This window comes from Burkholderia sp. PR2, assembly GCF_052372875.1.
GTDB classification, from domain to species: domain Bacteria; phylum Pseudomonadota; class Gammaproteobacteria; order Burkholderiales; family Burkholderiaceae; genus Burkholderia; species Burkholderia diffusa.
Genome location: NZ_JBQRWH010000001.1, coordinates 2,052,709 through 2,110,379, shown reverse-complemented (window position 1 = coordinate 2,110,379; position 57,671 = coordinate 2,052,709). Strand labels below are relative to the sequence as shown.

The 57,671-nt window shown below is 63.0% G+C and carries 49 protein-coding genes and 1 pseudogene (2 of these 50 only partly in view); 34 read left to right on the top strand and 16 right to left on the bottom strand.

Going from position 1 to position 57,671, the window contains the following annotated elements:
- From ACT2FV_RS09235 to ACT2FV_RS09195, 9 genes are all read left to right on the top strand, one after another.
- On the top strand, positions 1-248 hold the 3' portion of the coding sequence (locus ACT2FV_RS09235) for a hypothetical protein (protein WP_444503715.1). It extends 46 nt beyond the left edge of the window; only the last 248 of its 294 coding nucleotides appear in the window; its start codon lies off the left edge, out of view; the stop codon is at positions 246-248.
- The gene (locus ACT2FV_RS09230) at positions 245-1,876 is read left to right on the top strand and encodes a TolC family protein (RefSeq protein WP_444503714.1); all 1,632 of its coding nucleotides are present in this window, start codon (positions 245-247) and stop codon (positions 1,874-1,876) included. Before ACT2FV_RS09235 ends, ACT2FV_RS09230 begins: the two co-directional genes overlap by 4 nt.
- A 1-nt stretch (position 1,877) precedes the next feature.
- Positions 1,878-3,173: a multicopper oxidase family protein gene (locus ACT2FV_RS09225; RefSeq protein ID WP_444503713.1), complete on the top strand. Its 1,296-nt coding sequence runs from the start codon at positions 1,878-1,880 to the stop codon at positions 3,171-3,173.
- 73 nt (positions 3,174-3,246) lie between these two features.
- A complete protein-coding gene (locus ACT2FV_RS09220; RefSeq protein WP_444503712.1) occupies positions 3,247-3,594 on the top strand; it encodes a copper-binding protein in 348 nt (115 codons plus the stop codon).
- Positions 3,595-3,608: 14 nt separating this feature from the next.
- Positions 3,609-3,989 carry a copper homeostasis periplasmic binding protein CopC gene (copC, locus tag ACT2FV_RS09215; RefSeq protein ID WP_444503915.1) on the top strand — a complete coding sequence of 127 codons (381 nt, stop codon included), beginning with the start codon at positions 3,609-3,611 and terminating at the stop codon, positions 3,987-3,989.
- The gene (locus ACT2FV_RS09210; protein WP_444503711.1) at positions 3,986-4,927 is read left to right on the top strand and encodes a copper resistance D family protein; all 942 of its coding nucleotides are present in this window, start codon (positions 3,986-3,988) and stop codon (positions 4,925-4,927) included. Before copC ends, ACT2FV_RS09210 begins: the two co-directional genes overlap by 4 nt.
- Positions 4,928-5,116: 189 nt before the next feature.
- A complete protein-coding gene (locus ACT2FV_RS09205) occupies positions 5,117-6,928 on the top strand; it encodes an ExeM/NucH family extracellular endonuclease (protein WP_444503710.1) in 1,812 nt (603 codons plus the stop codon).
- An 808-nt stretch (positions 6,929-7,736) separates the two neighbouring features.
- A complete protein-coding gene (locus tag ACT2FV_RS09200) occupies positions 7,737-9,587 on the top strand; it encodes a S10 family serine carboxypeptidase-like protein (protein WP_059608042.1) in 1,851 nt (616 codons plus the stop codon).
- Between the two features lie 44 nt (positions 9,588-9,631).
- Entirely contained in the window at positions 9,632-10,060 is a 429-nt protein-coding gene (locus ACT2FV_RS09195) for a 2-oxoglutarate dehydrogenase (RefSeq protein WP_174909951.1), read from the top strand.
- Between the two features lie 145 nt (positions 10,061-10,205).
- On the opposite strand, the gene ACT2FV_RS09190 is transcribed toward ACT2FV_RS09195, so the two are convergent.
- Positions 10,206-11,231 carry a helix-turn-helix domain-containing protein gene (locus tag ACT2FV_RS09190; RefSeq protein WP_444503709.1) on the bottom strand — a complete coding sequence of 342 codons (1,026 nt, stop codon included), beginning with the start codon at positions 11,229-11,231 and terminating at the stop codon, positions 10,206-10,208.
- Between the two features lie 261 nt (positions 11,232-11,492).
- On the opposite strand from ACT2FV_RS09190, the pseudogene ACT2FV_RS09185 reads away from it, so the two are divergent.
- From ACT2FV_RS09185 to glyA, 3 genes and pseudogenes are all read left to right on the top strand, one after another.
- A pseudogene (locus ACT2FV_RS09185) lies at positions 11,493-12,740 on the top strand (D-arabinono-1,4-lactone oxidase).
- A 33-nt stretch (positions 12,741-12,773) separates the two neighbouring features.
- Positions 12,774-13,553, top strand: coding sequence for an SDR family NAD(P)-dependent oxidoreductase (locus ACT2FV_RS09180; RefSeq protein WP_444503708.1), 780 nt, complete (start codon positions 12,774-12,776; stop codon positions 13,551-13,553).
- A 320-nt stretch (positions 13,554-13,873) separates the two neighbouring features.
- On the top strand, positions 13,874-15,121 hold the full coding sequence (gene glyA / locus ACT2FV_RS09175; protein ID WP_108064651.1) for a serine hydroxymethyltransferase: 1,248 nt from the start codon (positions 13,874-13,876) through the stop codon (positions 15,119-15,121).
- A gap of 122 nt (positions 15,122-15,243) precedes the next feature.
- On the opposite strand, the gene ACT2FV_RS09170 is transcribed toward glyA, so the two are convergent.
- Positions 15,244-16,776: an amino acid permease gene (locus ACT2FV_RS09170; RefSeq protein WP_124906190.1), complete on the bottom strand. Its 1,533-nt coding sequence runs from the start codon at positions 16,774-16,776 to the stop codon at positions 15,244-15,246.
- Positions 16,777-17,343: 567 nt separating this feature from the next.
- Positions 17,344-18,828 (bottom strand): aminotransferase class V-fold PLP-dependent enzyme, encoded by a 1,485-nt coding sequence (locus ACT2FV_RS09165; protein WP_444503707.1) that lies wholly within the window; start codon positions 18,826-18,828, stop codon positions 17,344-17,346.
- A gap of 504 nt (positions 18,829-19,332) precedes the next feature.
- Here ACT2FV_RS09165 and ACT2FV_RS09160 point away from each other — a divergent pair.
- The 10 genes from ACT2FV_RS09160 to ACT2FV_RS09115 all read left to right on the top strand — a co-directional run bounded on the left by ACT2FV_RS09160 (position 19,333) and on the right by ACT2FV_RS09115 (position 28,788).
- Positions 19,333-20,583, top strand: a complete 1,251-nt coding sequence (locus tag ACT2FV_RS09160; protein WP_444503706.1) for an MFS transporter — start codon at positions 19,333-19,335, stop codon at positions 20,581-20,583.
- A gap of 137 nt (positions 20,584-20,720) precedes the next feature.
- The gene (locus tag ACT2FV_RS09155; protein ID WP_059601009.1) at positions 20,721-21,650 is read left to right on the top strand and encodes a LysR family transcriptional regulator; all 930 of its coding nucleotides are present in this window, start codon (positions 20,721-20,723) and stop codon (positions 21,648-21,650) included.
- A 114-nt stretch (positions 21,651-21,764) separates the two neighbouring features.
- Complete coding sequence (locus ACT2FV_RS09150; RefSeq protein WP_444503705.1) at positions 21,765-22,259, top strand: hydroxyquinol 1,2-dioxygenase; 495 nt, start codon at positions 21,765-21,767, stop codon at positions 22,257-22,259.
- Between the two features lie 41 nt (positions 22,260-22,300).
- Positions 22,301-23,320: a hydroxyquinol 1,2-dioxygenase gene (locus ACT2FV_RS09145; RefSeq protein WP_444503704.1), complete on the top strand. Its 1,020-nt coding sequence runs from the start codon at positions 22,301-22,303 to the stop codon at positions 23,318-23,320.
- A gap of 32 nt (positions 23,321-23,352) precedes the next feature.
- The gene (locus ACT2FV_RS09140) at positions 23,353-24,819 is read left to right on the top strand and encodes an aldehyde dehydrogenase family protein (protein WP_444503703.1); all 1,467 of its coding nucleotides are present in this window, start codon (positions 23,353-23,355) and stop codon (positions 24,817-24,819) included.
- Between the two features lie 7 nt (positions 24,820-24,826).
- Positions 24,827-25,894, top strand: coding sequence for a maleylacetate reductase (locus ACT2FV_RS09135; protein ID WP_059601017.1), 1,068 nt, complete (start codon positions 24,827-24,829; stop codon positions 25,892-25,894).
- Positions 25,895-25,922: 28 nt separating this feature from the next.
- On the top strand, positions 25,923-26,798 hold the full coding sequence (locus ACT2FV_RS09130; RefSeq protein ID WP_444503702.1) for an intradiol ring-cleavage dioxygenase: 876 nt from the start codon (positions 25,923-25,925) through the stop codon (positions 26,796-26,798).
- Between the two features lie 5 nt (positions 26,799-26,803).
- Entirely contained in the window at positions 26,804-27,115 is a 312-nt protein-coding gene (locus ACT2FV_RS09125; RefSeq protein WP_059504020.1) for a YciI family protein, read from the top strand.
- Positions 27,116-27,118: 3 nt separating this feature from the next.
- The gene (locus tag ACT2FV_RS09120; protein ID WP_444503701.1) at positions 27,119-27,454 is read left to right on the top strand and encodes a Rieske (2Fe-2S) protein; all 336 of its coding nucleotides are present in this window, start codon (positions 27,119-27,121) and stop codon (positions 27,452-27,454) included.
- 245 nt (positions 27,455-27,699) lie between these two features.
- Complete coding sequence (locus tag ACT2FV_RS09115; RefSeq protein WP_151048273.1) at positions 27,700-28,788, top strand: porin; 1,089 nt, start codon at positions 27,700-27,702, stop codon at positions 28,786-28,788.
- A 45-nt stretch (positions 28,789-28,833) separates the two neighbouring features.
- On the opposite strand, the gene ACT2FV_RS09110 is transcribed toward ACT2FV_RS09115, so the two are convergent.
- Positions 28,834-29,493: a glutathione S-transferase family protein gene (locus ACT2FV_RS09110; RefSeq protein WP_059601027.1), complete on the bottom strand. Its 660-nt coding sequence runs from the start codon at positions 29,491-29,493 to the stop codon at positions 28,834-28,836.
- Positions 29,494-29,613: 120 nt separating this feature from the next.
- On the opposite strand from ACT2FV_RS09110, the gene ACT2FV_RS09105 reads away from it, so the two are divergent.
- Entirely contained in the window at positions 29,614-30,429 is an 816-nt protein-coding gene (locus ACT2FV_RS09105) for an AraC family transcriptional regulator (protein WP_444503700.1), read from the top strand.
- Between the two features lie 120 nt (positions 30,430-30,549).
- The gene (locus tag ACT2FV_RS09100) at positions 30,550-31,362 is read left to right on the top strand and encodes a hypothetical protein (RefSeq protein ID WP_444503699.1); all 813 of its coding nucleotides are present in this window, start codon (positions 30,550-30,552) and stop codon (positions 31,360-31,362) included.
- Between the two features lie 504 nt (positions 31,363-31,866).
- On the opposite strand, the gene ACT2FV_RS09095 is transcribed toward ACT2FV_RS09100, so the two are convergent.
- A complete protein-coding gene (locus ACT2FV_RS09095; RefSeq protein WP_444503698.1) occupies positions 31,867-32,196 on the bottom strand; it encodes a gamma-glutamylcyclotransferase family protein in 330 nt (109 codons plus the stop codon).
- Between the two features lie 523 nt (positions 32,197-32,719).
- Between ACT2FV_RS09095 and ACT2FV_RS09090 the strand changes: the two genes are divergently transcribed.
- Positions 32,720-33,154 carry a hypothetical protein gene (locus ACT2FV_RS09090; RefSeq protein WP_444503697.1) on the top strand — a complete coding sequence of 145 codons (435 nt, stop codon included), beginning with the start codon at positions 32,720-32,722 and terminating at the stop codon, positions 33,152-33,154.
- A gap of 1,123 nt (positions 33,155-34,277) precedes the next feature.
- Here the strand turns inward: ACT2FV_RS09090 and ACT2FV_RS09085 are convergent.
- On the bottom strand, positions 34,278-34,619 hold the full coding sequence (locus ACT2FV_RS09085) for a hypothetical protein (RefSeq protein ID WP_444503696.1): 342 nt from the start codon (positions 34,617-34,619) through the stop codon (positions 34,278-34,280).
- Between the two features lie 739 nt (positions 34,620-35,358).
- Between ACT2FV_RS09085 and ACT2FV_RS09080 the strand changes: the two genes are divergently transcribed.
- The 5 genes from ACT2FV_RS09080 to ACT2FV_RS09060 are packed head-to-tail and all read left to right on the top strand — an operon-like array spanning position 35,359 to position 42,598.
- Positions 35,359-37,911, top strand: a complete 2,553-nt coding sequence (locus ACT2FV_RS09080; protein WP_444503695.1) for a type VI secretion system Vgr family protein — start codon at positions 35,359-35,361, stop codon at positions 37,909-37,911.
- Positions 37,912-37,921: 10 nt separating this feature from the next.
- Positions 37,922-38,725: a DUF4123 domain-containing protein gene (locus ACT2FV_RS09075; RefSeq protein WP_444503694.1), complete on the top strand. Its 804-nt coding sequence runs from the start codon at positions 37,922-37,924 to the stop codon at positions 38,723-38,725.
- A 34-nt stretch (positions 38,726-38,759) separates the two neighbouring features.
- A complete protein-coding gene (locus ACT2FV_RS09070; protein WP_444503693.1) occupies positions 38,760-41,336 on the top strand; it encodes a T6SS effector BTH_I2691 family protein in 2,577 nt (858 codons plus the stop codon).
- Between the two features lie 12 nt (positions 41,337-41,348).
- Complete coding sequence (locus ACT2FV_RS09065) at positions 41,349-42,317, top strand: hypothetical protein (RefSeq protein WP_444503692.1); 969 nt, start codon at positions 41,349-41,351, stop codon at positions 42,315-42,317.
- Positions 42,314-42,598 carry a PAAR domain-containing protein gene (locus ACT2FV_RS09060; RefSeq protein ID WP_444503691.1) on the top strand — a complete coding sequence of 95 codons (285 nt, stop codon included), beginning with the start codon at positions 42,314-42,316 and terminating at the stop codon, positions 42,596-42,598. The genes ACT2FV_RS09065 and ACT2FV_RS09060 overlap by 4 nt, the downstream gene beginning before the upstream one ends.
- A gap of 377 nt (positions 42,599-42,975) precedes the next feature.
- Here the strand turns inward: ACT2FV_RS09060 and ACT2FV_RS09055 are convergent, their stop codons facing one another.
- Positions 42,976-43,302, bottom strand: a complete 327-nt coding sequence (locus tag ACT2FV_RS09055; protein WP_444503690.1) for a hypothetical protein — start codon at positions 43,300-43,302, stop codon at positions 42,976-42,978.
- A gap of 417 nt (positions 43,303-43,719) precedes the next feature.
- On the opposite strand from ACT2FV_RS09055, the gene ACT2FV_RS09050 reads away from it, so the two are divergent.
- Both ACT2FV_RS09050 and ACT2FV_RS09045 read left to right on the top strand, forming a co-directional pair.
- Positions 43,720-44,817 carry a peptidoglycan-binding domain-containing protein gene (locus ACT2FV_RS09050; protein ID WP_444503689.1) on the top strand — a complete coding sequence of 366 codons (1,098 nt, stop codon included), beginning with the start codon at positions 43,720-43,722 and terminating at the stop codon, positions 44,815-44,817.
- A gap of 269 nt (positions 44,818-45,086) precedes the next feature.
- Positions 45,087-45,305 (top strand): hypothetical protein, encoded by a 219-nt coding sequence (locus ACT2FV_RS09045; RefSeq protein ID WP_444503688.1) that lies wholly within the window; start codon positions 45,087-45,089, stop codon positions 45,303-45,305.
- Positions 45,306-45,373: 68 nt separating this feature from the next.
- Here the strand turns inward: ACT2FV_RS09045 and ACT2FV_RS09040 are convergent, their stop codons facing one another.
- The 7 genes from ACT2FV_RS09040 to glmS form a co-directional block, all read right to left on the bottom strand.
- Positions 45,374-46,489, bottom strand: coding sequence for a hypothetical protein (locus ACT2FV_RS09040; protein ID WP_444503687.1), 1,116 nt, complete (start codon positions 46,487-46,489; stop codon positions 45,374-45,376).
- Between the two features lie 90 nt (positions 46,490-46,579).
- Complete coding sequence (locus ACT2FV_RS09035) at positions 46,580-48,640, bottom strand: AAA family ATPase (protein ID WP_444503686.1); 2,061 nt, start codon at positions 48,638-48,640, stop codon at positions 46,580-46,582.
- Between the two features lies 1 nt (position 48,641).
- Positions 48,642-49,082 carry a hypothetical protein gene (locus ACT2FV_RS09030; protein WP_444503685.1) on the bottom strand — a complete coding sequence of 147 codons (441 nt, stop codon included), beginning with the start codon at positions 49,080-49,082 and terminating at the stop codon, positions 48,642-48,644.
- Positions 49,082-50,014 carry a hypothetical protein gene (locus tag ACT2FV_RS09025; RefSeq protein WP_444503684.1) on the bottom strand — a complete coding sequence of 311 codons (933 nt, stop codon included), beginning with the start codon at positions 50,012-50,014 and terminating at the stop codon, positions 49,082-49,084. The genes ACT2FV_RS09030 and ACT2FV_RS09025 overlap by 1 nt, the downstream gene beginning before the upstream one ends.
- Before the next feature lie 523 nt (positions 50,015-50,537).
- Entirely contained in the window at positions 50,538-51,068 is a 531-nt protein-coding gene (locus tag ACT2FV_RS09020; protein WP_444503683.1) for a hypothetical protein, read from the bottom strand.
- 18 nt (positions 51,069-51,086) lie between these two features.
- A complete protein-coding gene (locus ACT2FV_RS09015) occupies positions 51,087-51,425 on the bottom strand; it encodes a helix-turn-helix domain-containing protein (protein ID WP_444503682.1) in 339 nt (112 codons plus the stop codon).
- A gap of 640 nt (positions 51,426-52,065) precedes the next feature.
- On the bottom strand, positions 52,066-53,895 hold the full coding sequence (gene glmS, locus ACT2FV_RS09010) for a glutamine--fructose-6-phosphate transaminase (isomerizing) (RefSeq protein ID WP_444503681.1): 1,830 nt from the start codon (positions 53,893-53,895) through the stop codon (positions 52,066-52,068).
- A 157-nt stretch (positions 53,896-54,052) separates the two neighbouring features.
- Here glmS and ACT2FV_RS09005 point away from each other — a divergent pair, with 157 nt between their 5' ends.
- Positions 54,053-54,550 (top strand): Lrp/AsnC family transcriptional regulator, encoded by a 498-nt coding sequence (locus ACT2FV_RS09005; RefSeq protein ID WP_124620658.1) that lies wholly within the window; start codon positions 54,053-54,055, stop codon positions 54,548-54,550.
- Between the two features lie 36 nt (positions 54,551-54,586).
- Here ACT2FV_RS09005 and ACT2FV_RS09000 read toward each other — a convergent pair whose 3' ends face one another.
- Together ACT2FV_RS09000 and ACT2FV_RS08995 are read right to left on the bottom strand one after the other, a co-directional pair.
- The gene (locus ACT2FV_RS09000) at positions 54,587-55,120 is read right to left on the bottom strand and encodes a methylated-DNA--[protein]-cysteine S-methyltransferase (RefSeq protein ID WP_444503680.1); all 534 of its coding nucleotides are present in this window, start codon (positions 55,118-55,120) and stop codon (positions 54,587-54,589) included.
- Complete coding sequence (locus ACT2FV_RS08995; protein ID WP_444503679.1) at positions 55,117-56,595, bottom strand: DNA-3-methyladenine glycosylase 2 family protein; 1,479 nt, start codon at positions 56,593-56,595, stop codon at positions 55,117-55,119. The genes ACT2FV_RS09000 and ACT2FV_RS08995 overlap by 4 nt, the downstream gene beginning before the upstream one ends.
- Before the next feature lie 341 nt (positions 56,596-56,936).
- Here ACT2FV_RS08995 and ACT2FV_RS08990 point away from each other — a divergent pair, with 341 nt between their 5' ends.
- A protein-coding gene (locus ACT2FV_RS08990) for an MFS transporter (protein WP_151048263.1) crosses the window boundary here: on the top strand, positions 56,937-57,671 show its 5' portion. The gene runs 558 nt beyond the window's last position; only the first 735 of its 1,293 coding nucleotides appear in the window; the start codon lies at positions 56,937-56,939; its stop codon lies beyond the right edge, outside the window.

Below are 57,671 nucleotides of genomic sequence, written 5' to 3'. Positions count from 1 at the left end.
CGTCGCTCGCGCCCGCGCAAACCGCCTTTCCCGATCCGGCCGACGCGGCTGCGCCGGTGCCGGACGTCACGGTGACGTCCGCGTTCGACGGCTACGTGCCGTATCAGGACGACGCAGGCCCGGGCTGGAAGCAACTGAACCGGGACGTGATGGCGCGGCCCGGGAAGGGCGGTACCACCGGACACGCGAAACCCGAAAATGCGGCAGCCGGCGCGGCCCATTCGATGCATGGAGGGGCCGCGCAATGACGAGACTTGCGATTTCACCGCGGTTCGGCGCAACCGTGCTCGTGCTGGCATTCCTCGCCGGCTGCACGACATTCTCGAAGGACGGCGGCTTCGACGCCGTGTCGTCCGTCGCATCGGAGCGCATCGGGAAGGTCGCCGTCATCGTCAGGACCGACGCCGACCGTGCAGCCGTCGACAAGCGGACGAAGGAACTGCTCGAGAAACCGCTGTCGATGGACGACGCGGTGCAGCTCGCGCTGCTGAACAACCGTGGCCTGCAGGCGTCGTACGCGGAACTCGGGCTGTCGGAGGCCGATCTCGTGCAGGCCGGCCGGCTGCCGAACCCGCGCTTCTCGTTCAGCCGCACGCGGGCCGGTGACGGCGAACTGAGCCTCGGCCGCACGTTCTCGGCCAACGTGTTCGCGCTGCTGACGCTGCCGCTCGCGACGAACATCGAACGCCGCCGTTTCGAGCAGACTCGGCTCGAAACCGCCGACGCGATGCTGAGGGTCGCGGCCGACGCGCGCCGCGCATATGTCGAAGCCGTCGCGGCCGAACAGGCCGCGAATTATGCGCAGCAGGTTCGCGACGCCGCGAGCGCCGGAGCCGAACTCGCGCTGCGCATGCGCCAGGCCGGCAACTTCAGCCGGCTCGACTACGCACGCGAACAGGCGTTCCATGCGGATGCTGTCGCGCAGCAGGCGAAGGCGCGGCAGCAGGCCGTGGCCGCGCGCGAGAAGCTCACGCGCGCGATGGGGCTGTGGGGCGAGCGCACGCGGTACGCGCTGCCCGAGCGCTTGCCCGACCTGCCGAAGGCACGCCCCGATCTGCCCGATCTCGAACGCTATGCGATGAGCAACCGCCTCGACATCCAGGCCGCGAAGCTGCAGACGCGGGGCGTCGCGTCGTCGCTCGGGCTCAGCAAGGCGACGCGCTTCGTCAACGCGGTCGATCTCGGCTACGTGAACAACTACGAGACATCCAAGGGGCACGAGCACGGCTACGAGATCAGCGTCGAGATTCCGCTGTTCGACTGGGGCGGCGCGAAGGTCGCGCGGGCCGAGGCCGTCTACATGCAGTCGGCGAACCGGCTCGCTCAGACGGCGATCGACGCGCGCTCGGAAGTGCGCGAATCGTACGCGGCATACACGACGAGCTACGACGTCGCGAAGCACTATCGCGACGAAGTCGTGCCGCTGCGCAAGACGATCTCGGACGAGTTGCTGCTGCGCTACAACGGGATGCTCGCGAGCGTGTTCGAGCTGCTGGCCGATGCGCGCGAACAGGTCGGCGCGGTCAACGGCTACATCGATGCGCTGAAGGACTACTGGCTCGCCGAAACCGATCTGCAGGCGGCCGTTGGCGGCCGGCTGCCGACCGCGCAGCCGACGCAGCCGATGCAGCCGACGCAGCCGACGCAGCCGATGCAGCCGACGCAGCCGATGCAGCCGATGCAGCCGATGCAGTCGATGCAGCCAACGGAGCCAACGGAGCCAACGCAGCCGACGCAGCCAACGCAGCCAACGCAGCCGACGCAGCCGACGCAGCCCGCGGACGCGCCCGTCGCACCCACGACCGACGCTGCACCGCAGCCGGCTTCTTCACCCGTGGCGCAACCGGCGCCCGCAACGCATCCGGAAGGTCATTGACATGGTGTCCCGTCGACAATTTCTCAGCGGCTCGGGCGCCGCGTTGCTCGGTGCGGCGATGGTCAGCAAGGCCGGCGCGGCGTCGCTGCCCGAAGCGCCCACGATGGCGAAGGCCGGCACGCAGCCGCCGCTCGTGCCGCCCAACGGCCGCCCGTACACGCCCGTCGCGACGCTGAACGGCTGGACGCTGCCGTGGCGAATGACGAACGGCTGGAAGGAATTCCACCTGACGGCCGAGCCCGTCGTGCGCGAGATGGCGCCCGGGATGAACGCGAACCTGTGGGGCTACAACGGCCAGTCGCCAGGCCCGACGATCGAGGCCGTCGAAGGCGACAAGGTCCGGATCTTCGTGACGAACCGGCTGCCCGAGCACACGACGATCCACTGGCACGGGCTGCGGCTGCCCAACGGGATGGATGGTGTCGGGGGCCTCACGCAGCCGCACATTCCGCCGGGCAAGACCTTCGTCTACGAGTTCCAGCTGGAGGCGCACGGCACGTTCATGTATCACCCGCATGCCGACGAAATGGTGCAGATGGCGATGGGGATGATGGGCATGTTCATCGTGCACCCGAAGGATCGCGCGACGATGCCGGTCGATCGCGATTTCGTCTTTCTGCTCGCCGCGTACGACATCGATCCGGGCAGCTACACGCCGCGCGTGAACGAGATGACGGACTTCAACATGTGGACGTTCAACTCGCGCGTGTTCCCGGGCATCGACCCGCTGCCGGTGCGGGCGGGCGACCGCGTGCGGATTCGTTTCGGCAACCTGACGATGACGAACCATCCGATCCACCTGCACGGCTACAGCTTCGAGGTGGCCGGCACCGATGGTGGCTGGATTCCGCCGGCGGCGCGCTGGCCGGAGGTGACGGCGGATGTCGCCGTCGGCCAGATGCGCGCGATCGAGTTCACCGCCGATCGCCCGGGCGACTGGGCGTTCCATTGCCACAAGTCGCATCACACGATGAATGCGATGGGGCATCAGGTGCCGAACCTGATCGGCGTGCCGCAGAAGGACCTCGCGAAGAAGATCGGCAAGCTCGTGCCCGACTACATGGCGATGGGCAGCACGGGCGGCGCGATGGGCGGCATGGAAATGCCGCTGCCCGACAACACGCTGCCGATGATGACGGGCACCGGCCCGTTCGGGCCGCTGGAGATGGGCGGCATGTTCACGGTGCTGAAGGTCCGGCAGGGGCTCGGCCGCAACGACTATCGCGATCCGGGCTGGTTCCGGCATCCGAAAGGCACCGTCGCGTACGAATACACCGGCGAATTGCCGGACGGTTGAGCCGCGGGCAGCATGCGGCGGCCGTGAGGATGCGGCCGCCGGTTTTCGTTTCATTCACTCAGGAGAACGCACGATGAAGAAGGAACTGGTTTCGATTACAACGGGTTGCATGCTGGCGTTTTCCGCCGCGTCATACGCGGCCGGCGACATGGCCGGCATGGATATGAGCGGCGGCGCGATGCGGGGCGCCGCCGCAAAGCACGAGATGTCGCATGGCGAGATTCGCAAGATCGACACGGGCACGGGCAAGCTGACGATCAAGCACGGCCCGCTGGACAACCTCGGGATGGACGCGATGACGATGACGTTCAAGGTGAAGGACCCGGCGATGCTGTCGCAGGTGAAGGTGGGCGACCAGGTCGACTTCGTCGCCGAGGACGAGGGCGGCACGTTGACCGTCGTCGAGCTGAAGAAGCCGTGACGCCGGGCATGACCATGAAAATCACCACGCTCGGGCGGCTGGCCGCCCTCGCCGCGGCCGGCGCGATCGCCGCCGCCGTGCCGGCCGCGGCATTCGCGCACGGCAAGCTGGAAAGCGCCGCACCGGCGATGGGCAGCGCGGTCGACACCGCGCCCGACACGTTGCGGCTGACGTTCAACGAAGACCTCGAACCGGCGTTCAGCTCGGTGAAGGTGTCGGACGCGAACGGCAATGCCGTCGCGCACGAAAAGGCGAAAGTCGATGCGTCGAATCCGCGCGTGATGACCGTCGGGATACCGAAGCTTGCGCCCGGTGCGTACACGGTGCAGTGGGTGGCGATGACGGCCGACGCGCATCGCACCAAGGGCACCTATTCGTTCAGGGTGAAGGGGTGAACGAGGGCCTCGTCGGCCTTCTGCGGCTCGTGTCGGTGGCGATCCAGAACACCGGGTTCACCGTCATCGTCGGCGCGCTGCTCGGCAGCCACTGGCTCGCGCGCGGCGAGTCGGCGTGGCAGCACGGCATCGCGCGGCGTCTCGTCGCGACGCTGCGCATCGCGTCCATCGTGTCGCTGCTCGCGAGCATCACCGCGTTCTGGGCGCACTGCGCGCTGATGAGCGACGTGTCGATGCGCGACGCCTGGCCGGCCGTCCGCGCGATGCTCGCCGGCACCGGCTTCGGCCACGCGTGGCTGGCCGGCGCGGTGTTCACGGCCGTCGTCGTGCTGCTGTCGTTGCTCCGGCGTGCGAACGACACGCGCTTTCCGTTCGCGATGTGGGCCGCGCTCGCAGGTGTCGCACTCGCGCGCAGCAACGGCGGGCATCCGGTCGACGCGGGCCTGTTCAGCGTACCGGTGTGGGTCGACTGGCTGCATCTGCTGGCAATCAGCGCGTGGGTCGGGCTCGTGTTCGTGACGGCGTTCGGCGTGATGCCGCGTCTTGCCGGCATGCCCGCGAGCGAACGCACGACCGGCGCATCGTTCGTGCAGTCGCTGTCCGATGCGTCGACGTACGCGTTGATCGTGCTGTTCGCGACCGGCGCTTACAACGGCTGGCGCGGTGTCGATACGCCCGCGAACCTGCTCGGGTCGACGTACGGGCAGATCCTGCTGTTCAAGCTCGCGCTCGTGCTGATCGCGGCGGCGCTCGGCGGACACAACCGGTTCTTCGAGATGCCGAAGCTGCTGGCCGCGCTGAAGGACCCGGCGGCCGCGACGCCGGCCGACCTGTTGCGACGGTTCGGCGCGGTGTTGCGGATCGAGGCGGTTGTGCTGGCCGGCGCGCTGATGGTGGCCGCCGTGCTCGTGTCGAGCGCGTTGCCGGGGACGGTTTAGCGCCACGGTCGGCAGGCGAAGCCGGTATCGGGAAGTCGTCGCAACCGCGGCGGTTTGGGTCAGACGATTTCCCGCTTTCCGACCGTGAGCGCGATGTCGGATTATTACATCTATCTATCTTCTGGTTACTAACAACTGTCATCGAGCGCCGCTAAGCTTTCGCGATCCTCACAACCGGGATTCCCCGTCATGCGCTCGACAATCCGCCTGTTTGCCCCGCTATTGCTGCTGCCCACGCTTGCCGCACCGGTCTTCGCCGCCACCGCCGCTCCCGTCAGTCCGAACTGCGGCGGCAGCACGACGCCGATCGCCGACATCCAGGGGCCCGGCGCGCCGTCGCCGCTCGCCGGCCAGAACGTGTCGATCGAAGCGGTCGTCACCGCCGATTTCGGCGGCACGGACGGCTTCGGCGGCTTCTTCGTCCAGCAGGCCGACGCGCAGCGCCGCAACCAGCCGGGCGTATCCGAAGGCCTGTTCGTCTATGCGCCGAAAGTGCGCGCGAAGGCCGGCGATCTCGTGCACGTGACCGGCAAGGTCGAGGAAAAATACGGGCAGACGCAGCTCACGCTGTCGGGCGCGATCGCGGTGTGCGCGAACAACCAGACGGTCACGCCGGCGACGCTCTCGCTGCCGGTCGACAACCCGAACGCGTTCGCCGCATATGAAGGGATGCGCGTGCGCCTGCCACAGACGCTCACCGTCGCCGAAAATTACGAACTCGGTCGCTACGGCAGCGTGTTGCTGAGCAACGGCCGCCTGCGCACACCGACGAGCGTGGTGCCGCCGTCGCAGGCGCAGACGCAGATCGATGCGAACGCACGCAACCGGCTGGTCCTCGACGACGGCTCGAACAAGCAGAACCCGGCGACCGTGCCGTATCCGGCGCCGGAACTGTCGGCCGCGAACACGTTGCGCTCGGGCTACACCGTGCGCGACGTCGAAGGCGTGCTCGAGGTGCGCTACGGCGCATGGCGCGTGCAGCCGCTGCCCGGCGCGGCCGCGCCTGCTTTCGACACGCGTTCGAACCCGCGCACCAACGCACCGGCGCGCGATCCGAAATCGAACCTGCGCGTCGCGTCGTTCAACGTCCTCAACTACTTCAACGGCAACGGTCTCGGCGGCGGCTTCGATGATCCGAACAACCGCGGCGCGAAGAACTACCAGGAATTCCAGCGCCAGGAAGCGAAGATCGTCAGCGCGCTGAAGGCGCTCGACGCCGACGTGATCGGCCTGATGGAAATCCAGAACAACGGCTACGGCGAACTGAGCGCGGTGCGTCAGCTCGCGGCGAAGCTCGGCAGCAACTGGCGCGTCGTCGATCCGGGCACGTCGCGCCTCGGCGGCGACGCGATCACGGTCGCGATGATCTACGACAGCCGCGCGGTCGAACCCGTCGGCCGCGCGTCGACGCTCGCGATCGACGACAAGAACCGCCAGCCGCTCGCGCAGTCGTTCCGCCGGATCGGCGGCAAGCAGGCGTTGACGATCGCGGTCAATCACCTGAAGTCGAAGAACTGCCCGGATGCCGCGAACGACGACCTCGACCAGGGCGACGGCCAGGGCTGCTGGAATCCGACGCGCACGCGCGCGGCCGCGAAGCTGGCCGACTGGCTCGCCGGCAACCCGACGGGTGTCGCAGGGCAGGGCACGCTGCTGATCGGCGACTTCAACAGCTACACGTATGAAGACCCGATCCGCCTGCTCGAATCGCGCGGCTACCGCAACCTCGTGTCGCGCTGGATCGGCGCCAATGCGTACAGCTACGTGTACAACGGCGAAGCCGGCTACCTCGATCACGCGCTCGCGTCGCTGCCGCTCGCATCGCACGTGAAGGCCGTGCACGAATGGCACATCAACGCGGACGAGCCGCTCGCGCTGCAATACACGCTCGCGTACAAGTCGGCCGAGCAGCAGAAGACGTTCTACGCGCCGGATGCGTATCGTTCATCGGACCACGATCCGGTGCTGATCGATATCGCGTTGCCGGGCAACGGGCGCTGATCGCTTATTCGAATGTCTGAAGTACGGCGTGCGACGTTGGCGCACGTCGTCGCGCGGGCGGTGCTTGTGCCGCTCGCGCTGCCTCTCTCCCCCTCGGCCGTCAGGTGCCCGATTCGCGATCGCTGTCATGCGATCCGGAATGCGTGGCGCGAATGACGGCTTCTTCATTGCGAATGCCTTCGCATTACGCATCAATGCCGCTTGGCGCACTCCGCGGTTTAATTCCAATGCCGGGTAAATAATTCCATGGCGTGTCCGGGAGATAATCGGAATCGGTATTTTTTGGACAATGCCGATTTTTATTCATTGAATCGCGCCAATCGATTCGGGATAATTAAAATGAAAGAAAAATCCTGTCGATTTGAAGGGCGTCCATGCGCAATGCGAAGTCTGGAAGCGTTGCCCAACATGCGGAAACGCAGCCGCATTCCAATAAAAACGACTCATATAACAAGCCGGGTGCGAACAATCGTGTTTTCTTTCAAATGCCAGACACTGATCGCCGTTTGCATCATAAGAGATTTTTTAATATCGGAATGATCTTTGACAACGCAGCGCAGCACCACCTATTTTTGTGATGTCGTAAATTTTGGTCATACGATAAGTCGTTGAAACTGCAAAGGGGGCGGCGTTACCCGCATCATTCTCCGCCAGCAGTTTGCTGTGTCTGTATCAAGTTCAGTCTCTCGAAGAAATCCAGTCCCCAACCGCCGTCTGCCGACCGTGCAACGCGAGTGGCGGGTATGCCTGCGCGTTTTTCGCCGGCGATGGCGGCCCGTGTGAAGCGGTATCCGACCCAAGGACAGAGATGAAACCAGACAGGAGCAGTACCGGCAGCCGCCGCGCGCGTCGCGGCTGGCCGGCCGGGCTAGGCGCATTGACCGTCGTGACGCTCGTGCTCGCGGGCTGCGGCGGCGACGATTCGTCGTCGGTCGGCGCGTCGAGCCTCGCGCAGGCCACCGCCAGCCAGCAGGCCAGCGCGCAAGCGGCGGCCGACAGCCAGTCGCCGGCGGCGAACCAGCCTTACGTCGACCCCGTCGCCTATTCGATGAACGCGACCGACGGCCTCGCGGCCGCGCAGGTCTCGGAGAAGGCGGCGGTGATGCATTACCAGTGGAAATCCGGCGGCACGACGGTCAGCTACACGACGACCACGGGCCACCTGACCGCGCAGGACGCGAACGGCAACGCGGAAGCGTCGATGTCATACGTCGCGTACACCGCGCCGAGCACGAACGGCAAGCCGCGCCCCGTCACGTTCGTCTATAACGGCGGCCCCGGATCGTCGTCGATCTGGCTGCGCCTCGGCTCCTTCGCGCCGACGCGCGTCGCCACGCCCGATCCGCTGTTCGGCAACAACTGGCCGAACTATCCGCTCGTCGACAACGCGGAAAGCCTGATCGACACGACCGACCTCGTGTTCATCGACCCGCCAGGAACCGGGCTGTCGGAAGCCGTGCTGCCGAACACCAACCAGAAGTACTGGGGTTCGGACGCGGACGTCAACATCATGCGCGATTTCATCCAGCGCTACCTGACCGTCAACAGCCGCGGCACGTCGCCGATCTACCTGTACGGCGAGTCATACGGCACGCCGCGTACCGACATGCTCGCGCTGGCGCTCGAATCGGCCGGCGTGCACCTGACCGGGATCGTGCTGCAGTCGTCGATCCTGAACTACTTCGCCGATGCGGTGGAAGCGGTGGCGATCACGCAGTCGACCGAAGGGCTGCTGCTCGAGACCGATACCGTGGCCGGCTACCTGCCCGGCTATGCAGCGGTAGCGGCGTACTTCAACCAGGTGTCGCCGGCGCCGGTCAACCCGTATCTGTATGCACTGCAGACCGAGTTGTTCACGACGCTGATCTACAACCAGTTGCAGCAGTATTCGCAGTCGTGGGTGCTGAGCCAGCTCGGCATTCCGGATGCGCTCGGCACGCCGGTGTTCCCGAGCGATGCGACGCTGAAGCTGTGGTCGCTGCCGTCGAGCCTCACGCAGCAGGCGCTGCGCGGCTACTTCAACGCGAATCCGTTCGGCACGAGCCTGCTGCCCGGCACGACGATCGGCCGCTACGACGGACGTGTGTCGTTGCCGAACTCGGATCCGCGACTGCAAGCGGACGGCGATCCGTCGGACATCCTGATCTCGCAGCCGTTCACGAACGCGCTCGCGACGCAGATGCCCGACTACCTCGGCTACACCGCGCCGAACGCGACCTACCTGCCGCTGAACGACAACATCATCCAGGTGTGGGACTTCTCGCATGACGGCCAGCCGATGCCCGACTCGATCCCCGATCTGCTCGGCGCGCTGCAGCTCAATCCGAAGCTCCGGGTGCTCGCGGAAAACGGCCTTCACGATCTGGCGACGCCGTTCTTCAACACCGAGAAGCAACTCGCGCGGCTGCAGACCGTGAAGGGCCTGAACCCGAAGCTGCAGGTGAACTTCTTCCAGGGCGGGCACATGACGTATCTGGATGACGTGGCCCGTCCGCAGATGAAGCGCGACCTGAAGATCTTCTATCAAGGCAGGCGGATTCCGACGGCGCTGACGCTGCGCACGCTGCCGCCGCCGTGGCCGGACGAGAATCCGGCCGGCACGCCGACCGGCAGCGTGCCGGGCGCGACGGCCGCGACGACGCTGGCGGTGGCACCGTAAACGACGGACTCCTTGCGAAAAGGAACCCTCTATTCATCCATTGAATGCGAGTGATCATGTCCCTAATCAACTTGATGCGGCGTATGTCTGCGTTGATCGTCCTCGGTGCCGTGATGAGCAGCGCCCATGCACTGCCGCCGCAGGCGGTGGCACCGGTGAAGCTGCCGCACGGCGGGCACGGTGTCGACGGTCCGTTCTTTCCTTCGACCCGCGTGGCGCCGGTATTGCCGTCGACCGGCGCGACGCTGCAGCAGCAGGCGCAGCGGCGCGTCGACGCCCGGCTCGGCGGCAACACGGTGCTGAGCAACGGCGCGGCGGTGACGAAAGCGCAGGCGCAGAGCAGCGGGCTGGGCTTCGTCGCGAAGCACTTCGACGAGATCGATGCGAAACACACCGGTCGCGTGACGATGAGCGATGTGCGGCAGTTCATCCAGCAGCGGCAGGTGCAGGCGGAGCAGGAACAGCAGGAGTGACGGCGTAGCGAGGTCGTGCGCAGGGTGGTGGCCGGTGCCGGCCGCTCCCTGCTGAGGCGGCCTGCTTTCAGCCCGCCGCGGCGCAAGTCCGGCCGCGGCTTTCTTCATGGAAGCTCGGTTCATGCGCAGGCAACGCGAAGCCGCGTCACGTATCACGTGATCGGTGTTCGGCTTCCCGGTGCGCGTAACGCCGCGCCGTCGCCGACGGCAACTCGCCGAACATCGCTCGGTAGTCCTGCGCAAAGCTGCTCAGGTGCCAGAAGCCCCACTTCGTCGCGGCCGACGTCACGGACCCGCCGAGCCGCAGCTCGCGGCGAACGTGATTCAGCCGGACGGCGCGCAGATAGGCGATCGGATTCAGGTTGAGCGTGTCGTTGAACGCGTATTGCGCGGTACGCCGGCTGATGCCGAGCTGCACGCACAGTTCGGCGATCGACAGCGGGCACGTCGACGCATCCTGCAGCCGCTCCTGTACCGCGTTCACGAGCGACCAGTACTTCGTCCGCCGCGTCGCGAGGGCGTCCGCGTCCGGCGCGGGCATCGTCATCGCTTCGGAAATCGCATACAGCACGGTCCGCTCGAGCAGTTCGATCCGCTCCTGCGTCGTCACGTCCTCGACCGGCGTGCTTTTCGCGGCCGCGGCCATCGTGTGGCGCAGCAGGTCGCGCAAGCGGTCCGCGACCTGGGGCGTTATCGGGATCAGCGGCGCGAAGGTACGCGCGCGCAGCGACGCGGCGAGCGTGCGCATCGCCTCCGTCGACAGCTTGTCGGGTTCGATCTCGACGTTCACGAGCACGTGCCGGTCGGGCGAATAGAACTCGAACACGGGCTGGCTCGAGAACACGTGCAGGCTGTCGCGCCCGCTCTTCTCCCCGCACATGCGTGCATGGCCTTCGAGTTCCAGCGGCACGGCCACCGCGATGCGGTCGGACGGCACCGCGCCCTGCTGCAGGATCACCTTGTCGAGGTCCTCGACCAGGAGCCGGATGCCGCCGAGCGACACGATGGACGACGAGCCATGAAACAGGCCGCCCGAGATCTGCGTGTAGTTGAGATCCCAGCCGTCGAAGATCCGCGCCTGTTCCTCCACGTCGGTGAACGCGCAGAACGCCACCGTTCGCGCAAACGGCGGGGCGCCAGAAAAATCGCTCGGATCGGCGGACGGCGTCATCGGAGTCGGGAAGGGGCGGGCCGGATCGATGCATTGTAGCCGCTGCACGAGCCGGTCAAAAACCCCGATGGCCCGATTCCCCGAAGAAACCCTCGCTTGCCGAAATCCGATAGTGAAAAGCCGGCTGGCGCAATACCTTTGGCACGAACGGAACACAACGCATCGCATCGCGCCGGCGCCGGGAGCATCCCGCTTCGTTGCCGGACGAACCGAACACGGCTGCCGGCGTGGGACCGGCGGCACACTTCTGGAGAGACGTCGATGGAGCTTCCACGTGGCGGATTCTGGCGGAACTGGGTGGGCAATCAGTCGTGCGTTGCCGCGCACATCGCGTCGCCGACCAGCGAGGCGGAGATCGCCGAGCTGGTGCATGCGGCGACGAGCCAGGGCAAGAACGTCCGATGCTCGGGATCGGGACATTCGTTCACGCCGGTCGTCGCGACGAGCGGCCTGTTGCTGTCGCTGAAGGACCACCAGGGCATCGTCGCGGTCGACGAGCAGCGAAAGCGCGTCACGGTGAAGGCCGGCACGCGGATCAACGCGGTGACGCGGCATCTGAAGGACATCGGCTTCTCGCTCGTCAACCAGGGCGACATCGATTCGCAGGCCATTGCCGGTGCGCTCGCAACCGGCACGCACGGCACGGGGGTGACGTTGAGCAATCTGTCGTCGCAGGTCGTCGGGATGCGGATCGTTCGTCCCGACGGCTCGATCATGGAGGTGAGCGACAGGCAGGACCTCGACCTGCTGCATGCGACGCAGGTGAACATCGGCCTGTTCGGCGTGGTGTCGGAGCTGACGCTGCAGGTGACCGACGCGTTCTGGCTGCACGACCGCGTGTGGCGCGAGGACTTCGAGGCGCTGATGGAAAAGTACGACGACCTCGCGGCCACGCACCGGCATTTCGGTTTCTTCTGGTGCCCGACGTCCGAAAGCCGCCACCTGTACTGCCTGCCCGACACCGCGAAGGTGTCGAACGCGAAGAAAGACTACGACGTGTGCGAAATCAAGGTGATGGACATCACCGACGAACGCACGTTCTTCGAAGGCGAGCACGAGAAGATCGCGTACAGCGCCGAGGTCTATGCGATTCACTACGTCGCGAACTTCCACGAACTCGAATACGCCGTGCCCGCCGAACACGGCAAGGAAGCGCTGCGCCGCGTGCGCGACCTGATCCTCACGAAGTATCGCGACTGCATCTTCCCGGTCTAGTACCGCTTCACGAAGGGCGATCCGGCGTGGATCAGCCCGTTCAACAATCAGGACAGCGTAACCATTTCGTGCTCGGGCGGGCCGAACGGCGTCGACTACTGGCCGTTCCTGAAGGACGTCGACGACATCCTGCGCGATTACGGGTCGCGTCCGCACTGGGGCAAGCTGCACTTCACGAACCGCGATGACGTGGATCGCTGGTTCCCGAAGGCCGAAGCATTCCGCGAACTGCGCCGCAGCGTGGACCCGGAAGGCCGTTTCCTCAACGATCATCTTCGGACGCTGTTCAGCTGAGCGGTCCGAACGAACCAGACTGGAGAGCGACGAATGAATGCCAAGATTGACGGACGCCTGGCCGGCAAGGTCGCCATCGTGAGCGGCGGCGCGGGCGGATGCGGCGGCGCCGCGTCCGAACTGTTCGCCGCGCAGGGCGCGAAGGTGGCGATCATCGACCGCGACGGCGACGCGGCCGAAACGCTCGCGTCGCGGCTGCGCGATGCCGGCTTGCAGGCGTTGGGCGTCGGCGCCGACGTGTCGAAGCAGTCGGAGGTGCAGGCGGCGGTCGACGCGGTGCGCCGGCAATATGGCAATGCGGACATCCTGTTCAATCACGCGGGCACGCTGATCGTCAAACCGTTCCTCGACATCGAGGAGTCGGAATGGGACTGGCTGATGGGCGTGAACGTGAAGAGCATGTTCCTGATGACGAAGGCGGTCCTGCCGCAGATGCTGGAAAAGGGGCGCGGCAGCATCGTCTGCACGTCGTCGATCTCGGCCGTCTGCGCGACGCCCGGCGAGGTGCTGTATGACGCGACCAAGGGCGCGTGCCACATGTTCGCGCGGGCGATCGCAGTCGAATACCGCGACCGCGGCATCCGCTGCAACGCGCTGGCGCCCGGGTTCATCCGCACGCCGCACGGGATGCGCGAGCTCAAGGATCTGCAGGCGATGGGCGTGGACGCGACCGAAGCGGCTATCGCGGTGCAGCAAGGCCGGCTGTGCGAGCCGTCGGAAGTGGCCGCGGCCGCGCTGTTCCTGGCGTCAGACGAATCGAGCTTCGTCAACGGTACCCATCTGTTCGTCGACAACTGTTTTTCCGCTGTTTAGGCCCCGATATTCGCAGGAGGCCGAAGGGCAGGCACGAATTCTCCAGGAGCGGCAGGTCCCGTCGAAGGTTCCGCAGCGATGCGGGCCTTCGATTTTTTTTGCGGGTTCGCCGCGCGATGCGTCCTAGCGGATTGTCGTAATCCTTCTATCTGAACGAATTTGCGTCTGTTGGAATGGCAATGCCGAATCACCGTTCAGCCGGCATCGCGGGGCGGCATGGTTGATGACGTCATCGAGCGCCGGTCCGGCGCTCGGCTTCGCGGGTCCGGGCAAGTCCGGCATACCAGGGTCAATCCATCACTTTCTTTTGATCAATCATCATGTTCAATCGCACTACCAGCACCGTCGCCAACGTCGATCCGGAACTCTGGACTGCCATTCAGGACGAGAACCGCCGCCAGGAAGAGCACATCGAGCTGATCGCGTCGGAAAACTACACAAGCCCGGCCGTGATGGCCGCACAGGGCTCGCAGCTCACGAACAAGTACGCGGAAGGGTATCCGGGCAAGCGCTACTACGGCGGCTGTGAATACGTCGACGTGGTCGAGCAGCTGGCGATCGACCGCGTGAAGCAGCTGTTCGGCGCGGAAGCGGCGAACGTGCAGCCGAACTCGGGTTCGCAGGCGAACCAGGGCGTGTTCTTCGCGATGCTCAAGCCGGGCGACACGATCATGGGGCTGAGCCTCGCGCACGGCGGCCACCTGACGCACGGCTCGCCGGTGAACATGTCGGGCAAGTGGTTCAACGTCGTGAGCTACGGCCTGAACGAAAACGAAGACATCGACTACGACGCAGCCGAGCAACTGGCGAACGAACACAAGCCGAAGCTGATCGTCGCGGGCGCGTCGGCATTCGCGCTGAAGATCGACTTCGAGCGTCTGGCGAAGATCGCGAAGTCGGTCGGTGCGTACCTGATGGTCGACATGGCGCACTACGCAGGGCTGATCGCGGCGGGCGTGTACCCGAACCCGGTGCCGCACGCGGACTTCGTGACGACGACGACGCACAAGAGCCTGCGCGGCCCGCGCGGCGGCGTGATCCTGATGAAGTCGGAATACGAGAAGCAGATCAACTCGGCGATCTTCCCGGGCATCCAGGGTGGCCCGCTGATGCACGTGATCGCGGCGAAGGCGGTGGCGTTCAAGGAAGCGCTGTCGCCGGAGTTCAAGGCCTACCAGGAGAAGGTGGTCGAGAACGCACGCGTGCTGGCTGAGACGCTGGTCAAGCGCGGGCTGCGGATCGTGTCGGGCCGTACGGAAAGCCACGTGATGCTGGTGGACCTGCGCGCGAAGAAGATCACGGGCAAGGCGGCGGAAGCGGCGTTGGGCGCGGCACACATCACGGTGAACAAGAACGCGATCCCGAACGATCCGGAAAAGCCGTTCGTGACGAGCGGGATCCGTCTGGGCTCGCCGGCGATGACGACGCGCGGCTTCGGCCCGGCGGAAGCGGAGACGGTCGGCAACCTGATCGCCGACGTGCTGGAAGCGCCGGAAGATGCGGCGACGATCGAGCGCGTTCGTGGCCTGGTCGCGGAGCTGACCAAGCGTTTCCCGGTCTACGGCTAAGACGCGGCTATCGGGTTCGACCGCCAACGCGGTTGAACCTCGTTCGCTGCGACGCGACGTAAAACAATCCGGCTCGCAAACCGCGAGCCGGATTTTTGTGCTGTGCGCGAATCGGTGTCGCGTCACACGCTCGGATCGACATTCGCCTCGAGTTCGCGAATGCGCGCGTCATTGCGCGTGTCCTTGAGCATCGGCGGCCCGGCGAAGGTCGTGCGCACACCGAAGCCGTACCAGATGACCATCAGTACTGCCACGAACGCGACGAGCACGTAGAGCACCTTCTCGTTCGGCGGCTGGATGCCGACGTACGCGAGCACGCAGGCGCCCACCAGCGCGAGCAGCGCGCACGGCTTCGACCAGATGCCCAGCCGGAACGGGCCCATTTCGGTCCACGTGCGCCCTTCGGCGAGCATCCCCGAGCCGATCGGCATCGCATACGAGATGAACAGGAACACGGCACTGCCCGCGCTCAACACCGAGAACGCGTCGCCGTACAGCGTGACGACGATTGCAAGCACCGCGCAGGTCCAGATCGCGGGCCCGGGCGTCCGATGATTGTGATTCACGCTGCGCAGCAGCTTCGACGCCGGCAGCCCGCCGTCGCGCGCGAACGCATACATCATGCGCGAGGTCGACATGATCGCGGCGAGCCCGCACACGTAGTTGATGAAGAACATCGCGAGCTCGAGGCACACGCGCAACGTCTTCGGAATCGGCGCGAGGATGGCTTCGAAGAAGCCGGTGCCCTGCTTCATCGCGGCGGTCAGGTCCGGCATGACCAGCACGAACGTGCACACCATCACGTAGCCGAACGCCGCGGACCAGAACACCGAGCCGATGATGCCGCGCGGCACGTTCTTCGCCGCGTCGTGCGTTTCTTCCGACGTGTGCGCGGATGCGTCGAAACCCGTGATCGTGTAGGTCACCAGCAGCAGGCCGGACAGGAACGCGAGCGGCATGCTCTGTTTCGGCCAGGCGCTGCCGTCGACGTGCGTGTAATTGGTGAAGGTGACGAGCCGATGCAGGTCGAACGCGACCGGTGAGTAGACCAGGAGCGACACGACCAGCGCGATCGTCACGACGAAGATCAGGTAGCCGGACAGGTCGGTGATCTTGCTCGCGATCCTGATGCCGCGTGCGTTCAGGATCGCCTGCGACAGGGTGATGACCGCGATGAACGCGGTCTGATGCCACCATGTCAGGCTGTCCGGACTGACGCCGAACATCGGTGCGATCAGCGTCTTGAAGAACGGATCGTAGGTGCCGAAGTTGATCGCTGCGATCACGAAGATCAGGCCGATCAGGTTGAGCCATGCCGTCATCCACCCCCATTTCTTCCCGCCGAGGATGGCGCCCCAGTGATAGAGGCCGCCGGCGGTCGGAAACGCGGACGCGATCTGCGACATCGATACCGCCACGATCAGCGCGAACAGCGAGCCGAGCGGCCAGCCGAGGCCGATCGATGCGCCGCCGGCCGCGGAAAACGCCAGCTGAAACGCCGTGATGCCGCCCGACAGAATGCAGATCACCGAAAACGACACGGCGAAGTTCGAGAAGCCGTTCATGCGTCTCGACAGCTCCTGCGCGTATCCCATCTTGTGGAGAAGGCTTACGTCACTGTCGGTGCCCAAGTCAGGCTGGATTTTCGCGTCCATGTTCGCTCCGTCACGAATGTCCTGCATGGCAGGACCGTCATCGCTGCCCGGGCCCGGCACGGCGGCCCGCTCCTGGAATTCGTCGGCGGCACGCGACGTCATGGGTGAATGACGAGTCGCTTTCCGGTCCGATGCGGGAACGTTATGAAGCCAAATCTCGCGGCGCTATCGGATTTCGGCAATGCACCTGAAACTCCGGGCGGATGCACCGTTCGGAGGCATCGCATGCCGGGTTGAAGTTTTGTAAGAAATCCGTACGGATCGCGGATGGTCCGCGCTTGTCGAACCTCGATACCAGGGGAAAAAGCGCCCGCTGGAGTGGCGTCAACCCGCGTGGCGAAGCGGGTTGACGGAAGATGCGGCTTCAGGAGACGGGCCGATGGATGCGGAACGGCGCAGTATCGAATTCATCCCGGTCACCGAATGGTACGGGACGCCCGCGCGACGCTTCACGATCCTGTTCAGCGTGAACATTCAGGTGACGGTGCTCGTGCCCGCGCGATCGCGCACCGTGCCGTCGGCTTCGTGCGCGAACGCGGGCGATGCCCGGTTACATACGGGTTGCGCTCAGACCGTTGCGGTCCGCCGCGCCGTCAGGCGATTCCACAGCATCCCGGCGCGGCTCCCGCTGCGGCAATACGCGAGCACCGGCTTCGGCAGCGCATCGACCAGCGCGCCGAACGCATCGACTTCCGCATCGCCGATCCGGTCGCGTTCGACCGGCAGATAGCGCGCGTCGAGGCCGAGTTCGCGCGCGGCGGCGGCGATTTCCTCGAATGCCGGCTGATCGGCGCTTTCGCCGTCCGGCCGGTTGCAGATCACCGCGCGAAAGCCTGCGTTGCGAATCGCCTTCAGGTCCGCCGGCGTGATCTGTCGCGATGCGGTGAACCCGGTCGCCGCCGCGTCACGGCATTGCTCGAGCGCGCGCGCGAAACACGCGATCGCGAAATCGACGTCCTGCTCCGTCGTGAAGCGGCCAAAGCTGATGCGCACCGTGCGGCCCGCGGCTTCGGCGTCGAGGCCGATCGCGGTCAACACGTGGGACGGCGCGCCGCTGGTCGAGTTGCACGCGGAGGTCGACGACACGGCGAGCGAATCGCCGAGCATGAACGGGAAGAAGCCCGGCACGTTGACCGTGAGGCTCAACGTGTGCGGGATGCGGCGTGCCGCCGCCGCGTTGTGCGTGATGCCGCCGAGCGCGAGCAGCGCGTCCTTCAGGCGTGCGCTGAGCGCCGCGATCCGCACGGCTTCGCGCTCGAGTTTTTCCGCGGCCAGCTCGCAGGCGGTGCCCATGCCGACGATCTGGTGCGTCGCGAGCGTGCCCGAGCGCAGGCCGCGCTCGTGTCTGCCGCCGTGGATCTGCGGCGCGATAAGGTCGGCGATCTCGCGGCGGACGAACAGCGCGCCGATGCCCTTGGGGCCATACACCTTGTGCGCGGACATCGACAGCAGATCGATGCCGAGCGCGCGCACGTCGATCGGTGTCTTGCCGAGCGCCTGCGCGGCGTCGACGTGCAGCAGCGCGCCGGCCGCATGCACGATGCGCGAGATCGCGCCGATGTCGGTCAGCGTGCCGAGTTCGTTGTTGACGAGCATCAGCGACACCAGGCCCGTGTCGGGGCCGATCGCCGCGGCCACGGCGTCGACGGTGATTTCGCCGTCGGCGGTGGGCGACAGGTAGGTCGCGGTCATGCCGCGCTTCGACAGGTTCGCCATCGTGTCGAGGATGGCCTTGTGTTCGATGCGGCTCGTGATCAGGTGGCGCTTGTCGGTCGCGGTCTCCGCATAGCCTTTCAGCGCGAGGTTGTTCGATTCGGTGGCGCCCGACGTCCAGACGATCTCGTCGGCATCCGCGCCGATCAGCGCGGCGACCTGCGCGCGTGCGTGCTCGACCTTTTCCTTCGCCAGCCGGCCGGCAGCGTGCGAACTCGACGCGGGATTGCCGAAGATGCCGTCGGCGCCCAGGCAGGCCGTCATCGCTTCGATCACGCGGGGATCCGCGGGGGTGGTGGCCGCGTAGTCGAGGTAGTGCAGCGGGGTGGTATCGCTCATGTCCTTCTCTGGCTCTTTCTTTTCGTAACGGGAGAAATGATACGAGGAGGAGCGGGGAAAAAGGATCCAAAATGGGTTGGCTCTTCGCTGATGCGTGGAAAAATATTCCATCGACGTTGATTTAAGTGGAATCGTCTCCTGTTGTCTCCTGGTGGCACCCGGCAACGATCCGCCGATGTCCATGAGGGATTCCCCCGGTGACGCACGCATTCGCGCCGTTTCGTCCGTGCCGCCGCACGTTCCGCGCCTCCGGCTGACGCCTCCCGCACCGATGCCCCGATTATTTGCGTTTCGCGAATGGCGCGTTCGCCGGATGTTCCATACCCGATCTGCGTGCGCGCACCTATCGTTCGGGCGTCGGCTGATTGAATTCGACGCCTGCAACCGGAAAGGCGGCCGCCACTTCCTCGCGACGCACGTCGCATCGCACACACAAGACAACGGACCTGGCTCATGCACGGACGCCCCCGGCGCGTGCAGGCGGACCGGTCCACGGAGACGGACATGAAAGCAAACGAGTGGGATACCTCCTATGAGTGGAAGGCGGTGACGCTGCTGGCGCTCGGTTTCGGGCTGGTCGGCCTCGACCGCTGGCTCATCGCGCCGCTGTTCCCTTCGATCATGAAGGACCTGCACCTGACCGCGCAGGACGTCGGCAACTGCATCGGCGTGCTCGGCCTGTCGTGGGGCATCTTCGCGGCGCTGATGGGCGGCGTTTCCGACAAGGTCGGCCGCCGCAAGGTCCTGATCCCGGCGATCATCGCGTTCTCGCTGCTGTCGGGCTTCTCGGGGCTCGCGGGCGGGCTGCTCGGCCTGATCGCGATTCGCGGGCTGATGGGCGTCGCCGAAGGCTCGTTCTGCCCGACCAGCTTCGCGGCCACCGCCGACGCGTCGCATCCGCGGCGGCGCGGCCTGAACCTCGGGCTGCAGCAAAGCGGCTTCGCGCTGTTCGGGCTCGCGCTGTCGCCGATCATCGCGACGCAGCTGCTCAACGTCGTGTCGTGGCGCTGGGTGTTCGCGCTCGTGGCGATTCCCGGGCTGATCCTCGGCGCGATCATGTTCTTCGTGATCCGCGAACCGAAGCGCGCGAGGGAGGTGGTGTCGGAACACGCGCCGGCGTCGCTCGGCCATGTGCTGAAGAGCCGCAACATCCTCGTCGCGATGGGTGCGCTGTGCTGTGCGATGACCGGCGTGTTCGTGCTCGGCGCGCTGCTGCCGCTGTACCTGACGGATTACCTTGGGCTCGGCACGCAGAAGATGGGCCTCGTGGTGTCGGCGATCGGCTTCGGCGGCTTTCTCGGGCAGTTCGGGCTGCCGGGCCTGTCCGACCTCGTGGGCCGTCGCCTCGCGAGCATCGTCGGTTTCGCCGGCACGGCGGTGATGCTCTACCTGTTCCGCGGGCTGGGTCCGCAACCGCTCGTGCTGTTCGCGGTGCTGTTCGTCGCATCGTTCTTCACGCTCGGGCTGGTGTCGCTGCTGTCGGGCCCCGTGGCGACCGAAGCCGCGCCCGTCGGCCTCGTTTCGACGTCGATCGGCGTGGTGGTCGGTTGCGGCGAGATCTTCGGCGGCGGCATCGCACCGGCGATGGGCGGCTACGTTGCCGCACACTTCGGGATCCAGAATATTCTGTGGCTGCCGATGGGGGCAGTGCTGCTCGGCATCGTGGTCAGCTTGCTGCTGCGGGAAACCGCGCCGGCCGTGCTGCAGCGTCGCGTGGGCTTGCAGCCGGAGCTGTCGGCAGGCAAGCAGCCGTAACGTACCCTCGGTCATGCTCGTGCCAGGCTGTCGGCGGGATTGACACCCGCCAGGTGACAGTGTGACGCGTTCGGCATGACCCAACCGGCCGGCAGGTGCGGTTAGACTGCCGGTTTCGCTTTCGGAAAGGGCGCGGTATGGACCGGTTTCTGAGCATCGAAGCATTCGTCAGGGTTGCGGAGGCGAGCAGTTTTGCGGAAGCGGCGCGACAGCTTGGGGTCACCAGTTCGGTCGTGACGAACCGCATCCAGCAGCTGGAGAAGTTCGTCAACGCGCCGCTGTTCCATCGCAGCACGCGCCACGTGCGCCTGTCCGAAGTCGGCGAGACCTTCTACCGCGAATGCGCCGAGGTGGTCGGGCGCGTCAACGAGCTGACCGACCAGATGCGCGAACTGCGCGCGACGCCGACTGGGCGGCTGCGTATCCAGATGCTGCCCGGTTTCGCGCTCGATCACTTCGGCGTGCCGCTCGCCGAATTCAATCGCCGCTACCCGGGCATTCAGCTCGACATCATCGTCAATGACCGTGTCGTGGACCCTGTCGAAGAAGGGTTCGACATCGCGTTCCAGATCTTCCCGCCGATATCCGAGTCGCTGATCGAGCGGCGCCTGTTCGTGGTGCGACGCCTTTTCTGCGCGTCGCCGGCCTATCTCGAAGCGCATGGTGCGCCACAACATCCGCGCGAATTGCTGCAGCACACCACGGCGCTGTATTCCGGCTATCCGTCGCGCAACCGCTGGACCCTGACGCGCGGCGACGAGGTCGTCGAGATGGAGTTGCCCGGCATGATCCGCTCGAACTCCGTGCATCTGCTGCGCGAGTATGCGCTGACGGGCGGCGGTGTCGTCTGCCTGCCCACGCTGGTTGCGAGCGACGCGCTCGTCGCGGGCCGGCTGGTGCCCATCCTCACCGATTTCCAGATCGCGCCGCTGAGCTTTGCCGCCGTTTATCCCGCAACGCAGCGACAGGCGTTGAAGGTAAAGGCGCTGGTCGAATTCCTCGTCGAATACATCGGCGACGAGTCGCCGTGGGACCGTCCACTGCTGGAGCGCGGCTGGGTTCGCTGAACGAAGCGATTATTCGCGAATCGCAAATGCCGTAGTCGCGCTCCGTTGCCTTGTTGAGGGGCGCCCTTGCCCCTAGAGTTGAATCCAACAAGCGGTTCAACTCAGGAGACAGCAATGACCGACGCGGCATTCCATACCGTCTTTGGCTCGTTCGACAGCCATACCAAGGGCGAGATCGAAATCACCAGCGGCAGCGCAAAACACTACGCCTTCTCGAACGTATTCGAGATCGCATCGAAGTCGGCTCCCTACGAAAAGGTCGTCGCCGGCAAGAACCTCGAATACGTGATCGAAGTGCTGCGGACCGACGGCCAGTCGCCTTGGTTCGCGTGCGCGCACGACGAGTTCGCGATCCAGATGGATGGCGAAGTCCGCATCGAATTCATCAAGCTCGACAACCCGCCGACCACCGGCCGCGGCACCGTGAGCGCCGGCACGCAGCCGGCGGGCCGCGAGATGGGCTACGTCGTCCTGCGCAAGGGGCATCAGGCACTGCTGCCGGCCGGCTGCGCGTATCGCTTCGCCGCCGGCAAGCCGGGCGTCGCGCTCGTGCAGACCGTGCTCGGCGAGCTGTCCGTCGAGAAGTGGGCCGACATCTGCCTGCGCTGATCCATCCGACTGCCCCATTCAAACATTCCAGGAGACACGTTATGGCCACCCTCGAGACCCTCGATCTTTCCGCTGGCTTTGCCGCCGATCTGGTGCAGGCCACGGAACCCGATGCCGTCACCGGTTACCGCCGCTTCCGGCTCGGCGAGTTCGCGTTCCAGCGCGACGAGTACTTCGTGAAAATCAGCTGGCCTGCGAAAGGCCGCACGCGCACGCATGCGATGCCCGCGGACGCGTTCCTGCGCGCGATGATGCGTGACGTCGCATGGGGTTTCTTCTACGGCTGGGTGAACTTCGATCACGTGTTCGGCACGCGCAATCACTACGGCAAGGTCGACGTCTATGCGGGCACGTTCAACGGGATCCTGAAGGAAGCCGGCGTCGACTACACCGAGACGTTCGAAACACCGACGATCATGGCGACCTTCAAGGCCATGCTGCACGACTGGACCAACGAAGGCTTCGATCCGTTCGCCGCACCCGAGGAAACCGGCACGGCATTCGGCCGCAAGCACGGCGAGAACGGCGCGGCGATCGAACGCACGCGCATCGCGACGCGCCGCATGCCGGGCCTCGAAGGCGACTCGCCGCTGCGCGACGATCTGCCGGTCAACCGCGCGTTCCTCGACGTCGGCCAGGACGAGCCTGAAGTGCACGTGAAGCCGGGCTTCGAAGGCGAACTGCACGCGTTCAACCTGTTCAAGTACCTGTCGCGTTCGGACGTGACGTGGAATCCGTCGGTCACGTCCGTGTGCGGGCGCAGCCTGTTCTGCCCGACCACCGAGGAATTCATCCTGCCGGTGTTCCACGGCAACGACCGCGTCGAATGGTTCCTTCAGTTGTCCGACGAAATCGTATGGGACATCGGCGACAAGAACACCGGCGCGCCGCGCGCGCGCATCACGATGCGGGCCGGCGACATCTGCGCGATGCCCGCCGACATCCGCCACCAGGGCTATTCGACGAAGCGCTCGATGCTGCTGGTCTGGGAAAACGCGACGCCGGACCTGCCGCAGCGATACGAGAGCGGCGAGCTGGCGCCGTATCCGATCGAGTTTTAAGCCGCACTTCAGCAAAAAATCGAGGACGATTCATGCAAACCCAACTCTTCATCGACGGCCGCTTCGTTGACGCCGTCGAGCGCGGCACGATCGACGTGCTCAATCCGCACGACGGCTCGCTGATCACGAAGATCGCCGCCGCCACCGCGGTGGACGTGGATCTGGCGGTCGAAGCCGCGACCCGGGCGTTCCCGGCGTGGTCGGCCATGGCGGCGGCCGAGCGCGGCCGGTTGCTGCTGCGCCTCGCCGACGCGATCGAAGCCAACGCCGAGGAACTCGCGCAGCTGGAATCGCTGGACACCGGCCACCCGATCCGCGATTCGCGCGCGCTCGACGTGCCGCGCACGGCAGCCTGCTTCCGCTACTTCGGCGGCATGGCCGACAAGCTGCAGGGCTCGGTGATTCCCGTCGAAACCGGCTTCCTGAACTATGTGCAGCGCGCGCCGGTCGGCGTCGTCGGCCAGATCGTGCCGTGGAATTTCCCGCTGATGTTCACGAGCTGGAAGATGGGGCCGGCGCTGGCGGCAGGCAACACGGTCGTGCTCAAGCCATCGGAGATCACGCCGCTGTCGACGCTGCGCATCGTCGAACTGATGGCCGAAGTCGGGTTCCCCGCAGGTGTCGTCAATATCGTCCCCGGCTACGGTCATACGGCCGGCCAGCGGCTCGCCGAGCACCCCGGGGTCGGGAAGATCGCGTTCACCGGTTCGACGGCAACGGGCCGCCGGATCGTCGACGCCTCGCAGGGCAACCTGAAGCGCGTGCAGCTGGAACTGGGCGGCAAGGGCGCGAACATCGTCTTCGACGATGCGAACCTCGATGCCGCCATCAACGGCGCCGCGTGGGCGATCTTCCACAACCAGGGGCAGGCGTGCATCGCGGGTTCGCGCCTCGTGTTGCATGAGCGCATCGCCGACGAATTCCTCGAGCGCTTCGTGTCGCTGGCTTCGTCGATCCGCGTCGGCAACCCGCTGGACCCGGACACCGAGATGGGCCCGCTGACGTCGAAGCAGCACCTCGATCGCGTGCTGTCGTTCGTCGACGTCGCGCGCGAGCAGGGCGGCCACGTGCTCGCGGGCGGCAGTGCGCCGCAGGATGCCGCACTCGCCAACGGCTACTACGTGCGCCCGACCGTCATCGAAGCGAAGCATGCCACCGATCGCGTCGCGCAGGAGGAAGTGTTCGGCCCGTTCGTCACCGTGCTGCGCTTCGGCACCGACGAGGAAGCGCTGTCGATCGCCAACGCAACCGAATACGGGCTCGGCAGCGGCCTGTGGACCAACGATCTTTCCCGCGCACACAAGATGGCGTCGCAGATCGACGCGGGCATGTGCTGGATCAACTGCTACAAGCGCGTCAATCCGGGCAGCCCGTTCGGCGGTGTCGGCAAGTCGGGCTACGGCCGCGAGATGGGCTTCGAGGCGATGCACGACTACACGGAAGCGCGCTCGGTGTGGGTCAACGTCGACGGCAAGGTGCCGCCGCACTTCAAGCGTTGAGGCCGGGATGGAGCGCTTCGTCTATCAGGGAACGCCGTCCCGCGTCGTGTTCGAATGGGGCGCGCTCGAACGGTTGCCGGACGAGTTGTCCGCGCTCGGCGCGCAGCGGGCGCTGATTCTGTCGACGCCGGAACAGCAGCCGCTCGCCGAACGGGTCAGGGGCGTGCTCGGCGAGCGCGCGGCCGGCGTATGCGCGCAGGCCGTGATGCACGTGCCGGTCGAAGTCGCGCGTGCCGCACGCGAGATGGCCGCCGAACTGGGCGCGGACTGCTGCATCGCGATTGGCGGCGGCTCGACGATCGGGCTCGGCAAGGCGATCGCGCTCGAGTCGTCGCTGCCGATCCTCGCCGTGCCGACGACTTACGCGGGCTCGGAGATGACGCCGATCTTCGGGCTCACGGAAGGCCGGCTGAAGCGCACCGGGCGCGATCCGCGCGTGCTGCCGCGGACGGTGCTCTATGATCCGTCCCTGACGCTGTCGCTGCCGCCGGGGATTTCGGCGGCGTCGGGCGTCAATGCGATGGCGCACGCGGTCGAAGCGCTCTACGCGGAAGATGCGAACCCGGTGATCAGCCTGATGGCCGAGGAGTCGATCCGTGCGCTCGGAGAGGCACTGCCCGCGATCGTTCGCGCGCCCGACGACCGCGAGATGCGCAGCCGCGCGTTGTATGGCGCTTGGCTCGCCGGCACGTGTCTCGGCGCGGTCGGCATGGCGTTGCACCACAAGCTGTGTCATACGCTCGGCGGCACCTTCAACCTGCCGCATGCGCAGACGCACGCCGCGATGTTGCCGCATACCGCCCACTACAACCATGCCGCGGCGCCCGACGCGCTGCGCCGTGTCGCGCGGGCGCTGGGCGGCACCGACGCGGCCGACGCCGGCCCGCTGTTGTTCCGGTTGAATCGGCAACTGGGCCTGTCGGCGGCGCTTGCAGACATCGGGATGCCGGAAGCGGGCCTCGACGAAGCCGCCGACCTCGCGTGCCGGAATCCGTATGCGAACCCGCGGCCGATCGAACGTGCGCCGATTCGCGAATTGCTTCAGCATGCGTGGGAAGGGCGCGAGCCGCATTGAGCGGCCGGCTGCATCACAGGAGACGAACGTGACGAATGACCATCATGATGACGGCGATACGCGGCTGACCGAGCAGGTCGTCGCCAGCTTCGACGGTACGTCGAACCCGCGCTTGCGCGTGCTGATGCAGAGCCTCGTGCGGCATCTGCACGCGTTCGTGCGCGAGACGGAGCTGACCGAGGCCGAGTGGATGGCCGCGATTCGCTTCATGACCGAAACCGGGCAGATGTGCGACGACGTCGTGCGCCAGGAATTCATCCTGCTGTCGGACACGCTGGGCGTGTCGATGCTGGTCGATGCGATCAATCATCGCTTCGCCACCGGCGCGACGGAAACGACCGTATTCGGCCCGTTCTACATAGAAGGCATGCCCGAGCGCGCGTATGGCGAGAACATGGCGTTCACGCCCGGCACGCCCGTCGTCGTGCATGGCCGCGTGCGCAACACCGACGGCGCGCCGGTGCGCGACGCCGTGCTCGACGTGTGGCAGACCGCGGAGAACGGCATGTATTCCGGGCAGGACAAGGCGCAGCCGCACGGCAATCTGCGCGGCCGCTACCGGACCGATGCCGAAGGCCGTTATGCGATCACGACGATTCTGCCGGTCAGCTACCCGATTCCGACCGACGGCCCGGTCGGGAAGATGCTCGATGCCACCGGCCGTCATCCGTGGCGGCCCGCGCATCTGCACTTCATGATCGACGCGCCCGGCTACCGCAAGCTCGTCACGCATCTGTTCGACGAGGAGGACGCGTATCTGAACTCGGATGCCGTCTTCGGCGTGAAGCCGTCGCTGATGGTTGCCTATCGTCCGCGTGCGGCGGGCGATGAACTCGCGCGCCGGGTCGGATTGAGCGGCGCATACCGCGAAGCGACGTACGACTTCGTGCTCGACCGGAACTGACCAACATGGCGCGATTCTTTGCAGTGTTTGCGACGGACCAGCCCGGGATGCGCGAAGTGCGCGACCGCGTGCGGTCCACGCATCGGACCTATCTTCGCGCCGCCGCGCAGCACGGCGTGTATGTGCGGCTCGGCGGGCCGACGCTCGATCCGCAGGGCGATGCGATGAACGGCACGCTGCTCGTCGTCGAGGCGGACGACATCGATGCGGTGATGCAGTTCGTCGGCAACGATCCGTACGTGAAAGAAGGGCTGTTCTCGCGGGTGGAGGTTCGACCGTGGGACTGGAGCCTTGGCAATCCCGAGCGGAGAGCGTGAGTCATGGGTGGTGCGCAACTCTGCCGCTTTTCCGATGTGCCGGATGGCGGGGCACGGGTCGTCGACGAAGCGTGCATCGGGCGTCCTGTCATCGTCGTGCGGCGTGGAGAACAGGTGTGGGCTTACGTGAACCGTTGCCCACATTTCTCGGTTCCGCTCGACTTCGTGCCGGGCAACGTTTCCTGTTACCGATCCCAGGTGCTGATGTGTGCGCATCACAGCGCGCTGTTCAGGTTCGACGATGGCGTGTGTATCGACGGACCGTGTTCGGGTGCCGGGCTGGAAGCCGTGGCTGTCGAGGTGGATTCGGCGGCGTGGGTGATCTGTCGGGGCGCTTGATCCGGAAGGTCGGATTGCCCAGCGGAAATCGGTCCGTGCGGTAATCGCATCACGCGGGATGAAATGGAGAATGAGCGGGACTTCATTCGTTCAATTCAATCAGTAAAGCTAATCGAATACCAGTTTTTCCGACCTGGATGAATGCGAAGCCGGGCCGGGGAAGTCGTTGTTTCACGAAGCATCGGGCGAGTACCCGCGAGACAGTGGGCGACCGGTTCGCATTGATAGAAAAAGACGGAGACACAATGAAACTGAGGTTTGGAGCAGTCGCGATGCTTGTCATCGCGCAGGGTGCATACGCGCAGAGCAGCGTGACCATGTTCGGTCTGATCGACAGCGGCATCTCGTATGTCAGCAACGAGGCTGGTGGAAAGAACGTCAAGTTCGACGACGGCATCTTCACGCCGAACCTGTTCGGCTTGCGCGGCACGGAGGATCTCGGTGGCGGATATCACGCAACGTTCGCGCTCGTGAACCAGTTCTCGATGGCGAACGGCAGCATCGTCGGGACCGGACTCTTCGGGCGTAACGCATACGTGGGCATCGAGAGCGACCGGTTCGGCGGCGTCAGGCTGGGTAATCAGTATGACTTCATGGTGGATTCCCTGTTTGCGAAGGGGAACGCGATCTCGATGGATCTTACGGGGCTGTACGGGTTCAGGAATGGCCCGTTCCAGCGTCTCGCGCTGCCGGGTAATCCGACCGGCGCATTCGACTGGGACCGCACTGCGGGCAGCAAGCCGGTCGCGAATTCGGTCAAATACAGCTCGCCGACGATTGCCGGGTTTTCCGGGGGCGTGATGTATGCGTTCGGCGGTGTGGCCGGTTCCGTCGGCGCGGACAATACCGTGAGTGCCGGGCTGAACTACGAAGCCGGGGCGTTCGGTGTCGGTGCGGCCTATACGAACGAGAAGTATGGTCCGGCGCCCGGCACACCGTCGACCAGTGTGCGCAACTGGGGCGTCGGGATGCACTATGACTTCGGCGCGGTCACCGCGAAGGCGCTGCTGACCACCGTACGCAATTCGTTCAACGACGCAGGCGTGTGGATGGCCGAAGCGGGTGGGGTGTGGCGCATCCGGCCGGATGTCTTTCTCGGCGCGAAGTACATGTACATGAAGGGCAACGAAGCTGTGAACGACAACCACGCGCATCAGGTCAGCGTCGCGTTTCAATACCTGTTGACGAAACGGACGATGGTTTATGTGTCCGCGGATTATCAGCGCGCGAACAGTGGGGCGAACGCGCAGATCAACGGCGTGCTCGATCCGAACGGGGCGTCGAGTTCAGCGAGTCAGGCCGTGGCGCGCGTCGGGGTGCATACGATGTTTTGACGGGTTGCGGGGCGGAACACGCATCGAGGTCCGCCCCGCACCGGACTATCTCGCAGCGGACGCCGCCTCCTTGGCTTTGTCCTGCTCCGCCGCGAGTGCCGCATCTGCCGCCTGCGCGCGCTGGATGGCCGGGCGAGCCAGCACGCGATCGATATAGGCGCGAATGCGCGGCGTCTCGGGCACCAGCTTGAACATCGTGGTCCAGTTCAGCGCAGAGCCCCACAGCACATCTGCCGCCGTGAAGCGCTCGCCCAGCAGCCAGGGCCCCTGTGCCAGTTGCGCGTCGATCGCGTTGATGACGGCATCGAAGTCGCCGTAGGGTGACGTCGAGTAAGCCGCGGGCGGACGATTCATCGAGCGGTCGACGATGGCCGGCTCGAAGCACGAGCCATAGAACGTCATCCAGCGCAGGTACGGGCCGCGCAGTGAATCGCCCGGCGCCGGCGACAGGCCGGCTTCCGGATACAGTTCCGCCGCGTACATGTAGACGGCGGCCTGCTCGGTCACGATCACGTCGCCGTGACGCAGTGCGGGCACCTTGCCCATCGGGTTGATGCGGAGGTATTCGGCGTCGTGATGTTTGCCTGCGGAGAGGTCGAACGCGTGCAGTTCGTAGTCGGCGCTCAGTTCCTCGAGCAGCATCCGCGCGCCGGCCGATCGGCTGCGCGGCGAGTGGTACAGGGTCAGGTGACGGTCTTGCGGCATCGCGGGCTCCGGTGTGCGTTCGGGACAAGTATTCCAATGTAGGACGGCCGCGCGGCTTCGTCTTGGAAAAATCCGCTGTGGCGGTGCATCATCACGCCGTCACCTCAACGGTTCGTCACCATGGCCGACTTGCGTAACGTGACCGAGACGCCCAAAGGCGTCGTCGGCCCGAAAGCCTTCAATCAGCGCTTCCGGCTGAATCGCTATTACCCGTGTGCCGAACTGGCCGGGGTGCTGGATCACCACTGGATCGTCGAATGGGATCTGCGCGACCAGCCGCCGTATGTGCAGCGCACGCTGCCGTATCCGTGCGTCAATCTGGTGTTCGACCGGCGGCAGACGGGGATCTTCGGTGTGGTGTCGGGGGCGTTCGAGACGACGCTGGCCGGCGCCGGGAGGGTGATGGGCTCGAGGTTTCGGCCGGGGGCGTTCCGGGCGTTCTTCGGCAAGCCCGTGCATTTGTCGACAGACAAGGTGCTTCCCGTGTCGACGCTGCTCGATTGTGGCGATGCGCAAGCCGAAGACGCCGTGCTCGGTGCCGAAGCGGATGCCGGGATGGTGGCCGCCGCGGAGGCGTTGCTGTTGCGGGTGCTGCCGCCGGCCGATCCGCAGGTCGAGCGCATTCATGCCATTTTGCAGATGCTGCAGCAGGACCTCGGGCTCACGCAGGTGCGCGATCTGGCCGAGCGCGCGGGGTTGAGCGAGCGCACGCTGCAGCAACTGTTTTCCAACTATGTGGGCGTGTCGCCGAAGTGGGTGATTTGTCGTTATCGCCTGCATGAGGCTGCGGACAAACTCGCCGGCGGCGAGCCGGTCGATCTCGCGGAACTGGCTCAGGCGTTGGGGTATTTCGACCAGGCGCATTTCACGCGCGATTTTCGGAAAATGGTGGGGAAGGCGCCGGCGGAGTATCGGCGGGGGGATGGGCGGGGATGAGGGGCAGGCTCTTGATCGGCGACCGCACCATGGGTAATTTCGAACCGTGGATGCGCTGCCGGTCATTCCACCCTATAGTGCTCGTCGTTGACCGATCTGCGAAAAAATCAGGAGTTCGCCGTGCTTCACATCAAATCCGAGTTGCGTCGTTCGAACTTCGCGTGGGTCGTCGCCTTGGCGATGATGCTGGCGCCAGTGGCGGCGCATGCGGAGGCGGAGGCTGTCGACGGCACGGCGCGCATCGCGCCCGTTGCCGATCACGAGACCTCGCCCAGCCGGCCGATTGTCGGCGACGATCCGGTTGCAATCCGGGATGCGCTGAAGAAGCAGCACGTCAGCGCCGCCACGCCGTCCTTGAGTGCACGGGTTCGCGGCCTGGTCTCCAGCGCCACCGATCGGCATGGCCCGAACCCCGACCTTGCAGCCGTCGATCTCGATCGTGACGTAACGTTCGTGGTGCCGGTGCGGTACGGGCTGAGGTACCGGTCGCAGCAGCGCCTGCTGACGCTGGACGTCGACCTGTTCGACGCGGAGCGCGACGACCGGACGAGCATCCTGCTCAGAAAGCTCACGACGGGGCCGCGAGGACGAGGGCTCGTGATTGCACCCGAAGCGAAGGCAAAAGGGTATATCCAGCAGGTCGACATCATCGAACTCGAGTCCGGGCAAGGGAAAAAGACCACGGTTCGCAGCCGCATGCGGCTTTCGCCCGCGGTGTACGCCCAAGCGCATGGCGACTTTGCGCTCGTGTTTTCCGGGCGCCTGGTTCGGCCTTACCTGACCGAACAAGTCGAACATGCCGAACCGAGCTTCGAGGAGCCCACCGACATTACGACCCGGATCTCCACGTTGCACATGGATCTCCAGTCCATCCGGCTGGTGAGCCCGTCGAGCGGTGTCGTGCTGTCGAAGAAGCTGAGTTTGTCGAAGTAGCGATTTTTTTTTGCGAGGCGATGATTCCGAATGGGCGCCGGCGTGGCCGTAGCGGTGGCAATTCGGATTAGAAGTCGTTACACATTGGTTGGTAGTCCGTCACGACGAAAAATTCTCAGCCACATCAACGAGTTGGCTCAAGCGTAAGCGCTTCTGGCTGCTCGTTGAACGGCGAAAACTGTCATGCGAATGAGGGAAGTGCAGAAATTTTCAACGTCTGGATTAGAAGCGCTTACGCGTGTCTGGCAAGGCTTCTCGGCCACCTCTGTTATTTTGTGGTTGCCGTGCTCGGCGGCCCGAAGTGGGTGGGTAGCGCTAGGCGGGGATGTTGTCGTAGATTTTGAGCTGCTCTGCTTCTCGAGCTGGCTTTGGGTCTTTAACTGAAGTAACGGACTCGATGTCTGCAATGTACTCGGGTGGGAGCTGAACTGCGCGAGCGCCGAACAGCACGTGATACTTGTACCAGTGGTAAGGACTCAGCCCGGGGCTCTTCTTGGTCACGAACTAGGTGGCCGCCCGCATGACGCCGAGGTCAGTCGGCAACTCAATCTCATGGCGGTCGTAACCTTTCCCGGCGGCCTCAGCATCGTCCAAGGCAGGTTGCTCGCCGACATCTATCGCGAAGACCACGCCCCAGACACGATGGTTGGCTACCCCAGTGTGCTCGCAATCGCATTTGCTCGAGCCATCGATGGACACCTTATCGAACGTCTGCCGGTAACCATCGAGATACCCGTTTGCAATGCGCCGGAAGGACTTAACGCGCACGGCCAAGCGCGGCTCGCTCATGTTCGACCCGTACGCAAAGTAAGCGAACTCATTCGGTTGTAGCATGTGTTCCCCGTGTCAGTAAGCAACGGGCCGGTGAGCCCTAAGCCTCGCGTCGGGCCGCCGCCTGTTGCTGGATGCGCTCCCGAACATCGTCCAGCGTTGGTCGAATAGTTCGTGCTCAATCCGACCTCGATTACATTTCTCAGGCCGCTGCTGCCTTACCATCGTTGCTTTCTGAAGGCGCATCGACGTCCACGCCTGACGCGGCGTCTCTGGCGCCTCGATACTTCCTTGCGGTGCGGCCGCTCTTGTCGTCAGGTAGGTGGAAAAGCACTACGGCGACATGTCGAAGCTCACACTCCAAACCACTCGCCACGTGCGTGTGGAATGAGTTGAAGGCGAGTCCGGGCCGGCGTTTGCAATCCTCCACCCTGAAATTTTCCAGCTTCACAGTCGTTTCATTTGCGACGCTCGAAGCCGCTTCCATCCACTCCTTTAACAACTGAGCGGCACGCGGGCGGAGCGTGTATGCAATCAAGCCGGCGCGAGCAAACAAAGGGTTAGCTGTGCGATACCGGGTTGTAAGTTGCAGGAAGCGCTGTCGTCCGGAGACAGTGCCGAGGCACTGCAACCGTATGCTGCCGAACTGCGCGAGGTGGACCAGCTCCTCGCTGCGGTCGCCGCGAGCACGCACCGTGCGGCAGGGGTACTAAAGGAGCGGATGGATGTGGCTCTATGGAATGTTCTGACCGAGGAAACGGGTCTCAAGCGCGGGGACGTGTTCGAGCAGACTTACGAAAGAACCGGCTATGTCGCGCGCGTGCATCTCGATGAAATTGCGCTGCGGGAGCCCAATAAGGTTACGACCTTGGAGGTCACTTCGCTGATACTCAGCGGGCCGCTCGTGAATGCGAAGGGGCAGTTGCTGAAACGAGCCGAGGCCGTTTTCATCGACAATTTCGACGCAATCGCACACCTGCCGTGCGTTACACGGCCAGCCGAAGCGACGTTTATTGATTAGGGAGGCAAACAGTCGAATAGCGGCAGCGTCGTCTCAACGTCGAAGCGAAGCGCCAAGGACGCGACGCTGCGACATTCGGACCACACTAGGCCGTTACTGTTGAAACTTTTTAACGCCGAAGTGATGCATCGAGGATGCGATGCTGCAACGTTCGGGTTACACGAAACCGCTCCTGTCGATACGTTCAAAGCATTGCCGGTGCTCCGAGTTACGGACGACTGCGCGTCACTGCCCGCTCCATTTCGCGTCGTGGGCAATGGTCCGGGACGTTATATCAACGACGGGTTTGTTGCCGCTCGCAACGATGCGTACGTCGTCATCGAGGACTGCCGGCTACTGCGCGCCTGAACGACACGTATGCGTGTTCGCTACCGCCATGCACGCAGTGTCTTCCAAAGCAGAATGAGTCCGATAATGCCAAGGACCAAGCCCCCGGCAGGACACAAAAACCACGCCTACCAAAGCCAAGCGTAGTGCTCCTGCCCGCTCTTGAACGATAGCGGAGGTAACGCAATCAGGGTTACACGTTCCCCTGTCAATGACGGGTCGACGTCCGCAATCGTGAAAGAGATATCGTTTTTGCCCGGAACTGCCCTGATTCTCGGCGCTCCTGGTGCCGGCCAATTCCACGCCCCCTTCGGCAGTGGACCGATTTGTTGTCAGTTCTCGTCTGATTTCAGTTTCCGTATAACCGCTTGCCGGCATTGCCTCCAGTTCGACTGCGGGCCCTCCGTTAATAGAAACCGTGGCGGAGATGTGCTTGCCTGGATTGGGAAATATCAGTTCCCCAGGGTGTCCGTTGAGTGTTCGGTAGCGGCCCAGAGCATCTTCCCGGTGGTCGAGTGGATTACGGCGAAACCACATTTCGAAACTTTCCGAATGGCCCCGGAGGCTCGTCACTTCGAAGTGGATATTGCTGTGCGGCTGCAAGACGATTGTGACCTTGCTAGGCTCGGTTGCGACTACCCATAGAGCGCAATACAACGACAGCAGCACGCTGGCCGTAAGCCAGGCTGCCCACACACGCATGAGATTCGTGTTCATTGCCATAGCGGTTAACCTTGCCGCAAAGCGGGCTCGCAGACGAGCGGCAGACCTTCAAATTTCATGTGGCTGGGCGAGGCTACTGCGCCGGCATGAACGCGCCGTTTTGCGGGTTGACGTAGCCGCCGGCGACCCGCGGGTAGAACTCACCGTTTTGCGGATTGATAACGCCGCCGGCGGCCGGCGACAGGTACTGCCCGGTCTGCACGTCGATGGCCCCTTGCGGGATGGGAGGTGGCGCGTTCACGTATGCCGGCGGCGGGTTGCCGTACGCTTGGCGGACGCGTCGATGCTTTTTCGGCTTGGGCGGCACCGGAGTGCCCCAGTTGTATGTCTCGACGGTCTGCGCCTGACCGCTCCATTGGGCGTGTGCGACGATGCTGGCGCCCGCCAGCAAGACGATGGCGATTGTTCGTTTCATGATGCTCCCCGATTCCCCGTAGCGGGTGAAGCTAACGTAGCACCGGCTGGAGTGACCCACCACGCGGGACTTCACCATTCGGGTCGCGCCGGAGAAGCGAGAAGACCGCCCGGCGCCAAGCTGAGCTGCCGTCAATACTGCGCGCGCTCGGTCAGCCCGAGGTCCAGCAGCACCAGCTGCTCGATGCGGCCCGGCTTGTGCGGCAAGTCCGCTTCCGCCGCCGCGGCCTCAAGCCGCATTCCCCGGGGCGATATAACGCAGACTGTCAACAATTTCGGCGGAGTTCAAGTACGCCGACGGAGCTGGGCCGCGACGCGGGGAAAAAAGTTAAATAGTCTGTTATTTCTGACAGTCTTCTTCTCTTGACGGTAATGTTTGCCATAAAAAATCGAGTAACTCAGCATGGTTGTGGGGAGGTCGATTTGGGAAGCATTTTGTAGAATCGTGCACGTGGGATATTGCTCATGCCATACAGGTGCCTTGCGGGCCGGTCAGACAGTGTCATCCCGAACGGCGCCAGAATCGGACCGCTGTTTGTTCTAGCTTTGAGCGAGGCAAAAAATACCAGAACTGCCATGGCCAGATTCGAATCCGCAGAATCGGGAAATCTTGCCGGGTCTCTGGGCTTCTGTTTTAACGTTTGTTATGAAACAAGGTTGGTCACTGTGGCAAAATCTCGTCAGGCAATTCCACCTCTCTCAATTTATATTCATTTTCATTTCCTGAGGAGATATTCGATATGGGTAGGTTGCCCAATTCGTTGATGCTCGACGCAGGTATCGAGCAGACGAACCGGACGCTCATCCTGGACACTCCCCTCGGGGCGAAAGTGCTGTTGCCGCAGCGCGTTATCGGCGAATCGCGTATGGGCCGCGATTTCGACCTCGCGGTCGACGTTGTCTCCAGGGAGTCTGCGCTCCAGCTGAAGAAGCTGATGGCGCAACCCGTCACGCTATGGGTACGTCAAGCCGACGAGTCGTATCTTCCGTGGCACGGCTACGTCTATGCGACGCGGCGCCTCGGAGCGGATGGGGGGCTCACTTACTATCAGCTCTCGTTTTCATCATGGATGCGCTTTCTGCAGTACCGGAAGGACGCACGCATCTTTCAGGACCTGACGACCGCCGACATCCTGGCTGAAGTGTTCAACGGCCATTCGCAGGCACGGGGGCACTTCCGGGTCGATGTGAAAGACCCGGGTGCGGTTCGGTCGTATTGCACCCAGTACGAAACTGACCACAATTTTGCCCATCGGTTGATGGAGTCGGAGGGTTGGTTCACATATATCGAGCATGCTGAGGACGGCAAGTCGCATACGGTCGTTGTGACCGATGACCTCTTCAAGTGCAAGGCGCTTGCTACCCAGCAGGTATCGTTCTATCGCGGCGACCGGGATGGTCAAGCTGGTACGCTCGTCGAATGGAGCAGCGAGCGCACGACGCAAAGCGTCGGCTACGCGTTCAGCACGGCCGATTACAAGCGTCCGTCGCGCGCTTTGCAGCGGGCGGGCCGTTCCCCGGCCGACCAAGGCGATATCCCTCAGCAGCTAGAGATGTACGAATACGCCGGCCACTACAGCTTCCCGGTTACTGGCGAATCATATGACCGTGGAGAGCGCGCGGTGCGGGTCCGTCTCGAAGAATTGGCCTCACGCAGCAAACGTTTTCATGGAGCGGGCAGCGTGTCGTGCATGGACGCTGGCCGGTGGTTCGCACTGGAAGACCACCCCGAACACGATGGCGACAAGCCAGAAGACCGCGAGTTCGCGATTCTCGGTGTGCGTTGGGCTATCCAGAACAATCTGCCGCTGGGCAACAGCCGTCCATTTCCGGGTAGCCTGCAGCGGCGCCTGTCACGTCTGCGTGCAGAGTACAAGGACCAGCAAGCCGCATTCGTGTCCAAAGACCGATTGGGCAATGAAAGCTTCGTGCTAGTCGAGATTGAGGCACAGCGTCGCTCCGTGCCTTTCCGCAGTCCGTTCGAGCACGCAAAGCCGGTCATGCACATGCAGACGGCCACTGTCGTCGGACCGGCGAGCGAGGAGGTGTACACGGACGAGTTGAACCGCGTGAAGGTTCAAATGCACTGGGACCGTCTGGGCGGCAACAACGAGACATCATCGTGCTGGATGCGAGTGATACTGCCGCACGCAGGCAAAGGGTTCGGTGGTGTTTTTGTGCCGCGAATCGGTCAGGAGGTGGCGGTCAACTACCTCGACGGGGATTGCGACCGCCCGGTCGTGAGCGGTGTGCTCTTTCACTCCGTCAACGCGCCGCATTGGCATTCGAACGGCCTGCTGTCCGGTTTCAAGTCCCAGGAGTACAGCGGTCAAGGCTTCAATCAACTCGTTTTCGACGATTCCACCTCGCAGAACCGGGCGCAGCTCTATAGCTCGACAGCGAATTCGTATCTGCACGTCGGCTATCTCATCGACCACAACGGCAATACGCGCGGCAACTACCTTGGGACGGGCTTCGAGCTGAAGACTGAGGCGTCAGGCGCTCTGCGGGCCGGACACGGGCTCTACGTGTCGACCTATGCCCGTGGCGGTGCATCGAGTCAGCCGCTGGATGTGAAGGAAGCCACGCAACACCTTATCGATTCGAGCGGCGTGATTCAGCATCGCTCGCTTGCAGCAGCCGACGGCAAGGCTGAGACCCTGGACGACGCCCAGGATGCGATTAAGGACTTCGCCGCGGCCACGCAGAGCGATGTGCAGGGCAATATGGCGGGGGGGCGGACAGCGGGCGGAGGCACTGGAAGCGCCAACGCGTTTTCGCAGCCTGTCATGCTGCTCGCGAGTCCGGCAGACATGGGCCTGTCGACGCAGAAGTCGTTCCACGCAGCAGCGACCCAGCACGTCAATCTGGTCAGCGGCGAGAGCACTTACGTTTCGGCGGCCAGGTCGTGGATTGCCAGCGTGGGCGAGAAATTGAGCTTCTTCGTGCAGAACGCCGGTATCAAGCTGTTTGCCGGCAAGGGCAAGGTCGAAGTGCAGGCACAGTCGGACAACATCGAAATCACGGCTGACAAGACGGTGAAGGTCGTTTCCACCGCAGATGCCGTCAACGTGCTGGCCGAGAAGGAAATCACGCTGAGCGCCGGCGGTGCCACCATTCGTATCGCCGGGGGCAATATCTACGTCCATGCACCGGGTACGGTCGAGGTCAAGGGCAGTCCCCTCGTCTTCGATGGCCCGGCGGGCGACAATGCGTCGGCACAGCTCGCGTCTTCGAAGTCGTGCGCCCAGCAGTTTGCCGCCGCCGCGCAGGCCGGCTCGGCGCTCGTGTAGGGCGGTTGGTATGGTTCATTACGTCATCGTTGAGGCTGTCAACGGGAAGCTCGAGCTGTCCGGAGTGCCCCCGGTCTATGGAGTCGGTGAGTTGGTTCCCGCAGCGCGTCCCGAGCTCGAGGGTGTGGCTCCCATACTGTACTGTGCCGAGCATCCCGAACTGCAATTGCCCGCGTTGAGGGAGCGTGCCGAGTCGGACCTGGAGAGCGGCTTGCCGCCGGTCGTTTGCGCCATTGTCGAATGCGGCAAGGCAACGGGCCGGCTGCAGCAACATCTGGCAGGCCGGTTGATACTGCAGGCGCCGACTTCGGGCGATGCGGTTTTCCGCTACTACGACCCGCGCGTGTTTCCCCACCTGCGCCGCATCCTGAAGGCCGAGCAGATGGGCGCGCTTCTGGGGCCGGTTGCATCCTGGACGTACCTCGACCTCATAAGCGGCTGGACGGTGGTCAACGGCGTAACCGAACCGGAAGCAGCCTTCGTCGTTACGGCAGACCAGCACGCACGAATCGCGCGCATCGAACTGGTTCAGCGCGCGCTTGATGTGCTCCGGGGCAACGGTACGGTGCCTCGTCCCGATATGCCGGCGTTGCTCGATGCGCAGCTTGCAAAAGGCGAAGCCCATGGACTCGCCGGCGGGGACCTGCTTGCTTTTGCACTTCATGGCACACTCGTTTCCCCCTACTTCGACCGTCACCCGCGTATTCGGGCCGTTCTGCAGGCGCCGCAGAAAGGCCCGTATGCTGAAGCGGTCGCGAACTGGAGCGCAGCAGACTGGGAAACGATTGCGCGCGAGAGCATCCAATATCAATAAACAAGCCCGAGTGGCGGCACGAGAGAGATAGAGAATGGCACTCGACACAAATTTTGCGAGCATTTCCCAGCTCACGCAGTCCGCGATGCAGACAAGCTCGCGTGCGCCGAATTCATGCAACATGTGCAAGAAGAAGGGATTGCCGATTCTGCCCGTCCGCTACGGGGTCGTGGCCAACTCGAAGGCTCACAGCTCTGCTGGCGCGATGTCGCTCATGGGCGGCAAGTTTGGCGACGGCGTCGTCGGCATTGCGCTTAAGAAGGCGAAGTACGTGCTGCGCACTCTGCGCTACGGTTACGTGTATATCTTCTATCCAAAAACACAGCGGTGGCAGATATATGCCGTTACGGCGGAAGGATACTTGTACGACTATCCGGTCGGCATCAAGCTCGACCGTAGCTTCGAGAAACCGTTTAGCTGCCATCAACCCGGGCACGCGCAACTGGCCCAGTGCATCACCATCGAAGACGCCGAACATGCCGGGACCGTGTGTCTGGCGTTCAGCGACGAGCTTTGGACGCAGAAAGTCCGCGACACCTACGCGAAGAACTTCATGGGTTGTCGTGACAAGCGGATGCAGAAGTTCGATGCGACCGCCTGGTACAACGGAAGCATGAACCAGCCGCACGCGGATAGCCTGGACCATCTCGAGGGGCTGCTGGGCGAATACAAGGGAGGTAGTCCCGATGCGCTCCTCACCGGTTGCTTTCCGTACCATGACCGTGCTGGGCAGCAGCCGGCCCTGAAAAAGGCGATGGATTCCATCCTGCCGGACAAGGGTTTGTTCTTTGCGTTGTGGGACCCGGTTGGTATCACGCAGGAACTCAATTTCGAGCAGCGCGTCGCTTTCGGCGCTGCGCTTGCGCCGCATGAACATGGCATTTGGGCTGCCAGTGCCATTGACGCGTTGCACAAGGCCGTTATTGCATCGGCGAAAGAGGACGTGGAACGTGGTGCCAGCATGCTGGAAGCGAATACCTATGAGGGCATGGGTCTCGGTGCACTTTTCGACGGTGGCAAGGCGCTGGAGAAGCAGCTCAAGAGCATTGAGGCAATGAAAGAGGCCGGGTTTGCAACCGCCGGGCCGGAGGCGTGGAAGCCCTATACGACCCACTATCGGCAGCAGGCCATCGTCGACTTTCGACAAAAGATGGCGCAGGCGATGAAGTCGGAGCAGACGAGCACGCTGATACCACTGTCTCAAGACCATCAGGCGTGGCTGTCCAGTCCAGCGTTGCTGAATGTTTTCGAGTCGGATTACGAGTCGGGAAGCTGGCGATGCGGGCTGAACTATATCAACACGTTTACGCGATGCATCGAAGGCTCGGCCGACCGCAAGGAAACTGTCGATGTGCTCGTCAAATGGGCTAAGGGCAACGTATCCGATACCCGCAATCCGCTGTTGCGGGCGTTCGTTCTGAATAGTCCAGTACTGGTCGAGAAGGTCAAAGAAGTCTCCAGTTATCCGTATATGGAGCTGAGGGAGTTTGTGGCGAAGCTCATCGAGTCATACAGCAAGATAGAGCAGGTGGAGGAGTCGAAGGAAAAGGGTATCAAGGTTGCTGTTGCGAAGGCGTTAGCGTGGCTTCTCCATGAGACAGGCGGGCCCGTGGCTGAAGCTATCAGCGCGAGTGTAGATACGGCTGCGGCCAAAGTGCTGTATGCGACTCTGTGCATGCGCACGAAACAGTTGTACGAGTTTAAGGCCGTATACGGTTCGGCAAACCAGTGGGTGAACTACATCGCCCGTCAGATGCAAGAAATGATGCCGGGCCGGCAGAAAATCAGCGTGCAGGACCTGAAAAAGCAGCTTCAGGACAAGGCCACCGTAGGTGGCGGCGCCGACCCGGAAATCAAGGCGAAGCAGTTCGTGCCAGTCGAAAGCCCGGCGACAGAGGCCGCTGCCCTGGCGAGCGTCAAGGCCAAACCTGGCTTCGAGAAGTTGGCCAGCGCGACGCTGACGCCCGACGTGGTCGAAACGATTTACATACCGAAATTTCGGCTCATGACGAAGGGGGAACCTGGGTTTGCGGGCATCGGAGCGATATTCAGTGCCATCAATCTTCGCTTTGCTCGGGAGGAATTGAAGAAGGCGAACCGGTTCAATCAATCGGAGGCCGGCATCAAGTTCAACAACGCCATTGGTGGACTCGTGGCGAGTGTTGCGCAATATGGCTCGGCTGCAATTGACACCTTCGGAAAGGCTGGGGTTCAGTTGGGTACAGGCTGGCTTCGACTAGAACGTTTCCTCAACGTCGCAGGGAAGTACGGCGGCGCGGTAGTTGGGCTCGTGTCTGCTGCGATTGACATCTATCATGCCGTGCAGGATTTCAAGGAAGGTAATGTGACGATGTTTATCCTGGATGCCGCATCAGCGGTTGTCGGTCTTGCTCTTGCTTACTCTGTCATATTCCTTTCGGCATCCGCTGCAGCGGTCGTGGCCCTGCCGCTTCTGCTTATTGCTGCCCTTATTGGTATCCTTATCAACTACTTCAAGGGTAAGGAAGTGGATGAGTGGCTTGAACGATGCTTTTTTGGGCTGAAAGAGGCCAAAGAGCGGTTTCCCACTCTGGCCGAAGACCAAAAGGCATTTTCGGCAATGCTTTCGTGATGGAGAAAAGAGATGGCATTTGACGGACTCTCGTGGTACCGCCTGAACCGGCCGGTCAGCGAGGAAGAGCAGGCTGCCCGCCTCGCAATCGGACGGCCTGCGTCTGACACGCCTAAGGATGAGCGTTCAGTATTCTCGATGAGTGATACTTGCCTAGAGGTCCGAGACGGAAACTATTCGGAGAAGGGCTGGGGGCTCTTTGCGTTTATGTTACCAGGGCTCGGTTCGTTGGCATTCACGGCGGCCCTTCTTTGGATGCTGACTCATGTACCTCCTATCTACGAGCAGCGGGGACAACTGGGGCTCATTTATGGAGTGCTTGCGTTTTTCTTGTTTGTCGCGCTCGGTTTCTCGGGAATTGGCATTTGGGCATTGACACGCGACTGTTTCAATTACACCTGCAAGCCAGTCCGGTTTAACCGGCGTGACCGGATGATTTACGCGTTCAAGCACAATGGTCCTGGCGGCGTTGTATCGGTACCCTGGGATAGCGCCTTCCTGTACGTCGAACGCAAGCCCAGAAGCGGCCCCACGCGCACGGCGCCGCGCGTGGTCCGTTGCCTGGTTCTTGACGAGAAGGGGATGGTCAAGGATACATTCTCGATGGGAACGCGAGTTGTCCTGTCGTCCGATGAGGGAAGTGTCGGGGGACAGGAGGTCATGAAAGTCCTCTACCAGGACTTCGAGTTCTACCGGCGATTTATGGAAGAAGGCCCCGCTTCGGTGCCGCCGGTGACCGAGTTCCTGCCGAAGGGAGCCTCCCTGCGCAATTCGCTGAGGTTGAATTTCGACGGCACCTCGGGCCTACTTAAGTCGGGCAATCCGATAGTGTGGCTGGTGGTGGCGGTCGGTGCACTTCCCGCATTCTCTCAATCCCTATTGCATTGGTTCGCCCAACTGACTTGCCGCGAACCGGTGTGGCCGGAGGATATCGAGCGGGCGTGCAATGCTGCAACGCCGTCCAACGGCCTTAGAGCATGAGTCGCCGGTTCATTCGTCAGGGCGATAAGACTGACCGCAATGGGGTTGTGATTGACGGTATCGCCGGGACCTCGTTTCAAGGTCAACCTTTCGCTTATCTGGGCGCCACAGTTCAGTGTCCCGCCTGTGGCACGACGGGCGTCATCATAAGCGACGGCTCACCACGGACAATGACGATGATGGGCAAGCAAGTCGCATTGGATAACGATTTGTGCCAATGCAAATGCGAACCGCTACCAAAGCTGGTTGCGTCGCAGACTTTGGGCTCGATAAAGACATAACGGCGCACTTAAGAACCCCACCTCTGCTTCGCTTACAGCTGTCGTCCAGTAGACGGTGTGTATTGGTCTGTCTGTCCGGAAAACGGCACGTGAGCGGTGCATAGGTACGACATACCTCGCGTGCTGGTTTAGCAGGCGAGCGCACGCCCGAGGCGTTTGTGCCTCACAAGACCGGGGCTTACCGCTCGAAATTCGTATTAGGGGAATTCGAATAGAATGTGTGTGATTCTTGTGGCCGGCGTCACCGATGATGCGCGCTGACCACTCAAGTATCCGTTCGATTTGCCGATACCTTGATGTGAAAGATTTCGAATTGGACAGCGGGAATAGGCAAACCGGGAACAAGCGACGTGGAACTGAGCCATCAAGGGCGCGGCCTACTGAAAAACCTCCGGCATCTCTTTGTCGGTAATCATGCTCGAGAAGAAGACGTAGTACCCACGAGCGAGTCTACTGCGAGCTATCTCGCGACTGCGTTCGTTGTCTGGCGATTCGAGCATGATGTCACGACGACCACGTCGAAAGGTAATGCCGCAATATCCGGCGGACACTTCGGCTATAACACCGTCGACTTCCAGAATCACTTGCGGGTACTGTGCGAGAAGGCAGTACGGAACCGTGACATTCGCGTTCCGTTCATGCAGCGCATCGATGTCGCAGGCGCGAATGGGCTCGAGTCCTCGGCAGTGGTCCAGCCGGTTCACGATTTCGGCTCATACTCGGTCTTCCGTCAATGCGGGAGTTGCAGTGGTAGCGGCAGAGTATCGTGTGGAGGCTGCTCGGGCAGGGGACGGAGCAGCTGTTCTAGCTGCGGAGGTGTTGGCTCGAAGAATAGAACGGTCACGCATACCCGGTGGAACGGCAGCCGTAACGAGACTTACACACAAACAGTTCGAGAAACTTGCGGCTTCTGTATTGGGAGTGGGCGTGTTGTTTGTGCGCGTTGCGGGGGTTCGGGTAAGCAGACATGCGGGGCATGCGCCGGACATGGATTCTTCACCGACATTGCTCGCGTTCGAGCGTTGTCACGCCCGGCATGGTACGTGCCGCCCCATCTGGGACTTGCGGCCGATTCGCTTGTTCGAACTCTCGAGCGAGGAGGGTCTACCGGTGCCCGAAGATTGGTCCCGTTCGAACTTGCTGGCACGGAATACAACGACAATGACAACTGGGTTGCGCGCTATGAAGGCACAGCCGACGTTGTCGAACTCAGCCTCAATGTTGTGCAGAAGCTGTACAAAGTAGCAGCTGTCGGCAGCAACATCGTCCCTATCGTGACGCCCCCGGTATTCGACCAACTGCTACGCGCCGAGTTGGAGCAGATTGCGTCCTTGAGCAATAGTAAGCGGGGGCGCTCAAAGGTCCGGCGACAAGCTAAGAAGCTTTTCTCATCACTATGTGAATTGCCGGTCCTCGACCGCGCGATGCGCGGGCTGGCGAAGCTCGACAAGCTGGCCCGAGCGAATCCCGAGCATGCGGTCACGCGCGCGGCGGAGGGTTTCATCACGAAGGAGGCAGCGGAGTCCATTGGCGGAGCATTTCTCCACGTGCTTGACAAGGTTTCGCCGCCAAATTCGCGGGCGGCTTGGGCCCTTGTTGCTGCCTTCCCTGCGGTAGCCGGTTTTATCCTTACAGCTAACAATTTCGCGAACTTTTCGATAGTGAATCCGTGGGGCGCTCTGCTGCCCCTGATATTCGCTGTCGTCGTTACAGTGCTAACCATGATATTGGTATCGCCAGCGGGCTGGATGCTCAGTTCCGCGACAAGCTCGCTTCTGCGACACAAGATACCAATCGAATACCGCCAGCGCGGGCGCAATTGGGCGCCATTGAAAGGAGCGTGCCTGTTCTCAGCTGTTTCGGCCTTTGGTGGGGCGCTGTATGGTGCAGCTAGTACGATGCACTGGATGCCCACGGTGCGTGAAGCAGCGACTCCGGCGATTGCATATGTAATGACGCATACCGCTACCGATTCGCAAGCGCATGTTCTTCTCGCAAAATTCGCGACCTCGGCCCCCGTGGCGCCTGCAACACTGAGCGAAGTCGAGGTCCGTCGCGCGGTCCAACGCCAATTGATTACCCGTGGATATCTGCGTGGGCAAGCGGATGGAAACATTGGGCCTCGCACGGTCGCTGCAATAGCGCGCTACGAGAGGCATGAGCATCTGAGTTCGGCAACGTCGATGCAGGACCTCATGGTGTACATGGAGCAGCACTAGCCGGCATCGACATGGCGCCAGGAAAAGCACATCCTGGCCTGAAATCCTCAATAGTGCCTTGCTCTTGAAACCTAGCATTTTGTGCGCATTGGCACGCAGTGCATCATTTTGGGAAGCCTCGGAATGAAGCAGAAAGAGACGGAATGCAAGCTTCGCGGCCCGGCTGTTTGGCCTACGAGGAAGGAAGAGCCGCGAAGAAGCGAAACGATTCATTTCGACCATGTTTCGCGCGAAACCGGTCGAAACACCTCGATAGGAACACGACGACGATGCAGCAGGCTACCTATAAAGGTTACGTGCTATGGGGCCACGCCATCGAGCAGCAAGAGGAGGTTCTAGCGCCCGAGCGGTATGCGGCGAGCGGAACGACTACTCGGGAGCGGAAATTCGTAGATGCCTTGGGAATTCTTGGCGTCTTCGATACCGAGGAAGAAGCGCAAGAAGCCGGTCTGTCCTGGGCACGCGCTTGGGTCGACCCGCACGGATAGCGTGGGCCAACTGCACACAACCAAATCCAGCGGTTTTGGCGCACGCATCGTGGCCTTCCGGCAAATGCTCACGGCGGTAGGACAGAGGTGAGCGAACGATAAATTCCTTCCGCCATTTTTCTCACGGCACCACGCGAAGCGTTCATCAAGATGTTCGTGGTCGAAAAGAACGGCAAGAAAGGCTCGGAGAGCGTAGTCCTTACTTCACCATCTACTAATTTGTGCTCGAGCGCTGCGCCGAACCAGTTCTCGGGCAGTGGTTGAAGCGCATTCGGATTGCGAATCAGGACGGTTCCTTGCCGCCAGGTCTCAGCGGGCCACTCATCATCGCCTACCTCGTAGACAAATGGCCGGGGAGCGGCCGCGTTGGGGTCGTGCCGGTAGCAGGAGCCCCATCGAAGCATCCGAACACCCTTCGCCACGAACGCGCCTTGATGACCCATGCGGTTGAACTTGGGGATGGTTCCCGTGTTGCAAAACAAAACGGCCGATATGTGCTCCGCATCGGGCTGCCGGAAAAAGCCAGACGGTATGCGCTTGTCGCCATGCTGGTGCTCTTCGAGTTGATGGCCTTCGATGACAAGATTTCCTTCTTCGTCGTGCCGCCAAGTTTGACCGAGACCGTACAGGTATCGCACCAAAGGTACGTCGGAGGTCGCCAGCGCGCCGGCCGTGTGGAAATCCTGAATGGCCAAAATCAGTGGCTTGTTCGCGACCTGAGGAAGCTCCCAATATTTCTTCTTGAGCTTCGAGAAGAGCGGGCTTCCCAGTCGGATGGGAGTCGTGTGCTCAAGACTCTCAGTGGCCTGTTGGAGCGTCTTAAAGTCGGGGACTGCTTCATACGGCCGGATGGCGCCGTTCCCCTGCGGATTCGCGGTCACTGCCTCGACGGCCGCAGTCACGCCATCCTTGGTGATGAGGAAATCGGGGCGGTCGAAGCTCCTGTCCAACTCGTGGCCAGCGTCCTTTAGCATCACCGAAAGGAAGAACTCGAAGGTGCGGGCATCCAGGCCGAAGGTCTGAAACTGCTCGACGAAGTTGCCGTCAGGGTCGGAGAACTCTTCCTGAAGCTGTCTGATGAGTTGACGTGCCGGAGCGTAGCCGGGTGCATCCCGCAATGACAGAAACTGCGGATGCAGCTCGCTATCAGGCTTGCCCAAGTCGGCGAACAAGTCAATGGACATCTAAATTGGCTCCCACTATCGCGCCTCGGCGCCACGCCGGCGCAAGTTTGCGCCATTGCTCCCCGGCACCGGCACCGCCGCTCAGTATGGCTACATGGCACCGTTGTGTCGCATCGGGCTAATGAACTTCTCGGGCAACTCGATAAGGTGAAAGTGGCTGCCTTCTGTCACGCGGTCGAAAACTGCAACGCTTTCATCGAATGAGGCGGCGAGAATGCTCTGCAACTGCTTCAGTCCGCTCATGAGGTTCACAAGCGCCTTCTGGCTCGTCTCGCTCATCGAATGCTGACCCGGCTCATCGAACATCAACACGCTTGGGTGATTCCCTGCATAGTCCCGTGTCGCCGACGTTTGATAAACCGCGAGCAGGAATGCCCAGATAAGCCGGACAAAGTCACTCGCCGATGATTCGGACTTCACGTTGCGCTTCAGAACTTCACGCAGCGTGATGTCACCCAGTGCCGGAAGCAAGGTCCCTGCATTGATTTGGACTTCCGGGATGTCGGCGCTCGTGTAGTTGAATGCCGATGCGTTTGCGCGAAAGTTCTTTTCGAGAACCGAAATCTTGATGCGGTCTCTCTTGCTGTATAGGTCGCTTGGGAACTTCGCACGCTCTTCCTCAGCGCCGACAAGCTTGTCCACGAGCTCTTCAGCACGCTCAAGAAAGGTCGACAGCCGGGACTCCGCACTCTGCATCGAGCGGATGTCGTGCTCGAGAGTTATCTGCTTTCTGACGTCGGCTTCGAGTGTTGCGTCCGATTGCGAGATGTTCTTCCTAAGATTTACGACGTAGGCTCGCTGCTGCGCTATCTCCCTCTCCAACGCGGCGATGTGGCCGGCGGATTGCTCGCCCATATTCTCCAGACCAGCAATCTGCCCCTTGAGCATGCGCAGCTGAGCTTCGAGGTAATCGATGTTGTGCTGCAAATCCATTGGTGTCACGCCGTCCGTATGAGGGAGCAGAGTGTTCTCGATGTTGGCGCCGCAAGTGGGGCACTTTCCTTCGGCAGATTGAAGCTGGAGACTGGCGCCCAAGTCGTGCAGCTTCCGGGTCGTCTTGTTTTTGCGAAGGTCGGACTCCGCCTGTTGGAGGAGCTGCCGAAACTCGACCAAGGTGTTCTGTCGCAGGCGGGTTTCGCTAGATAGCGTCTCATATCGCGCCATGAGCATGTCCAGCTTGGCGGTCTGCTCATTCAACAGGTCGATAACATCCGGGGTCGCCGAGGCCGGGCCGATTTTGCGGCGGCGCTCGATTACGTGCCACTGCTCCGTCTTATTCGACACAGCTTGCGATACAGCAACGTCTTCCGATTCGATTCTCACCCAGAGAGTCGCGTGGCCGGGTTCAAACGACCTGTGGAGCGTCTTGGGAATGCCTTGAGCCGTTACGCCCACCATGCGCAGAGCAGCCTGCAGCTCAGCGAGATTGTCCGTCCATCGAGCCTGCAGTTGATTGAGGAGCTGCTCGTTGAGCGCTCGCTCTTCCTCGAGCTTGAAGTTGTCGAGGCCCAAGAGGTACTGAACAACTCGAGTCGGCGCACCCAGGATTTGGTAGAACGGGATGTTCGCTATGTAGTCGGTCCAGCCGCGTTTCTGTTCGATGAACAACGCGGCGGCCACGACTTGCGGATAGAGCCGGGTGAGACCGCCCACCGAGGATTGCACGCGAGGCAACTGCATGCCAAGGAAGGTCTCGAGGTAGCGCAGAAACCCGCGCTCGTACTGCGCGGCGCCCGGGTCGTGCAGGAAGAGCGGCGTGGGCTCGCCGACAACATCATCGGGCTTCGTGATCAGAGCGCCGTCAAATGCTTCGACGAGTCTGGTCTGTTTGCTTTCGTTCCGGATAGGGCGCCGGAACGTGACGACTTTCCCCGAGTCATTTTCGACCTCTACCAGGACTGCGGACTGGCTGATGACTCGCGTCTTGCCGTCGAACTGAAAGCTGTCGCGCACGGCCGATGTCAGGGCGCGCTCACCTTTTACGCCAACCAGTTCTTCAAACCCGAGACCGTACATCAAGGTGTTCACCAGGGTACTTTTCCCCGATGAGTTACGACCTTTGATGATGTTTAGGCCTTGCTTGAACGGTGTACGAAAGCCGAAGGTCTCACCGTCGCTGATGATTCGAATTTCAATTCCACGGATGAGCATACTAGACCCACTTCTCCACGATACTGTCGACCATTTTTTCGGTAATAGACGTCTTGAGGCCGCGCAGGAAGGCGGCGTCATCGTCGTAAAGCTGTTCGTCCAAAGCCCGCTGGCAGAATGAACTGCCCTTGTCCGTCAGCACCACCGTCTTGGCGGTCGCGTCGATGAGCCCATCTGCTGCGGCCAAAGTCATCGCCGTCTGTACGGTCGGGTCGAGGCCCCAAGCTGGAAAATCGATTTCCTGGCTCTTGGCGGCACGAATGAGCTTTTCCCTTCGAGCGTCGTCTTTCAAGACCCAGTTGAACAACTGCAGCCTGACGAGGCTGGACTTGCGCCCGCGCGACGCGAGCAACAGGACGAGCAGAAGCTGCGTAATCTTGAAGAGCGGTCGATGGTCAGGAAGTACGGATGACGGGCGAACGTTGAACTCGAGGGTTGCCATTATTGGACCGGCTCCGAGAAGTCGAGCTGGCATACGGCGAGCCAGCGCGCGACGACGAGGTCTGCAAGGGTGCGCGTTTCGCTGAAGCCGACAACACCTCCGAGCTCTTTCTCCAGTCGGGTGCCAAGTTCAGCTCTGACCGATTCCACCAGCTCGTTGGGCTCGCCGGTCCAGAAATACTTGAGTTCCTGCATCTCGTCAGCGTAGAGGCCAATGACGCGAATGACTTGTGCAAAGGCCTGAGGTGACGTCCGCTCAATCGTGGCGAGGTGGTGGTCGCAGCGTAAGAATTTGCCTTGGACAAGCTTGTTGAATTCCGACAGCTCGGCTTCAAACGTCGGGCTGGCCTGCCGCGATTTGAGGCGCATACGGTTCTTTCGAGCGATGAGCTTGTCGTACTCTTCGGGAGCTTCCGGCAGGGCAATCGACTTGTCTACCGCCGGGCCAAGCTGCAAAGCAGTCCCCGCGTTGCGCCGGCATTGCTCGAACTCGCTGGAGTAGTAGTCGGCGTCCAGAAGCGAGATGTTGAAGTCTTCGGTGAGGATGGTGAGCTCCCATTTGCGGGCATCCTTTTCCTTCTTCCGGGCGTGCTTGTGGAGCTCGTTGTCGTTTATCGTCGGCGTCACAAACAGCCAGTTGCGAATCCTCGTGGAGCCGATGCGGTCGGCTATCTGTTGCGCATAGGATTTGAGCTTGCCAACGTCGCGCGTAATCTTGTCGCGGATGTTGTCGTAGAGCTCTTCCTGCGTGTAGTGCCGTTCTGGACAGTAGCATTGGAACGCAAGACCGTCCGTCGTCCAACCTTCGATTCCAAAGTCACCAGGCGAAGCTGGCATGTGCTGATATGACGGTCCGTATTTCAATTTGAACGCCGACTGGCACAAGCGCTCCCAGCTCGTGCCATCGAAAGTCCCGAAATCGGTTTGTATCACGAAGCCCCCAATCTACATGTATCGTCCAGATACGACTGTTCTCGTGCGGTCTGCTTGACCGTGGAACCGGGCTTATTGAGACGTTCTTGGAGAACCCCGATTCTGTTCACTCATCGTACACTGGCGCAGGCAAGTCTGACCTTTCGGGCGATTATGTGTGCGCTTAATCGAAAAATCTACCTGTTAGTGCAGTTTGCTTCAGTGGTATTCGCGCGCCCGCAACAATGGCAAGCGTGCCGCGTGCTCACTGTCGGTGCTCCGCGCGAAGATTCAGCGCACGTGAGTCAGGTGGTTGCGCTGCCCGATTCTGGCGGCGGTGGGCTCGCTGCTGTAGCCGTGGACCAGACGGATGGAGCTGACTGACGACTTTGGACGTATTGGTCATCTTCCCAAATGCGGTTTCGTAGTGTTTTCAATGAGTTTTCCCCATGCTGATGCACTTGCGCGGGCGGGAGCCCCCAACGCTCTCGGACCGTGGCCGCGAGCTTCCACGCCCCCTCGCCCAGCCGCGCGCAGCCGAGAGTTATGTCGTCGCACGTGCCGAAGGGGGCACCGAATTCGGAACTGTTCCGGATGTGGTCCACGGTTCCGAGCCTCTCCGACCATCAAGCTTGCGGCGGGCTGCTTCCACAATGTCGGAAGAGAATTGCTCCTGATGTCGCAGCACAACTGCCTCGAAGGTGTAGTCGCCCAATCCAAGAGAACGCAAAAGCTCAAAGCTCTCGCTACCGGGCTGCATCACGATGTACGCGATAGCACCAAGCTCGCCTCGATTCGTGATGGCCTTGCGAGTATTGCCCGCGCGTAGGCGTCTACCGTGCTTCACGAAAAGAGCCTCTTCCTGCGCGTAGACGACGCTCCAGACATCGCGAAGCAATGCTGAGTCGAGACTCATGGCGTTCACCTGCACTTCAACCGACCGTTGACGTGCCGCAGGCACGAGATGCGGGTATTTATCGTGGACGTTTTTCGCAAACTGCGTACAGTCATCGCGAGATTTCAGAAATGACATGCGTTTGCGGTCCTCAGGACTAAGGTTCTCAAAGCTGTTCATCTGACTATCTCCTCGCGGTTACCAGTTGATTGCGACCGACTCGGCGCCGCGACGCTTTAGCTCGGCGACGATTTCCTCTACAGGGGCATCCTTCAGGCGCACATCGTCCGGCGACGTGATTGACTCTGCCGCTTCGGGGTCGGTCGGGAACAGTGCCGCATTGAGCTTCTCCCATGTGGCGAAACTTGGCAGGGTGGCATCTGCGCTATCCGCGTTTTCATATCGAGAGGGCATCACCGCATGAATGCCAGCACGTCGTGCGAGCTCACGATACGAAAAACGCATATTTTCCCTCGCTGCTTTCAACGCAGACCGGAAGCTCGGGTCGGTAACCGGTGGAAGCTGTTTCGTCGTCATCACTACCTCCATACACAGGGAGCCGTTAATGTATCTCAATCTGGGCATAGTGCATACTTTTAGCTGCGATGTGAATCTTTTATGAAACTTTTGTCACCCTGATGGGTGGCGACCTGCAAACGGACCAGCCCGAAGGCACTGCGATTGGGTGACGCTCAGGCGCGGAGGCGACTTCCGCATTCGGCCCATAACGGCAGTCGGATTCGTCGGGAAGCTTATCTGCAGGCGGTAGTAGGAGCAGGCAATAGGTCGGCGACTGCCATACACAAGGCCGTCACCATGCGGCGGGCTCGGGCTCCAACGCGCGATTCCTATTGAAGGGGATGATGAGAGGACTTCTGAGGGGGACCGCTTATTTGGCGGATAGCTATAAGCCGGAGACTACAGGACGTACAGCAGTGGGAGCGGGAACGAGGGACTAGGGCCGAAGCCCCAGTCCGCCCATTTGGCGAATTCATTCGCTGACACTTTTCCGGAGATTTCCCCTTCGAAAGCAGGCGTTTCAGTGTCGACGGATTAGAAGTGTTTACGTTGCAAAATCAACTGCTTGGATGCGTGTAACGGCTTCTTCGGCGAGATTTCGGCGTTGTGTAACGACTTCTAATCCATCTTGCCAACGAAAAAAACCGCACGGCCACCCTCACTCCACCGTCACCGACTTGGCAAGATTCCTCGGCTTATCGATATCCGTCCCGCGCGCCAACGCCGCGTGATAGGCCAGCAACTGCATCGGCACCGTATGCAGGATTGGCGAAAGCGGCCCGTAGTACTCGTTAAGCCGAATCACCTCGATTCCCTCACTCGGCACCAACCCGCAGTCCACATCCGCGAACACGAAAAGCCTGCCGTTGCGCGCGCTGACCTCGTGCATGTTCGACCGGAGCTTTTCCAGAAGCACGTCATTCGGCGCCACGGCAATGACGGGCATTTCGTTACTGACCAACGCCAGCGGCCCATGCTTCAACTCCCCTGCGGGATAAGCCTCCGCGTGGATATACGAAATCTCCTTCATCTTCAGCGCGCCTTCGAGCGCGATCGGATAGTGCATCCCGCGTCCGAGAAACAGCATGTTGTCGCGTCGCGCGAGCAGCTCCGACCAGCCCATGATCTGCGGCTCCAGCGCGAGCACCTTCGACATCGCATCGGGCAGATGCCGCAGCGCACGCAGATGCGCCTTCTCGTCGTCATCGCTCAACCGCCCGTGCACCTGCGCCAGTGACAAAGTCAGCAAGAACAGCGCCACGAGCTGCGTCGTAAAGGCCTTTGTCGAAGCCACCCCGATCTCGATCCCCGCGCGCGTGACGAACTGCAGCACGCATTCGCGCATCAGCGCACTCGTCGCGACGTTGCAGATCGCGAGCGTATGCGTCATCCCGCGCTGCTTCGCGACATGCACGGCGCCGAGCACGTCGGCCGTCTCGCCGCTCTGCGACACCGCGACGACCAGCGTGCGCGGATTCGGCACGCTGTCGCGATAGCGAAACTCGCTCGCGATCTCGACGCTCGCCGGCAGCTTCGCGATGCTCTCGATCCAGTATTTCGCGGTCAGCGCCGCGTGATAACTGCCGCCGCACGCGAGCAGCAACACCGAGTCGATGTCGTTGAACACGCGCCACGCGCCGTCGCCGAACAGCTCGGGCATGATCGACCCGACATCGAGCAACGTATCGGCCACCGCCTGCGGCTGCTCGAAGATTTCCTTCTGCATGTAATAGCGATACGAGCCGAGGTCCGCCGCGCCGCTGTGCGCGGCCACCCGCTGCACCGCGCGCTCGACGCGCTGGCCGGCCGCATCGACGATCCAGTAGCGATGCAGCTGAATATCGGCGACATCGCCATTCTCGAGGTAAGCGATGCGATCGGTGATGCCCGACAACGCGATCGCATCCGACGCCAGGAAATTCTCGCCATCGCCGACACCGACGACGAGCGGCATCCCGTCGCGCGCGCCGACGATCCGGTGCGGTTCGTCGCGGCACATCACCGCGATCGCATAGCTGCCGCGCAGCCGCGCGACCGCGCGGCGCACCGCGTCGAACAGGTCGCCGTCGTACAGGTGGTCGATCAGGTGCGCGATCGCTTCGCTGTCGGTCTGGCTCGCGAACACGTAACCGTGCGTCTGCAATTCCGCGCGCAGTTGATCGCAGTTCTCGATGATGCCGTTGTGCGACAGCGCGATGCGCGCGTTGTCGTCGCTCGGCGAGAAGTGCGGATGCGCGTTGAGCGTGACGGGCGCGCCATGCGTTGCCCAGCGCGTATGCGCGATGCCGGTGTAGCCGGACAGCGCGTGCGCGGCGATCTCGCGCTGCAGGTTGGCGACGCGGTCGACGCTGCGCGCCCGTGCCAGCGCACGGTCGCGATAGACCACGACGCCGCACGAGTCGTAGCCGCGGTATTCGAGCCGCTTCAGCCCGTCGACGAGGTTCGGCAGGATGTCCCGCTGGGCCACCGCCCCGACAATTCCACACATATCGCGCTCCGTAAATGTCCTGTCTGGACCCGTGACAGCGATGGTAGAAGCGGTCGAGTGGAATTAAATTTCAAAATACACAAGAAAATGAAGCAGACGAGACGTCGGCTATCATGTTGAAATTAAATTTCACGAACCTGACCGGAAGGAGCCGCCGATGGCTGGCATCACGCTCGACGATCTCGACCTGCGCATTCTCGCGATCCTGCAGGACGACGCATCGGTGTCGAACCTGCAACTCGCCGAGCGCGCGCTGTCGTCGCCGCCGACGTGCATGCGCCGCGTGCGGCGGCTGACGGAAGCGGGCGTGATCCGCCGCCAGGTTGCGGTGCTTGACCCGGTCGCGATCGGCACGGCCGTCACGGCGTTGATCGAGATCAGCCTCGACCGGCAGACGGCGGAAGACTACGACGCGTTCGAGGCCTACGTGTGCGCGGAGCCGGCGGTCACGCAGTGCTATCGCGTGTCACCGGGGCCGGATTTCGTGGTGGTGGCCGATCTGGCCGACGTCGCCGAATACGACGCGTTCGCGCGGCGGCTGTTCACCGGCGCATCGAATATCCGCAACGTGCGGACGTTCTTCTCGACGCATCGCGCGAAGTTCGAGGCGAACGCGCGGGTCACGCATGCGATGCGCAAGCGCGGCGACGCCTAGACCGCACGACACACGTCGAACGGCACACGCGCGGTATCAGAACGCGAACGTCTGCTGCATCGGATGGTGCTCGCCGCGCGCGAACCCGGCGCCTTCGAGCGACAACAATGCGCGTTTCCGATCGATGCCGCCTGCATAACCGGTCAGGCTGCCCGACGCGCCGATCACGCGATGGCACGGCACCATGATCGATACCGGGTTGCGGCCGACCGCGCCGCCGACGGCGCGCGCGGCACTCATCGGCAGCCCGACGCGTTCGGTGATGTCGCCGTACGACACGAGCTTGCCGAACGGAATCGCGAGCAGTTCCTTCCACACGCTGCGCTGAAACGCGGTGCCGCGCAGATGAATGGGCACCGAGAAGGTTTCGCGCGTGCCGGCGAAATATTCGGCGACTTCTTCGGCAACCTTGCGCGCGAGCGGCGACGCGTTGCGTACGTCCGCATCCGGTGCGATCCCGAGCGATGGATAGTATTTCTGGCCGACGAAGAAGAGGCCCGTCAGGGCATCGTCTTCGATACGGATGGCGATGTCGCCCAGCGGGCTCGGAATCAGATGAGCGGGAGTCATCGCGAAGCTTCTCCATGAAGGCGCCACACATGCAGTGCGGCATACGCGCGCCATGGCGCCCAGCGCACCGCTTGCGGCGCCGATGATGCGATGCTGCGCGGACGCTCGGTGGCGGCGGCGCGCGGCGCAAGCCACGCGTCGTCTGCGGGGAACGCGTTCGGCCAGGCCATCGCACGCATCGCGACATACTGCACCGCGCGTTCGTCGAAGCCGGGCAGCGCGCGCAACGCAGCGAGCGTCGCATCGAGCGGCGCCATCGGTTCGAGCGCGAGCGTGCCGTCGGCGACTGCACGTGCGAGCGACACGATCGCCCGCGCCGCATCACGCGTCGCGCCGATTGCTTCGAGCGCCGCCGGCGGCACCCTCGCCAGCGTCGCGGCGGAAGGCAACGCATGCGTGAGCCCCGGCGGTGCGTGGTCCACCGGCGTGCCGAAGCGTTCGGCCACACGCGCCAGCACGGCGCCTGCCTGCATCGCAGCCAATCGTTCGCCCGCGATCGCACGAATCGCGATCTCGAGCCCGTCGAACGCGCCGGGCACGCGCAGGCCGGGCGAGCCGTCCGCGAGTTCGCCCAGATGCGCGTCGATCACGTCGGGGCGGCTGTCGAGATCGAACAGCCGCCGCACGCGCGCGAGCACGGCCGGGACGACGGGCGTCAGCGCGGGCGACACGGTCACCGCGAGCGCGAACCGCTGCGGCACGTGCGTGACGGACAGCCAGCCTGTCACCTGAGCGTCGCCGTGCCCGTTCGGCAGGGCGACGACGCGGGCATAGCCGTGCGCATCGATACGCTCGACGCCGTCGACCTGCCGCTGCGCGAGGAAGCGCATCAATTCGGCCCAAGCGAACGGCGGCCGGTATGGTAGCGGGAAGGTCATGTCGCCGCTGGCGGATGCGCCGGCGCCCTTGCGCAGGCGCAGCGGATTGAGACCGTAGCGCTGGCGGAACAAATCGTTGAAGCGTCGTACGCTGCCGAACCCGGCAGTCGAGGCAACCACGGCCACCGGCAGCGCGGTGTCGGTCAGGAGGCGCTTGGCCATCAGCAGACGGTGCGTCTGCGCGAATTCGACCGGCGACACGCCGAACTGCGCGGCGAAGATTCGGCGCAGATGGCGCTCGGTCACGCCGACTCGCCGCGCGAGCGCATCGACGGAATGCGCGTTCAGGAAACCGTCCTCGATCAGCGAGGCGGCTGCGTCGGCGAGATTGCCGGACAGGTCGAGCAGCCCGTGGCCCGGTGCGAGCTCGGGGCGGCACCGCATGCACGGCCGAAAGCCGGCTTTCTCCGCGGCGGCGGCGGTCGGGTAATAACTGCAGTTCCGCGCCTTCGGTGGTTTCACCGGGCAAACGGGGCGGCAATACACGCCAGTCGTCGACACACCGACGAAGAACCAGCCGTCGAAGCGGCGGTTCCGCGAAAGCAGGGCGTCGTAGCAGGTGTCTGGATCGAGGTGCATGAGACGACTGTAAACCATCCGTGCTGCCGATTCCGGCTGGAATCGGACATGTGTATCGACGCGCCGGCTCGCGTCATGGCCCCCTTTCGCACACGGGGAATTCCCGAAAAAACGGTTAATGCCACTTTGCGAAACAGTCGTCTTTTTTGCGCGGCCGGATTTGAGATGACTCATCGAAATCCCCGACTGACACGGTACCGGGCCAAGCCCTATCCTTTGAAAAACGTTTTCCAGAACTCGACGGACGAGCGGCCGTGCCACGCAAGGGGCGGGCCGCCGTCCGGTCCGGCGCCCGTCGCCGGTCACGGACAGACAACATCCAGCGGCGCGACGGGCGCGGCCGCGCATCGGAGACACTCATGCAATCTGCCGTCGTCGGCGCGGTGCGCGCGGCCGCCAGCCGCTACCGCTGGACCGTCTGTGCGCTGCTGTTCTTCGCGACCGTCATCAACTACATGGATCGACAGATCCTCGGCCTGCTCGCGCCGATGCTTCAGCACGACATCGGCTGGAGCCAGGTGCAGTACGGCCGCATCGTGATGGCGTTTTCCGCGTTCTACGCGATCGGCCTGCTCGGCTTCGGGCGCATCGTCGACTGGCTCGGCACGCGCATCTCGTATGCGGTCGCGATGCTGGTGTGGAGCATCGCGGCGATGCTGCACGCGGCGGTCGGTTCGGTGATGGGCTTCGCGGCCGTGCGCGCGCTGCTCGGGATCGGCGAGGGCGGCAACTTCCCGGCCGCGATCAAGACGACGGCCGAATGGTTTCCGCGTCGCGAGCGCGCGCTTGCCACCGGTATCTTCAACTCGGGCGCGAACATCGGCGCGGTGTTCGCGCCGGCGATCATCCCGGCGATCGCGGTGGCTTACGGATGGCGCGCGGCATTCGTGATCATCGGCGCGATCGGCATCGTGTGGCTCGCGGTCTGGCTGGTGATGTATCGCACGGCCGACACGCGCGCGCTCGCCGCGGAATACGACGAGCCGCGCGACGAAGCCGAAGCGCTCGACGCGGCGAACGCGGATGCCGGTGCGCCGCGCTGGGGCGAACTGATCCGCAAGCGCGAGACGTGGGCGTTCCTGATCGGCAAGTTC

Excerpts from the sequence above, each read along its gene's own strand:
- ACT2FV_RS09035 (WP_444503686.1), bottom strand. The coding sequence starts at position 48,640 with ATGCTCATCCGTGGAATTGAAATTCGAATCATCAGCGACGGTGAGACC.
- ACT2FV_RS09145 (WP_444503704.1), top strand. The coding sequence starts at position 22,301 with ATGGCCACCCTCGAGACCCTCGATCTTTCCGCTGGCTTTGCCGCCGAT.
- ACT2FV_RS09005 (WP_124620658.1), top strand. The coding sequence starts at position 54,053 with ATGGCTGGCATCACGCTCGACGATCTCGACCTGCGCATTCTCGCGATC.
- ACT2FV_RS09180 (WP_444503708.1), top strand. The coding sequence starts at position 12,774 with ATGAATGCCAAGATTGACGGACGCCTGGCCGGCAAGGTCGCCATCGTG.
- ACT2FV_RS09225 (WP_444503713.1), top strand. The coding sequence starts at position 1,878 with ATGGTGTCCCGTCGACAATTTCTCAGCGGCTCGGGCGCCGCGTTGCTC.
- ACT2FV_RS09120 (WP_444503701.1), top strand. The coding sequence starts at position 27,119 with ATGGGTGGTGCGCAACTCTGCCGCTTTTCCGATGTGCCGGATGGCGGG.
- ACT2FV_RS09015 (WP_444503682.1), bottom strand. The coding sequence starts at position 51,425 with ATGACGACGAAACAGCTTCCACCGGTTACCGACCCGAGCTTCCGGTCT.
- ACT2FV_RS09205 (WP_444503710.1), top strand. The coding sequence starts at position 5,117 with ATGCGCTCGACAATCCGCCTGTTTGCCCCGCTATTGCTGCTGCCCACG.
- ACT2FV_RS09040 (WP_444503687.1), bottom strand. The coding sequence starts at position 46,489 with ATGTCCATTGACTTGTTCGCCGACTTGGGCAAGCCTGATAGCGAGCTG.
- copC (WP_444503915.1), top strand. The coding sequence starts at position 3,609 with ATGAAAATCACCACGCTCGGGCGGCTGGCCGCCCTCGCCGCGGCCGGC.
- ACT2FV_RS09125 (WP_059504020.1), top strand. The coding sequence starts at position 26,804 with ATGGCGCGATTCTTTGCAGTGTTTGCGACGGACCAGCCCGGGATGCGC.
- ACT2FV_RS09080 (WP_444503695.1), top strand. The coding sequence starts at position 35,359 with ATGGGTAGGTTGCCCAATTCGTTGATGCTCGACGCAGGTATCGAGCAG.
- ACT2FV_RS09220 (WP_444503712.1), top strand. The coding sequence starts at position 3,247 with ATGAAGAAGGAACTGGTTTCGATTACAACGGGTTGCATGCTGGCGTTT.
- ACT2FV_RS09085 (WP_444503696.1), bottom strand. The coding sequence starts at position 34,619 with ATGAAACGAACAATCGCCATCGTCTTGCTGGCGGGCGCCAGCATCGTC.
- ACT2FV_RS09165 (WP_444503707.1), bottom strand. The coding sequence starts at position 18,828 with ATGAGCGATACCACCCCGCTGCACTACCTCGACTACGCGGCCACCACC.
- ACT2FV_RS09160 (WP_444503706.1), top strand. The coding sequence starts at position 19,333 with ATGAAAGCAAACGAGTGGGATACCTCCTATGAGTGGAAGGCGGTGACG.
- ACT2FV_RS09105 (WP_444503700.1), top strand. The coding sequence starts at position 29,614 with ATGGCCGACTTGCGTAACGTGACCGAGACGCCCAAAGGCGTCGTCGGC.
- ACT2FV_RS09110 (WP_059601027.1), bottom strand. The coding sequence starts at position 29,493 with ATGCCGCAAGACCGTCACCTGACCCTGTACCACTCGCCGCGCAGCCGA.
- ACT2FV_RS09190 (WP_444503709.1), bottom strand. The coding sequence starts at position 11,231 with ATGACGCCGTCCGCCGATCCGAGCGATTTTTCTGGCGCCCCGCCGTTT.
- glyA (WP_108064651.1), top strand. The coding sequence starts at position 13,874 with ATGTTCAATCGCACTACCAGCACCGTCGCCAACGTCGATCCGGAACTC.
- ACT2FV_RS09170 (WP_124906190.1), bottom strand. The coding sequence starts at position 16,776 with ATGGACGCGAAAATCCAGCCTGACTTGGGCACCGACAGTGACGTAAGC.
- ACT2FV_RS09070 (WP_444503693.1), top strand. The coding sequence starts at position 38,760 with ATGGCACTCGACACAAATTTTGCGAGCATTTCCCAGCTCACGCAGTCC.
- ACT2FV_RS09095 (WP_444503698.1), bottom strand. The coding sequence starts at position 32,196 with ATGCTACAACCGAATGAGTTCGCTTACTTTGCGTACGGGTCGAACATG.
- ACT2FV_RS09140 (WP_444503703.1), top strand. The coding sequence starts at position 23,353 with ATGCAAACCCAACTCTTCATCGACGGCCGCTTCGTTGACGCCGTCGAG.
- ACT2FV_RS09045 (WP_444503688.1), top strand. The coding sequence starts at position 45,087 with ATGCAGCAGGCTACCTATAAAGGTTACGTGCTATGGGGCCACGCCATC.
- ACT2FV_RS09020 (WP_444503683.1), bottom strand. The coding sequence starts at position 51,068 with ATGAACAGCTTTGAGAACCTTAGTCCTGAGGACCGCAAACGCATGTCA.
- ACT2FV_RS09200 (WP_059608042.1), top strand. The coding sequence starts at position 7,737 with ATGAAACCAGACAGGAGCAGTACCGGCAGCCGCCGCGCGCGTCGCGGC.
- ACT2FV_RS09065 (WP_444503692.1), top strand. The coding sequence starts at position 41,349 with ATGGCATTTGACGGACTCTCGTGGTACCGCCTGAACCGGCCGGTCAGC.
- ACT2FV_RS09155 (WP_059601009.1), top strand. The coding sequence starts at position 20,721 with ATGGACCGGTTTCTGAGCATCGAAGCATTCGTCAGGGTTGCGGAGGCG.
- glmS (WP_444503681.1), bottom strand. The coding sequence starts at position 53,895 with ATGTGTGGAATTGTCGGGGCGGTGGCCCAGCGGGACATCCTGCCGAAC.
- ACT2FV_RS09135 (WP_059601017.1), top strand. The coding sequence starts at position 24,827 with ATGGAGCGCTTCGTCTATCAGGGAACGCCGTCCCGCGTCGTGTTCGAA.
- ACT2FV_RS09150 (WP_444503705.1), top strand. The coding sequence starts at position 21,765 with ATGACCGACGCGGCATTCCATACCGTCTTTGGCTCGTTCGACAGCCAT.
- ACT2FV_RS09030 (WP_444503685.1), bottom strand. The coding sequence starts at position 49,082 with ATGGCAACCCTCGAGTTCAACGTTCGCCCGTCATCCGTACTTCCTGAC.
- ACT2FV_RS09000 (WP_444503680.1), bottom strand. The coding sequence starts at position 55,120 with ATGACTCCCGCTCATCTGATTCCGAGCCCGCTGGGCGACATCGCCATC.
- ACT2FV_RS08995 (WP_444503679.1), bottom strand. The coding sequence starts at position 56,595 with ATGGTTTACAGTCGTCTCATGCACCTCGATCCAGACACCTGCTACGAC.
- ACT2FV_RS09060 (WP_444503691.1), top strand. The coding sequence starts at position 42,314 with ATGAGTCGCCGGTTCATTCGTCAGGGCGATAAGACTGACCGCAATGGG.
- ACT2FV_RS09115 (WP_151048273.1), top strand. The coding sequence starts at position 27,700 with ATGAAACTGAGGTTTGGAGCAGTCGCGATGCTTGTCATCGCGCAGGGT.
- ACT2FV_RS09230 (WP_444503714.1), top strand. The coding sequence starts at position 245 with ATGACGAGACTTGCGATTTCACCGCGGTTCGGCGCAACCGTGCTCGTG.
- ACT2FV_RS09075 (WP_444503694.1), top strand. The coding sequence starts at position 37,922 with ATGGTTCATTACGTCATCGTTGAGGCTGTCAACGGGAAGCTCGAGCTG.
- ACT2FV_RS09195 (WP_174909951.1), top strand. The coding sequence starts at position 9,632 with ATGCGAGTGATCATGTCCCTAATCAACTTGATGCGGCGTATGTCTGCG.